At 70.4% G+C, this 57,671-nt stretch carries 50 protein-coding genes and 1 pseudogene (1 of these 51 running past the window's edge); 19 read left to right on the forward strand and 32 right to left on the reverse strand.

Annotated features, from left to right (window positions below; all coding sequences use genetic code 11):
- Positions 1-77: 77 nt before the first annotated feature.
- The 17 genes and pseudogenes from ACYVDG_RS00005 to ACYVDG_RS00085 all read right to left on the reverse strand — a co-directional run.
- Positions 78-308: pseudogene (locus ACYVDG_RS00005) on the reverse strand (endonuclease V); the annotation flags it as partial.
- 1 nt (position 309) lies between these two features.
- The gene (gene dprA, locus ACYVDG_RS00010; protein WP_460745394.1) at positions 310-1,476 is read right to left on the reverse strand and encodes a DNA-processing protein DprA; all 1,167 of its coding nucleotides are present in this window, start codon (positions 1,474-1,476) and stop codon (positions 310-312) included.
- Between the two features lie 63 nt (positions 1,477-1,539).
- Complete coding sequence (locus tag ACYVDG_RS00015; RefSeq protein WP_460745399.1) at positions 1,540-3,060, reverse strand: YifB family Mg chelatase-like AAA ATPase; 1,521 nt, start codon at positions 3,058-3,060, stop codon at positions 1,540-1,542.
- A complete protein-coding gene (locus tag ACYVDG_RS00020; RefSeq protein ID WP_460745830.1) occupies positions 3,060-3,431 on the reverse strand; it encodes a YraN family protein in 372 nt (123 codons plus the stop codon). Before ACYVDG_RS00020 ends, ACYVDG_RS00015 begins: the two co-directional genes overlap by 1 nt.
- 117 nt (positions 3,432-3,548) lie before the next feature.
- Entirely contained in the window at positions 3,549-3,881 is a 333-nt protein-coding gene (locus ACYVDG_RS00025; protein ID WP_460745402.1) for a DUF2469 domain-containing protein, read from the reverse strand.
- A gap of 238 nt (positions 3,882-4,119) precedes the next feature.
- Positions 4,120-4,998, reverse strand: coding sequence for a signal peptidase I (gene lepB / locus ACYVDG_RS00030; RefSeq protein WP_460745407.1), 879 nt, complete (start codon positions 4,996-4,998; stop codon positions 4,120-4,122).
- Between the two features lie 62 nt (positions 4,999-5,060).
- Positions 5,061-5,420: a 50S ribosomal protein L19 gene (rplS, locus tag ACYVDG_RS00035; protein WP_460745410.1), complete on the reverse strand. Its 360-nt coding sequence runs from the start codon at positions 5,418-5,420 to the stop codon at positions 5,061-5,063.
- 175 nt (positions 5,421-5,595) lie between these two features.
- Complete coding sequence (trmD, locus tag ACYVDG_RS00040) at positions 5,596-6,399, reverse strand: tRNA (guanosine(37)-N1)-methyltransferase TrmD (protein ID WP_460745413.1); 804 nt, start codon at positions 6,397-6,399, stop codon at positions 5,596-5,598.
- 11 nt (positions 6,400-6,410) lie between these two features.
- Entirely contained in the window at positions 6,411-6,929 is a 519-nt protein-coding gene (rimM, locus tag ACYVDG_RS00045; RefSeq protein ID WP_460745416.1) for a ribosome maturation factor RimM, read from the reverse strand.
- Between the two features lie 257 nt (positions 6,930-7,186).
- Positions 7,187-7,429: an RNA-binding protein gene (locus tag ACYVDG_RS00050; protein WP_460745418.1), complete on the reverse strand. Its 243-nt coding sequence runs from the start codon at positions 7,427-7,429 to the stop codon at positions 7,187-7,189.
- A gap of 2 nt (positions 7,430-7,431) precedes the next feature.
- Positions 7,432-7,902 (reverse strand): 30S ribosomal protein S16, encoded by a 471-nt coding sequence (gene rpsP, locus ACYVDG_RS00055; RefSeq protein ID WP_460745420.1) that lies wholly within the window; start codon positions 7,900-7,902, stop codon positions 7,432-7,434.
- Positions 7,903-8,149: 247 nt separating this feature from the next.
- Positions 8,150-9,754, reverse strand: a complete 1,605-nt coding sequence (gene ffh / locus ACYVDG_RS00060; RefSeq protein WP_460745831.1) for a signal recognition particle protein — start codon at positions 9,752-9,754, stop codon at positions 8,150-8,152.
- A gap of 287 nt (positions 9,755-10,041) precedes the next feature.
- Positions 10,042-11,310 carry a PepSY domain-containing protein gene (locus ACYVDG_RS00065; RefSeq protein WP_460745421.1) on the reverse strand — a complete coding sequence of 423 codons (1,269 nt, stop codon included), beginning with the start codon at positions 11,308-11,310 and terminating at the stop codon, positions 10,042-10,044.
- Positions 11,311-11,730: 420 nt separating this feature from the next.
- The gene (locus ACYVDG_RS00070) at positions 11,731-13,068 is read right to left on the reverse strand and encodes an ammonium transporter (protein ID WP_460745423.1); all 1,338 of its coding nucleotides are present in this window, start codon (positions 13,066-13,068) and stop codon (positions 11,731-11,733) included.
- A 302-nt stretch (positions 13,069-13,370) separates the two neighbouring features.
- Entirely contained in the window at positions 13,371-14,558 is a 1,188-nt protein-coding gene (gene ftsY / locus ACYVDG_RS00075; RefSeq protein WP_460745426.1) for a signal recognition particle-docking protein FtsY, read from the reverse strand.
- Positions 14,559-14,597: 39 nt separating this feature from the next.
- Entirely contained in the window at positions 14,598-15,629 is a 1,032-nt protein-coding gene (locus ACYVDG_RS00080; protein ID WP_460745428.1) for a FecCD family ABC transporter permease, read from the reverse strand.
- A gap of 30 nt (positions 15,630-15,659) precedes the next feature.
- Complete coding sequence (locus tag ACYVDG_RS00085; protein WP_460745429.1) at positions 15,660-16,664, reverse strand: ABC transporter substrate-binding protein; 1,005 nt, start codon at positions 16,662-16,664, stop codon at positions 15,660-15,662.
- A gap of 634 nt (positions 16,665-17,298) precedes the next feature.
- Here ACYVDG_RS00085 and ACYVDG_RS00090 point away from each other — a divergent pair.
- From ACYVDG_RS00090 to ACYVDG_RS00135, 10 genes are all read left to right on the forward strand, one after another.
- A complete protein-coding gene (locus tag ACYVDG_RS00090; RefSeq protein WP_460745433.1) occupies positions 17,299-19,968 on the forward strand; it encodes a S8 family serine peptidase in 2,670 nt (889 codons plus the stop codon).
- A gap of 196 nt (positions 19,969-20,164) precedes the next feature.
- A complete protein-coding gene (locus ACYVDG_RS00095; protein WP_460745434.1) occupies positions 20,165-20,986 on the forward strand; it encodes a nitrilase-related carbon-nitrogen hydrolase in 822 nt (273 codons plus the stop codon).
- A 65-nt stretch (positions 20,987-21,051) separates the two neighbouring features.
- Positions 21,052-21,888: a DUF6282 family protein gene (locus ACYVDG_RS00100; RefSeq protein WP_460745436.1), complete on the forward strand. Its 837-nt coding sequence runs from the start codon at positions 21,052-21,054 to the stop codon at positions 21,886-21,888.
- An 84-nt stretch (positions 21,889-21,972) separates the two neighbouring features.
- The gene (locus tag ACYVDG_RS00105) at positions 21,973-22,767 is read left to right on the forward strand and encodes an IclR family transcriptional regulator (RefSeq protein WP_460745438.1); all 795 of its coding nucleotides are present in this window, start codon (positions 21,973-21,975) and stop codon (positions 22,765-22,767) included.
- A 94-nt stretch (positions 22,768-22,861) separates the two neighbouring features.
- Positions 22,862-23,794 (forward strand): alpha/beta hydrolase, encoded by a 933-nt coding sequence (locus ACYVDG_RS00110; protein WP_460745440.1) that lies wholly within the window; start codon positions 22,862-22,864, stop codon positions 23,792-23,794.
- Between the two features lie 4 nt (positions 23,795-23,798).
- Positions 23,799-24,443: an ABC transporter permease gene (locus ACYVDG_RS00115; RefSeq protein WP_460745442.1), complete on the forward strand. Its 645-nt coding sequence runs from the start codon at positions 23,799-23,801 to the stop codon at positions 24,441-24,443.
- Positions 24,436-25,605 carry an ABC transporter ATP-binding protein gene (locus tag ACYVDG_RS00120; protein ID WP_460745443.1) on the forward strand — a complete coding sequence of 390 codons (1,170 nt, stop codon included), beginning with the start codon at positions 24,436-24,438 and terminating at the stop codon, positions 25,603-25,605. The genes ACYVDG_RS00115 and ACYVDG_RS00120 overlap by 8 nt, the downstream gene beginning before the upstream one ends.
- Positions 25,605-26,393, forward strand: a complete 789-nt coding sequence (locus tag ACYVDG_RS00125) for an ABC transporter permease (RefSeq protein ID WP_460745445.1) — start codon at positions 25,605-25,607, stop codon at positions 26,391-26,393. The genes ACYVDG_RS00120 and ACYVDG_RS00125 overlap by 1 nt, the downstream gene beginning before the upstream one ends.
- A 25-nt stretch (positions 26,394-26,418) precedes the next feature.
- Positions 26,419-27,450 carry a glycine betaine ABC transporter substrate-binding protein gene (locus ACYVDG_RS00130; RefSeq protein ID WP_460745447.1) on the forward strand — a complete coding sequence of 344 codons (1,032 nt, stop codon included), beginning with the start codon at positions 26,419-26,421 and terminating at the stop codon, positions 27,448-27,450.
- A gap of 55 nt (positions 27,451-27,505) precedes the next feature.
- Positions 27,506-30,391 (forward strand): FAD-binding and (Fe-S)-binding domain-containing protein, encoded by a 2,886-nt coding sequence (locus ACYVDG_RS00135; RefSeq protein WP_460745448.1) that lies wholly within the window; start codon positions 27,506-27,508, stop codon positions 30,389-30,391.
- A gap of 45 nt (positions 30,392-30,436) precedes the next feature.
- On the opposite strand, the gene ACYVDG_RS00140 is transcribed toward ACYVDG_RS00135, so the two are convergent.
- From ACYVDG_RS00140 to recG, 12 genes are all read right to left on the reverse strand, one after another.
- Positions 30,437-30,823 carry a hypothetical protein gene (locus ACYVDG_RS00140; RefSeq protein WP_460745449.1) on the reverse strand — a complete coding sequence of 129 codons (387 nt, stop codon included), beginning with the start codon at positions 30,821-30,823 and terminating at the stop codon, positions 30,437-30,439.
- A 593-nt stretch (positions 30,824-31,416) separates the two neighbouring features.
- Positions 31,417-32,748: an HNH endonuclease signature motif containing protein gene (locus ACYVDG_RS00145; protein ID WP_460745450.1), complete on the reverse strand. Its 1,332-nt coding sequence runs from the start codon at positions 32,746-32,748 to the stop codon at positions 31,417-31,419.
- 596 nt (positions 32,749-33,344) lie between these two features.
- Positions 33,345-36,890 carry a chromosome segregation protein SMC gene (gene smc, locus ACYVDG_RS00150; protein ID WP_460745452.1) on the reverse strand — a complete coding sequence of 1,182 codons (3,546 nt, stop codon included), beginning with the start codon at positions 36,888-36,890 and terminating at the stop codon, positions 33,345-33,347.
- A gap of 415 nt (positions 36,891-37,305) precedes the next feature.
- On the reverse strand, positions 37,306-37,497 hold the full coding sequence (locus ACYVDG_RS00155; RefSeq protein ID WP_014910437.1) for a hypothetical protein: 192 nt from the start codon (positions 37,495-37,497) through the stop codon (positions 37,306-37,308).
- 390 nt (positions 37,498-37,887) lie between these two features.
- The gene (locus ACYVDG_RS00160) at positions 37,888-38,175 is read right to left on the reverse strand and encodes an acylphosphatase (protein WP_460745454.1); all 288 of its coding nucleotides are present in this window, start codon (positions 38,173-38,175) and stop codon (positions 37,888-37,890) included.
- Between the two features lie 149 nt (positions 38,176-38,324).
- A complete protein-coding gene (gene mutM / locus ACYVDG_RS00165) occupies positions 38,325-39,179 on the reverse strand; it encodes a bifunctional DNA-formamidopyrimidine glycosylase/DNA-(apurinic or apyrimidinic site) lyase (RefSeq protein ID WP_460745456.1) in 855 nt (284 codons plus the stop codon).
- 3 nt (positions 39,180-39,182) lie between these two features.
- A complete protein-coding gene (gene rnc / locus ACYVDG_RS00170) occupies positions 39,183-39,923 on the reverse strand; it encodes a ribonuclease III (RefSeq protein WP_460745458.1) in 741 nt (246 codons plus the stop codon).
- Positions 39,924-40,317: 394 nt separating this feature from the next.
- Positions 40,318-40,494, reverse strand: coding sequence for a 50S ribosomal protein L32 (gene rpmF, locus ACYVDG_RS00175; protein ID WP_067601846.1), 177 nt, complete (start codon positions 40,492-40,494; stop codon positions 40,318-40,320).
- Positions 40,495-40,628: 134 nt separating this feature from the next.
- Positions 40,629-41,174: a YceD family protein gene (locus ACYVDG_RS00180; RefSeq protein ID WP_460745460.1), complete on the reverse strand. Its 546-nt coding sequence runs from the start codon at positions 41,172-41,174 to the stop codon at positions 40,629-40,631.
- A 257-nt stretch (positions 41,175-41,431) separates the two neighbouring features.
- Positions 41,432-41,914 carry a pantetheine-phosphate adenylyltransferase gene (coaD, locus tag ACYVDG_RS00185; protein WP_460745833.1) on the reverse strand — a complete coding sequence of 161 codons (483 nt, stop codon included), beginning with the start codon at positions 41,912-41,914 and terminating at the stop codon, positions 41,432-41,434.
- Positions 41,915-42,144: 230 nt separating this feature from the next.
- Positions 42,145-42,711, reverse strand: a complete 567-nt coding sequence (gene rsmD, locus ACYVDG_RS00190; protein ID WP_460745462.1) for a 16S rRNA (guanine(966)-N(2))-methyltransferase RsmD — start codon at positions 42,709-42,711, stop codon at positions 42,145-42,147.
- Between the two features lie 37 nt (positions 42,712-42,748).
- Positions 42,749-44,956, reverse strand: coding sequence for an ATP-dependent DNA helicase RecG (recG, locus tag ACYVDG_RS00195; protein WP_460745464.1), 2,208 nt, complete (start codon positions 44,954-44,956; stop codon positions 42,749-42,751).
- A 412-nt stretch (positions 44,957-45,368) separates the two neighbouring features.
- Here recG and rpmB point away from each other — a divergent pair, with 412 nt between their 5' ends.
- The gene (gene rpmB, locus ACYVDG_RS00200; RefSeq protein WP_013151263.1) at positions 45,369-45,554 is read left to right on the forward strand and encodes a 50S ribosomal protein L28; all 186 of its coding nucleotides are present in this window, start codon (positions 45,369-45,371) and stop codon (positions 45,552-45,554) included.
- A 137-nt stretch (positions 45,555-45,691) separates the two neighbouring features.
- Here the strand turns inward: rpmB and ACYVDG_RS00205 are convergent, their stop codons facing one another.
- Both ACYVDG_RS00205 and ACYVDG_RS00210 read right to left on the reverse strand, forming a co-directional pair.
- Complete coding sequence (locus ACYVDG_RS00205; RefSeq protein WP_460745466.1) at positions 45,692-46,345, reverse strand: cellulose binding domain-containing protein; 654 nt, start codon at positions 46,343-46,345, stop codon at positions 45,692-45,694.
- A 196-nt stretch (positions 46,346-46,541) separates the two neighbouring features.
- Complete coding sequence (locus ACYVDG_RS00210; protein WP_460745468.1) at positions 46,542-47,537, reverse strand: thiamine-phosphate kinase; 996 nt, start codon at positions 47,535-47,537, stop codon at positions 46,542-46,544.
- Between the two features lie 187 nt (positions 47,538-47,724).
- Here ACYVDG_RS00210 and ACYVDG_RS00215 point away from each other — a divergent pair, with 187 nt between their 5' ends.
- Together ACYVDG_RS00215 and ACYVDG_RS00220 are read left to right on the forward strand one after the other, a co-directional pair.
- Positions 47,725-47,958 (forward strand): Lrp/AsnC family transcriptional regulator, encoded by a 234-nt coding sequence (locus ACYVDG_RS00215; RefSeq protein ID WP_460745470.1) that lies wholly within the window; start codon positions 47,725-47,727, stop codon positions 47,956-47,958.
- 31 nt (positions 47,959-47,989) lie between these two features.
- On the forward strand, positions 47,990-48,451 hold the full coding sequence (locus ACYVDG_RS00220; RefSeq protein ID WP_460745834.1) for a DUF3515 domain-containing protein: 462 nt from the start codon (positions 47,990-47,992) through the stop codon (positions 48,449-48,451).
- Positions 48,452-48,676: 225 nt separating this feature from the next.
- On the opposite strand, the gene ACYVDG_RS00225 is transcribed toward ACYVDG_RS00220, so the two are convergent.
- Positions 48,677-49,447, reverse strand: a complete 771-nt coding sequence (locus ACYVDG_RS00225) for a DUF3105 domain-containing protein (RefSeq protein ID WP_460745472.1) — start codon at positions 49,445-49,447, stop codon at positions 48,677-48,679.
- Positions 49,448-49,536: 89 nt separating this feature from the next.
- On the opposite strand from ACYVDG_RS00225, the gene ACYVDG_RS00230 reads away from it, so the two are divergent.
- The 6 genes from ACYVDG_RS00230 to ACYVDG_RS00255 all read left to right on the forward strand — a co-directional run.
- The gene (locus ACYVDG_RS00230; RefSeq protein ID WP_460745474.1) at positions 49,537-50,268 is read left to right on the forward strand and encodes a DUF305 domain-containing protein; all 732 of its coding nucleotides are present in this window, start codon (positions 49,537-49,539) and stop codon (positions 50,266-50,268) included.
- 252 nt (positions 50,269-50,520) lie between these two features.
- Positions 50,521-51,966 (forward strand): cytochrome ubiquinol oxidase subunit I, encoded by a 1,446-nt coding sequence (locus ACYVDG_RS00235; protein ID WP_460745476.1) that lies wholly within the window; start codon positions 50,521-50,523, stop codon positions 51,964-51,966.
- 7 nt (positions 51,967-51,973) lie between these two features.
- Entirely contained in the window at positions 51,974-53,014 is a 1,041-nt protein-coding gene (gene cydB, locus ACYVDG_RS00240; protein WP_460745478.1) for a cytochrome d ubiquinol oxidase subunit II, read from the forward strand.
- A gap of 232 nt (positions 53,015-53,246) precedes the next feature.
- On the forward strand, positions 53,247-55,022 hold the full coding sequence (gene cydD, locus ACYVDG_RS00245) for a thiol reductant ABC exporter subunit CydD (protein WP_460745480.1): 1,776 nt from the start codon (positions 53,247-53,249) through the stop codon (positions 55,020-55,022).
- On the forward strand, positions 55,019-56,815 hold the full coding sequence (cydC, locus tag ACYVDG_RS00250) for a thiol reductant ABC exporter subunit CydC (RefSeq protein ID WP_460745482.1): 1,797 nt from the start codon (positions 55,019-55,021) through the stop codon (positions 56,813-56,815). Before cydD ends, cydC begins: the two co-directional genes overlap by 4 nt.
- A gap of 9 nt (positions 56,816-56,824) precedes the next feature.
- A protein-coding gene (locus tag ACYVDG_RS00255; protein WP_460745484.1) for an EI24 domain-containing protein crosses the window boundary here: on the forward strand, positions 56,825-57,671 show its 5' portion. The gene runs 8 nt beyond the window's last position; the window shows 847 of its 855 coding nt (coding positions 1-847); the start codon lies at positions 56,825-56,827; the stop codon falls past the right edge of the window.

Raw genomic sequence — 57,671 nt, forward strand, 5'->3', positions numbered from 1 at the left:
CGATCACCAAGCGTACCGCTTCCTCGCGGAACTCCGGTGAGTACTTGCTTGTCCTGCCCACGTTTCCCCTCGTTTCCTTACGAGACCATTGTATTGGGTCCCTGTCCGGAAACCTCGGGGCACCTCATGGGCTCGGGGATCCGGTACTTGGGCGACATCCGCAGGATGAGGTCAGCGTCGCCCTCCAGGTCCACGCGGTGGCCCACGGGCACGTAGACGGGTTTGGTCCGGGCACGGGTGCGCAGCGTGCGGCCGATGACCTCGGCCCCTTCGGCGACGCGGGTTTCGCTGTCCCCGACCAGCAAGGACTCAGCCGGGCCTGCGCCGGGTCCTCCGGTCGGGCAGGCGCCAACCCGCGGGGCAGCGTTCCACCAACCCCGCGGCGGCCAGCATACCCAGGGCGCGGATCGTGCCCTCCATGTCACCGCCGCTGTAAAGGGCCGCGGTGGCGGTCCCCACCCCTTGGCGGTTGACGGCCCCGAGCACCCGCGCGGTCTCCGGGTCCAGGTCGGCCGGGACCGGAAGCGGACCCGACTCCTCGGGCTCGGCCTCACCCAGCGGGACGATCTGCTCCACCACGTCGTCCGCCCGGGTGACGCAGCTGGCCCGCCCCTCCATGAGCAGGCGGTGACAGCCGACGGACAGCGCCGAGGTCACCGGGCCGGGCACGGCCATCAGCACCCGGTTCAGGTCGTTGGCGTGCGTGGCGGTGTTCAGTGCCCCGCTTCGCCGGGCGGCCTCCACCACGACGGTTCCCGGGGTGAGGGCGGCGATCAGCCGGTTGCGCACCAGGAAGTCGTGGGCCTGCGGGGTGCGTCCCAACGGCCGTTCACTGACCAGGGCACCGGTCATCGCCACGTCCGCGAACAGTCCGGCGTGCCCCCGCGGGTAGTCCACGTCCAGGCCGCAGGCGAGCACCGCGACGGTGTGCCCCGCCGTGTGGGCCGCCCGGTGCGCCGCGCCGTCGATCCCGTAGGCACCACCGGAGACCACCGTGAAGGACCGCTCGGCCAAGTCGTAGGAGAGCTCCGACGCCACGTGGTTCCCGTAGGAGCTGGGTGACCGCGAGCCCACCACCGCGACCGAGCGCAGGCACAGGTTGCGCAGGTCGCCCCAGCCCTTGACCCAGAGCCCGTAACAGAGCCGTCCGCCCGGCAGTTCGTCGAGCCGTCCCGGCCACTCCGGATCGCCGGGGGCGACGAACCGCACACCGGCCTCCGCTGACGCCGACAGCAGCCCGTCCGCGTCCACCTCCCGGGCCTGGCCCGACCAGCTCCGCCACCTTCGAAGGACGCGCCGGTCCGCTTGCCCGGCTGGTCCGTCCCCGGTCTCCGGTGGCGGCTCCCCGGCCCGCAGCCCCGCCCACACCCGGGCCGCGCCGTGTTCGGCCAGCACCGACCCCAGCCAAGGGTCGCTCGGCGGGGCCACCGCCGTCAGACAGGCCCGCGCCCGGACCTCCGCCTCGTCCCCGGTCACACCGTCCCCTTCCCACATCCGATCCCGCTTTCCAAAAGCCGGTGTTCACGCGCCGTCCGGCGCTCACCACGCCCTGCCCGACCACAGGGCGTAGGCATAGGCGGTGTCCTCCTCACCCGGACGGTCCCGGTCGGCCAGGTCGGCGAGGGTCCAGGCCACCCGGAGCGCCCGGTCGACGCCCCGTGCGCTGATCTCGCCGCAGTCCATCGCCCTGCCGAGCACCCGCAGGGCGGCTGGCTCCACCGGAAAGTCCCGGCGCAGGCGCGCACCGGGGATGGCCGCGTTGGTGCTCCACGGGGTGTCGGCCAAGCGTTTCCGCGAACGGTCCCGCGCCCGGGACACGCGGGCCGCCACGGTCTCGGAGGACTCGGCGAAGGCGCGGTCGGCGAGCAGTTCGGCCCGGGCCACCGGTTGCAGTTCGACTTTGAGGTCGATCCGGTCCAGGAGCGGCCCGGACAGCCGGGAGAAGTAGCGGCGCCGCTCACCCGATGGGCAAGTGCAGAGGTTGCCCGGTTTGGCGCAGGGGCAGGGGTTGGCGGCCAGCACCAGTTGGAAACGGGCTGGGAAGGCCACCGTGGAGGAGGCGCGGGCGATCACCACCTCCCCGCGCTCCAGTGGTTCGCGGAGCGCGTCCAGCACCCCGCGGCCGAACTGCGGGGCCTCGTCCACGAACAGGATGCCGTGGTGGGCCTTGGAGACCCAGCCCGGTTGCGGGTTGCCGTGTCCGCCGCCGATGATCGAGGCCCGGCTGGCGGTGTGGTGCGGTGCGGCGAAGGGCGGCACGGTGACCAGCGGGGATCCCGCTGGGAGCAGCCCCGCCACGGAGTGGATCGCGGTGGCCTCCAGTGCCGCGGACGGGTGCAGCCTCGGCAGGACCGTGGGCAGGCGCTCGGCCAGGAGGCTCTTGCCGGTACCGGGCGGGCCCAGCATCAGCAGGTTGTGGCCGCCGGCCGCCGCGATCTCCACGGCCCGCCGGGCCACCGGCTGCCCCAGCACATCGGCCAGATCGGGACCCTGATGGACGGGTTCGGCCGCCGGGACCCCGTCGTCCGGCGGCTGCTCGGGCTCACTGTCCCCGCGCAGCCAGCCGCACAGCTCGGCGAGGTCGGCCACGGCCGTCACCTCGATGTCTGGGACCAGGCGTGCCTCGGCCGCGTTGCCGGTGGCCACCACGAACCGTTTGAACCCCTGCTCCGCGGCGGAGACCACCGCGGGCAGCAGCCCGCGCACCGGACGGGTCCGGCCGTCCAGGCCGAGTTCGGCGATGAGTACGGTGTCGGCCAGGCGGTCGGCCGGCACCTCGCCGGCGGCGGCCAGGATCGCTCCGGCGATGGCCAGGTCGAAGAGGCTTCCGGACTTGGGCAGGCTGGCCGGGGACAGGCTCACGGTGATCTGTCCGCTGGGCCAGCTCTCCGAGCTGTTGGCCACGGCCGCGCGGATCCGGTCCCGGGCCTCGCGCAGGGCGGTGTCGGGCAGTCCCACAACAGTGGTGCCGGGGTCACCGCCGCCGAGGTGCACCTCCACCTCGACGATGTGCCCCTGCACACCCAGCAGGGTGACGCAGTGGGTTCGGGAGAGCGACATCAGGCCATCCCCCGTTCGTGGGAGACGAACACCCGGCCGCCCGTGATCAGCACACAGACCCCGTCGACCCGCAGGGGGCGCGGTGGGTGGCGGTGCAGCACGGCCCAGCTCCGGGCCAGCACGCGCAGCCGGTACCGCTTGCGCGCGGTGATGGCCTCCACCGGGTGGCCGTGCCGCAGAGTACTGCGGGTCTTGACCTCGGCGACGACCAGGACCGGCCCGTCCCTGGCCACGATGTCGATCTCCCCGGAACCGCCCGGGGCCCGCCAGTTGCGGGCCACCACCCGCATTCCGGCGCGTTCGAGGTAGACCACGGCGAGCTCCTCGCCGCGGCGTCCCAGTTTCCTTCGGTATTCGGCCCACCGCTCCACCGGCGACCACCTCCCGTAACCACGGTCGGTGATCAGTGCCCGGCGCACCAGGGGTCAGTTTTTCCTGTGGATAACCCGGCCCGCAGGAAGGGTCTCAGCGCGGGCCGTGCCAGCTCACTACTCGGGGGCGGCTCCACCGTCGGTCGGGGGCAGCTCGAGGTCGGACTTGGTGATCTCCTCGACGTTCACGTCCTTGAACGTCACCACGCGCACGTTGCGCACGAACCGGGCGGGACGGTACATGTCCCAGACCCACGCGTCCTCCATCACGACCTCGAAGTACATCTCCCCGTTCTCCGTCGAGCGGGGCTGCAGGTCCACGTGGTTGGTGAGGTAGAAACGGCGCTCGGTCTCCACCACGTAGCCGAACAGGCCGACCACGTCGCGGTACTCGCGATAGAGCTGGAGCTCCATCTCGGCCTCGTACTTCTCCAGGTCCTCAGAACTCATGTGCGCGCTCGCTTTCGTCAGCACTCTCCGGTCGTGGTGTGCCGGTTCTCCTCCACGTGGACACCGCGGCCAACCGGGTTGTTCCCGTCCGGGACGCGTGCCACGCGTTCGGAGAACGCCGATACGATCCGAGATCCATCATGCGTCACGGAACGGACTTTTGTGCCCCCTCGAGCAGAATTCCTTTGCCGAATCCGCTGCCAGCCTCAGGGGAACCGCTCTCACCTGCGAAGATTCGTCACTCCAAGGCGTCGTTCAATTCCTCGTACGCGGGGGGAACGCTCAGGGATCCGGCCTGGCTGAACGGCCAGATGATCACGAAGGCCCGGCCCACGACGTGGTCGACGGGCACCGCCCCGCCCCCCGGGTTGTTCTGGTTCATCCGGGAGTCGTAGGAGATGGCCCGGTGGTCGCCCATGAGCCACAGCTCGTCGTCGGCCAGTTCGATCGGCCCGAACTCGGTGTGGCTCTCCGTGCTGCCCGGGTAGAGGTAGGCGTCCTCGTCGAGCGGGACCCCGTTGACCAGGACGCGGTTCTGCTCGTCACAGCACTCCACGGTGTCACCCGGCAGGCCGACGACCCGCTTGATGTACTCCTTGCCCGTGGGTGCAGCACCCAGCTGCTGCTGCACCCAGGTGAAACCGCGGCTGATGGGGTTGGTGGGCTCGGGGATGTCCACGGTGTTCGGGTCGTCCCACGACCCGTCGCCGTTGAAGACGATGACCTCACCGCGCTCGATGTCGCGGACCTGGTAGACCACCTTGTTCACCAGGACGCGGTCGCCGACGAGCAGCGTGTTCTCCATCGACGTCGAAGGGATGAAGAACGCCTGCATCACCCAGGTTCTGATGACGAACGCCAGGACCAGGGCGATCGCGATCAGAATGGGCAGCTCTTTCCAGAACGACCCCTTCTTCTTGGCACTGCTCTGGGACTTGCCCATGTCCTCGTCCGCCCTCTCCTCCGACTCCTGGCCCCCGGCATCGGATACGCCACTGGCTCCCAGGCGCTCATGCGTCTGGGAGCCAGTGGCGGAGCTCTGCTCCTCCGGGCCGGGCCGGGCGGAATCCTCGTCCTGGGACCCGTCCGCGCCGGGGTCCCTCTCGTCTTTGCTCATCGGCCGAAAGCCTATCCTGCCGCCCTACCAGGGGACACGGTTCCGGCCGGATCAGGCAAGACCTACTTCTTGGTGGGCTCGCGGCGCTCGCGGATACGGGCGGCCTTGCCGCGCAGCTCGCGCAGGTAGTACAGCTTGGCGCGACGCACGCGACCGCGGGCAGCGACCTCGTACTTCTCGATGGCCGGGGTGTGGATGGGGAACGTGCGCTCCACGCCCACGCCGTAGCTCACCTTGCGGACGGTGAAGGTCTCGCGGTTGCCCGAACCCTGGCGGCGGATGACAACACCCTTGAAGACCTGGGTACGGGTGCGGGTGCCCTCCGTCACGATGACGTGAACGTTGAGCGTGTCACCCGGACGGAACTCCGGAACGTCGGTACGAAGCTGAGCCTTTTCCAGCTCTTGAATGGCGGTGTGCATCTCGCGAATCCTCATCAATAGCGCGCCGCGTCCTGCCCCCGGGCTGTTCCCGGGAGGGGGTGCGCGGGCGAGGCCCTGTTGGGTCTGATTGGTCGAACCACCCGGTGACCGACACAGAGGCCGACATCGTGCTGCCGGCATGCGGATGCCTTGGGATCACCAGGGGGGAACTCACCTAGTTTGCCACATGATCGCCGCCGCCCCGAACCGCCTGGTCAAGAGCGCTGGTGGCCGGCTCTTCGGCGAGGACCTCGCGGTCGCGCCGGTCCAGACTCTCCTCCGGAGTTGCCGCCACCAGGTCGGGGCGGTTGCGGGCGGTCTTGCGCAGCGCGTGGTCCCGGCGCCAGCGGTCGACGGCGCCGTGGTTGCCGGACAGCAGTACCGGTGGGACCTCCTGGCCCCGCCAGGTGCCGGGCTTGGTGTACACCGGCCCCTCGACCAGGTGTTCCATACCACCCGAGGCGAAGGAGTCCTGGAGGTGCGACTCCCGGTTGCCGAGCACGCCCGGCAGCAGGCGGGTGATCGCCTCCACCATCACCAGCGTCGCGGACTCGCCCCCGTTGAGGACGTAGTCACCGATGCTGACTTCCTCGACCGACATGCGCTGGGCGGCGTCCACCGCCACCCGTGAGTCGATGCCCTCGTAGCGGCCGCAGCCGAACACCAGGTGCTCCTCGCCCGCCAGCCGCTCGGCGTCGGCCTGGGTGAAGGGGCGTCCGCTCGGGGTCGGCAGGATCAGCCGCGCGGGCCGCTCCGCCACGACCTCGTCGAGGGCCTCGCCCCACGGCTCGGGCTTCATCACCATGCCGGGGCCGCCGCCGTACGGGGTGTCGTCGACGGTGTTGTGCCGGTCGTGCGTCCAGTCCCGGAGGTCGTGCACGGACACGTCCAAGAGCCCCGCCTCGCGCGCCTTACCGATCAGCGAGAGCTCGAGCGGGGCGAAGTAGTCGGGGAAGATGCTGATGATGTCGATGCGCACTGCGTACTCGCTCAGTCGGTGTTCTGGAGGTCGAGCAGGCCGGGGGGCGGGTCGATCACGATCCGCCCGGCGGCCACGTCCACCTCGGGGACCAGGGGTCCGACGAACGGCACCAGGATCTCCTCCCCCTCCTGGGAGGTGATGACGAGGACGTCCTGTGCGTGGTGGAGGACGTCCTCGACGGTGCCCACCGTCTCGCCCTCGGTGGTGGCGACGGTCAGGCCGATGAGTTCGTGGTCGTGGAACTCGTCCGGGTCGTCCAAGGGCACGATGTCCTCGGAGTCCACCATCAGGGCGGTACCGCGCAACGCCTCGGCGGCGTCGCGGTCGGTCAGCCCCTTGAAGCGGACGAGCAGCTTGCCGCTGTGCCGCCGGGTCGAGCGAATAGTCAGCGGTCCGGCGGACGCGGGGTCCGTGTGGAATACGGCGCCGTCGGTGAACCGGGCCCCGGGGTCGTCTGTGCGCACGTCGACTGCGACGTCGCCGCGGATACCGTGCGCGCGGCCGATCCGGCCCACCACGAGTCGCATGAGTGCTTCCTATCGGTGTCAGTGGCCCCGAGGCCCGCAGCCCTCAGGGGGTCCGCGAGTGGTCGTCCCCGGGTTCCCCCGTGGTGCCCCTCGGGTTTCCTGCGGGGCTCCCCGGGTTTCCCCCTGGTGCCCCGCCCTCCGGCGGTGCGTTCCACCCCAGGGGCCTCCCCCTGAGGAACGTCGTGCCCGGGAACCGCAGGGTCCCCGGGCACGACTGCGGGGCGCCGACCGTCAAGATCGGCGCCCCGAGAGGCGCGTCAGCGCACTTCGTGCAGGTCCAACAGGTCAACACGGACATAGCGGCCACCGGCGAGTGAGCCGACGACGGTCCGCAGTGCCTTGGCGGTCCGGCCGTTGCGGCCGATGACCTTGCCAAGGTCGTCGGGGTGGACGCGGACCTCCAGAACCTTGCCCTTGCGGAGCCGCTTGGCTCTCACCTGGACGTCGTCGGAGTTCGCAACGATCCCCTTCACGAGGTGCTCAAGCGCCTCTTCCAGCACGATTAGGCCTCGCCCTCGGACTTCTTCTCAGCCTCGGCGTTCTCGGCGGGCTTGTCGGCCGCCTTCTCCGCCTTGTCCTTGTCCGTCTTCTTCTCGGACTTCTTGGCCTTCTTCTCCTGACCGGGGAGCACGAGCTCCTTCAGAGCGGCCTGGAAAGCGGCCTCCTGGGCCTCGGGGTCCTTCGCCTCGGCAACCTGCAGCGGAGCCGGGGCGGCAAGGCCCTTGAACTTCTGCCAGTCACCCGTCTTGCGCAGGAGGACCTTCACCGCGTCGGACGGCTGGGCGCCCACGGAGAGCCAGTACTGGACCCGCTCGGAGTTGACCTCGATGAAGCTCGGGTGCTCCTTGGGGTGGTACTTGCCGATCTCCTCGATCGCCTTGCCGTCACGCTTGTTGCGGGCGTCGGCGACGATGACACGGTACTGGGGCGTACGGATCTTACCCATACGCTTGAGCTTCAGTTTGACAGCCACTGGAGTGGTCTTCTCCCGAATAACGGTGTTAGGCGCCTGACAGGCGGCCCACGTGGGGTTGTGGAACCCGTCGAGGCATGACGTGGGTGGCGGGCAAGTTAGAGGGCCGGCCCGGCCACCGTTAGTCGACTCCTCATTGTGCCAGACGCGGACGTGTTCCTTGGACAGGACACAGGCGCGCGGCCGGACACATCCTTAACACACACGGCCCGCCCCGGGATCCCGGGGCGGGCCGTGGCAGGTCTCACTACTTCTTCGGCAGCTTGAAGTTGGACAGGTCCGGCATGTTCGGACCACCGAGACCGGGCGGAAGGTTGGGCTGGCCACCGCCGCCACCGCCGAGGCCCGGGGGCAGCTGCGGCATCTCCTGGCCGCCCTCCTCCTTGCGCTTCTTGCGCTCGGCCTCGCGCTCGGCCTCCTGCTGGCGGGCCTTCAGGGGGTTGCCGCTGCGCTGCTTGCCCTTCTTGGCCTTCTTCGCCTGGGCCTTGGCCTTCTTCTTGTTGCCGCCGCCACCCATGCCGGGCATACCGGGCATCCCCGGCATACCGCCGCCGCTCTTCATCTTGCGCATCATCTTCTGCGCCTCGAAGAAGCGGGTGACCAGGCCGTTGACATCGCTGACCTGGGTACCGGAACCGTTGGCGATGCGCAGGCGGCGGGAGCCGTTGATCACCTTGGGGTTGCCGCGCTCCCCCGGGGTCATCGACTGGATGATCGCCTGGATGCGGTCCAGGTCCTTGTCGTCGATGCCGTCGATCTGCTCGCGCATCTGCCCCATGCCGGGCATCATGCCGAGCAGGTTGCCGATCGGGCCGAGCTTGCGGACCATCGACATCTGCTCGAGGAAGTCGTCGAGCGTGAAGTCGTCGTCCGAGGCCATCGTCGAGGCCATCTTCTCGACTTCGCCCTCGTCGAACGTGCGCTGGGCCTGTTCGATGAGCGTGAGGACGTCACCCATGTCCAGGATGCGCGAAGCCATCCGGTCCGGGTGGAAGAGGTCGAAGTCCTCGAGCTTCTCGCCGGTGGAGGCGAACATGATCGGGCGACCGGTGATGTGCCGGATGGACAGGGCCGCACCACCGCGGGCGTCACCGTCGAGCTTGGTGAGCGCGACCGCGTCGTAGCCGACGCCGTCCAGGAAGGCCTGGGCGGTGTTGACCGCGTCCTGACCGATCATGGCGTCGACGACGAAGAGGATCTCGTCGGGGCTGACCGCGTCGCGGATGTCCGCGGCCTGCTGCATCATCTCTTCATCAACACCGAGGCGGCCCGCGGTGTCGATGATGACGACGTTGTGGTTGTTGCGCCGCGCGTGCTCGATGGATTCGCGGGCCACGTCGACCGGGTCGCCCACGCCGTTGCCGGGTTGGGGGGCGAACACGGGTGTCGACGCCCGCTCCCCGACCACCTGGAGCTGCGTGACGGCGTTGGGGCGCTGGAGGTCGGCGGCGACCAGCAGCGGGGTGTTGCGGTCGTCGGCGAGCCACTTGGCGAGCTTGCCCGCCAGGGTCGTCTTACCCGCACCCTGCAGGCCCGCGAGCATGATCACGGTGGGCGGGGTCTTGCCGAAGCGGACCTGCCGGGTCTCGCCACCGAGGATCTCGACCAGTTCCTCGTTGACGATCTTGATGACCTGTTGGGCGGGGTTGAGGGCCTTGGAGACCTCTTCGCCGCGGGCGCGCTCCTTGATCCGCGAGATGAACTCGCGGACCACCGGCAGCGCCACGTCCGCCTCGAGCAGCGCGAGACGGATCTCCCGCGCGGTCGCGTTGATGTCCTCCTCGGACAGCCGCCCCTTGCCGCGCAGCGAGGAGAAGACCGATGTCAGCCGGTCGGAAAGCGTCTCGAACACGAGTTTGGCCAGTCCTTCGTCGTCGGAATTGACTCCCCAGCCTACCTGCCCGCCCGTCACCCGCCACCACCCTCAACGGACGCCTCCGGCGCACACCCCCATCCGATTCACCCGCCACCACCCTCAACGGACGCCTCCGGCGCACACCCCCATCCGATTCACCCGCCACCACCCTCAGGCGGCAGGCGAAAGGGGTGGAGCGGCGGCAAGGGGAAGGGGCGGGGCATCGAACCCCGCCCCGGTCAGGGGTCGGTCACCGCTACGCCGGTCACCGCTAGGACCTAGGGCTACCCGTCCTCGCCCTCGGCACCGTCTTCAGCGTCCTCTTCGGCGCCTTCGCCCTCCGCGGGCTCTTCGTCGCCCTCACCCTCGGCGGGCTCCTCTTCGCCGCCCGCGAGGGTGGCCTCCTGCTGCTCGGCGAGGGCCGCCAGCATCTCCTCCTGCTGGTTGGCGCTCAGACCCCGGGTGGACAGGCGCGCCTCGCCCTCGACCTCGTAAGTCTGCTGGTCGTCGCTGACGATGTTGTAGTTGGAGTCACACGACAGGTTGAGTGTCCCGCCGGCCTCGAGGGCGCCGCTGTCGGAGCACTCCTCGTCACCGATCTCCTCGTTGGTGAAGGTGACGTCCATGCGGACGAGCACGGACCCGCCGCCGTCGGCACCCGCGTCGCGCACCGTGCCGGACCAGGTGCATAGCGGGCCGTCGTCACACTCCATCTCGGGCTGGCCGTCCCAACTGACCTCGATGCGCGCGTCACGGGAGCCGTCGAGCTCCTCCTCGGCGGTGTTGGTCAGGCTGGTGTAGAGCGCTTCGGCCTCGTCCATGCCGGCCTCGGCGAGGTCCAGGCGGACCTGCGGGCCGCTCTCGCCCTCCTCGGGCACCAGCTCCTCGATCTCGATGCGCAGGATCTGGTTGGTCTCGGCGTCGATCCAGAGCTGGTTTCGCTCGCCGTTGAGGTCGACCTTGTAGGCGAGGGTGTCGTCGAGGTTCTCCTCGACAGCCTCCTCGTCGGCCACCCCGATCTCCTCGATGATCGCCGCGAGCGCGGGCGGGGCGAGCGTGCTCGACGGGTTGATCCCCGCCTGGCCGACGGAAGCGCGCACCCAGGAGTCGTCGAACTGGTCGCTGTCGGGGCCGAAGACGCCCTTGTCGAGCCAGAACTCCTCGGCTGCGCGCAGGAAGAGCTTGTCGTCCGCCGCGACCAGGTCGGCCTCGACGTCGTTGGCGGTGACCGTTCCGTTGGCCGCGCCGCCGTCCGCGACGGTCAGGGTGGTCTCCTGGACCTCTCCACCGACGCTCTCGGCGATCTGTCCGTCCGCGGTGAGTGCCGGGTAGGCGGCCAGATCAGCCACTGCCTCCTCGAGCAGGGGTGCAGCGTCCACCGGCTCCGCGGTCTCCTCGGCGGGCTCCTCTTCGGGACCGTCTTCGCCGAGAGTGCAGCCGGCCAGTCCCAGCGCGGCGACCATGCCCACCGCTGCGAGCGACAACCGTCTGCCCCCAGAACGTGTGTCCGCCGAGTACGTCCTAAGACCCCTGTTGCGAGTAACCGGCGCCATCTTGCCTCCTGACCCCGACCTGTGGGGTGCTGATACGAATCGGCGTGAAGTAAGTGATCGGGGAGGGCCTTGGGGCTATGAACCGCCACCCGGCCGCTCCCTGGCGTGAGGTGCGGGTGCTCAGCTTCCGGCCGTGGCCGGCGGGCTGTGCCTTCGGCACTGGGAGGGTCGTGTTTCGGGCCGCCCCCGACAGCCCTTCGCCCCGTGCTTTCAGCCTCCGCTATCGCACCGCCCCGAAAGGGTACCTAACACCGGCACAGGTCACGGCCAACTGCGTTCCACGCACGTGTACACATGTGCGGCTGGCACCCGGTGCCAGCTGGCAACACGCAAACGGGGCCGACGGGGATTTCTCCCCGTCGGCCCCTGGGCCACCTCACCGCGTCAGCGGCGCAAGACCCGCGGCCTCGACGTTGAGGGCTAGGACCTGGCCCGCGGTGAGGCCGTCTCCCCGCCCGGAGGCGTCGGCGAGGAGACCGCTTCCTCCTCCAGTTCCTCGAGCTCGTCGAAGGCGTAGGCCGACTCCGCGTGCAGCTCGTGGTCGAGGCCGTTCGTCTCGACCTCCTCGGCGATGCGGAAGCCGATGAGGAGGTCGATGACCTTGGCGATGACCCAGGTGACGATGAAGGTGTAGATCATGACGCCGATCACCGAGATCGCCTGCGCGGCCAGGAGGCCGATTCCGCCGCCGTAGAAGATCCCGGGGTCGCTGCCCACCGCGCCGGAGGCGAGGAAGCCGAGCGCGAGGCAGCCGACGATGCCGCCGACCATGTGGAGACCGACGACGTCGAGCGCGTCGTCGTACTTGAACTTGAACTTCCAGCTGATGGCGTAGGCACAGATCGCGCCGGACAGGGCGCCGACGATGATCGCCCCGACCGGGGTGACGTTCGCGGCGGCCGGGGTGATGGCGACCAGGCCCGCGATAGCACCCGAGGCGAAGCCCAGGGCGCTGACCTTGCCGTAGCGGAAGCGCTCGACGAGCATCCACGCGCCGGTCGCGGCGGCGGTCGCGGCCTGGGTGTTGACCAGGGCCAGGGCGGCTTCCCCGTTGGCCGCGTAGGCGGAGCCGCCGTTGAAACCGAACCAGCCGAACCACAGGAGCGCGGCGCCCAGCAGGACGAACGGCAGGTTGTGCGGGCGCATCGACTCGGTGCCGAAGCCCTTGCGGCGGCCGAGGACGAGGACCAGGGCCAGGGCCGCGGCACCGGCATTGATGTGGACCGCGGTGCCGCCGGCGAAGTCGATGACCTCGGGAAGGCCGGTGAACTCGTGCATGCTGGCGACCCAGCCGCCGCCCCAGACCCAGTGGGCGACGGGGAAGTAGACCAGCAGCGCCCACACCGGGGCGAAGAGCAACCAGGCGCCGAACTTCGCGCGGTCGGCGATGGCACCGCTGATCAGGGCCGTGGTGATGACGGCGAACATCAGCTGGAACCCGGCGTCGACGAGCAGCGGGTAGCCGCCGTCGGTGCCGTCCATCGGCTCGACCTCACCGATGAGGTTGGTCAACCCGACGTAGTCGAAGCCGCCGATGAACATCTCGAAGGCGCCGTATCCCGGCGCGTAGGTGAGCGAGTGGCCGACGGCCACCCAGAGCACGCTGATGATCGCGATGCTCCCGAAGCTCATGAGCATCATGTTGAGGACGCTCTTGGCCCGCGACATGCCTCCGTAGAAGAAAGCCAGGCCCGGGGTCATGAGCATCACCAGCGCGGCGCTCATGAGCAGCCACGCAGTGTTGCCAGAGTCAATCATTTCGTCGCCTCCATGGGACGGACGGGGGATTGTCTTGAGGGGCGGCAGTCAGCGAGCGCATCATCGGGCCCGATGCAGATCACCACGGCGACAACTCTCCGACCAGGGTGTTTCCCCATAGGGCCAGACACGTTTCGCGGACGTAAAAGGCCAGCCAGGACTGTTAAGGGGCCATGACACGGGGTGAGAAATGGGGCGGTGAACTGGAAAAGCAGAACGAAAAGCAGCGCGGCCGGACACCCGTTTCGGGTGTCCGGCCGCGCTGTCGTGTGCGGTGCCCCGGGCTCAGCCGGGCAGCGGGCTCAGCCGAGAATGGCGTCCACGAAGACCTCTGGGTCGAAGGGCGCGAGGTCGTCGGGCCCCTCGCCCAGGCCGACGAGCTTGACGGGAACGCCCAGCTCGCGCTGTACCTGGACGATGATGCCGCCCTTGGCGGTGCCGTCGAGCTTGGTCAGGGCGATACCGGTGACGTTGACGACCTCGGCGAACACCCGGGCCTGACGCAGGCCGTTCTGGCCGGTGGTGGCGTCCAGGACGAGGAGGACCTCGTCGACCTGGGACTTCTTCTCCACCACGCGCTTGACCTTGCCGAGCTCGTCCATGAGGCCGGTCTTGGTGTGCAGGCGCCCGGCGGTGTCGATGATGACGGTGTCCGCGCCGTCGTCCACACCGCGCGCCACGGCGTCGAAGGCCACACTGGCCGGGTCGGCGCCCTCGTCCTTGCAGACGACCGGGGCGCCCACGCGACCGCCCCAGGTCTGGAGCTGCTCGGTGGCGGCCGCGCGGAAAGTGTCCGCGGCGCCCAGGACCACGCTGCGGCCGTCGCCGACCAGTACTCGGGCGAGCTTGCCCGTGGTGGTGGTCTTGCCGGTGCCGTTGACGCCGACGACCATGATCACGGCCGGTCGGTCGCCGTGCGGTTCCGTGCGCACGGTGCGGTCGGTGTCGGCGCCGAGCTGGTTGAGGAGCTCCTCGCGCAGGAGGCCGCGGACCTCTTCGGTGTCACGGGTGCCGAGCACCTTGACGCGGGTGCGGAGGTTCTCGACGATCTGGGTGGCCGAGGTGACACCGATGTCGGCGGTGATGAGCGTGTCCTCGATCTCCTCCCAGGTGTCCTCGTCGAGGGTCTTGGCGGAGAGCAGGGTGAGCAGGCCCTGGCCGAAGGTGCTCTGGGAGCGGGCCAGGCGGGCCCGCAGGCGCACCATGCGGCCCGCGGACGGGGGCGGGGTGTCGAGTTCGGGTGCGGCGGGTTCGGCGGGGGCCTCGGGGGCGGCTTCCTCAACGGGAGGGGCGTGGGCGGGGGGTGTGCTGACCGTCCCCTCGTCCCGTTCACGGTCCTCTTCCGGTGCGGCCTTGGCCTCCTCCGTGACCTCGGGCTTGGCCTCCTCCTTGCTCGGCGTGACCGAGCGTCGAGTCCTGACCAGGAAGAACCCGCCAACCGCCAGGAGGGCGACGACGACGATGAGGCTTACGAGCAAGGTGATTTCCATAGCGTGGAACAGTCTCCCAGAGTGTTCGACGCCTTCGCATCACGTACCGCGGTGGCGTGTGGTGCGCAGGATGAGAACGAAGAAGGGGGCGCCGAGGAAGGCGGTGACCACGCCGATGGGGAGTTCGGCGGGGGCGACGATGGTCCGCGCGACGATGTCCACCGCCACGAGGAAGGCGCCGCCCGCCAGCACGGTGACGGGCAGGATCGCCCGGTAGTTGGACCCTACGAGGCGGCGCACTATGTGCGGGACGACGATGCCGACGAAGCCGATCAGTCCGCTCACGGAGACGGCCGCCGCGGTGGCCAGGGAGGCGGCGGCGATGACGATCATCCGCACCACGGCCGGGTTCAGTCCGAGACTGACGGCTTTGTCGTCGCCGAGGGCGAGCATGTCCAGCAGGTAGCCGCTGAGCAGCAGGACGACCAGCCCCACGATCGCGTACGGGGCGATGAGCTGGACGTCGTCCCAGCCTCCCCGGCCGAGGCCGCCCAGGAGCCACGCGTAGATGCGCTGGAGCTGGTCCACACCCATCTGCTGCACGAGGGTCTGCGCGGCGGAGAGGAACGACGAGACGGCCACTCCGGCCAGGACCAGGGCCGCGGTTCCCCCTCCCCCTGCGGTGGAGCCGAGCGCGTAGGCGGTGGCCACCCCCAGGAGGGCCCCGAAGAAGGCGGCAACCGGCACCAGGGCACGGGGGTCGGCGGTCAGGTCCTGGCCGAAGACCATGACCATGGTGGCCCCCAGCCCGGCGCCGGAAGCCGCGCCGAGCAGGAACGGGTCGGCCAGAGGGTTGCGGAAGACACCTTGGTAGGCGCCGCCCGCGGTGGCCAGGAGGGCGCCGACGACGGCGCCCATCACCACGCGGGGCAGCCGCAGCTCCATGAGCAGTGCTTCCTGCCGTTCGGTGAGCGGTGACTCCGTCCCGAACGGCAGGAGGCTGACCAGGTGGCGGAGGATGTCCGCCGCGGAGAGCGATGCGGCGCCAGCGGAGATGCCGAAGATCCCGGCCACGAACAGCACGGCCGCGCTGCCCGCCAGCCAGCCTGCCGGCACCCCGAAGCCCTTCACCTGCTGATCCCCCTCGTTGCCCCGCGGGCCCTACTGGTCTGCGGTCTCGCTGACGGCATCGCCGACGGACTGCGCGAAGTCGACCACGCGCGGTCCCCACCGGGAAGCGATGTCGCTGTCGAGTACGTACACCGCGTCGTTCTCCACAGCGGTGACGGAGTCGAAGGCGGGGCGCTCCTCGACGGCGGCGACCGACTCGTCGGGGGACTCGTCACCGTAGGAGAGGAAGACCATGTCGGGGTTCTCCTCGACCACGAACTCGGCGGACAGCTGCGGATAGCCGCCGCTCTCGTCGTCGTCGGCCTGGTCGGCGATGTTCACGAGACCGAAGGCGTCGTAGATCTGGCCGGCGAAGGTCTCCGAGGTCACGGAGAAGAGCGTGTCGTCGAGCTCCTGGTAGAAGGTGAGCTCGGTCTCGCCAAGTTCGGCGCAGGTGGCGTCGACGACCTCGTTGAACTCGGTCTCGACGCGGTCGGCCTCCGTGTCGGCCTCTTCCGTGTTCCCGGTGACCTCGCCGAGGAGGCGGATCTGGGCGTAGACGTCCTCCAGGTCGAGGGCGTCGCCCAGCACGAGGGTGGGGATGTCGACGTCGACGAGCTGGTCGGCGCTGTCGACGGCGCTGCCGGAGAGGATCACGAGGTCGGGGTCGTACTCGCTGATCGCCTCCACGCTGGGGGTGAAGCCGCTGAGGTCGGTCGTGGGCGCCTCTTCGGGGTAGTACGAGTACTCGTCCGTGGCCTCGACCTGGTCGCCCGCGCCGATGGCGAAGAGGGACTCGGTGCTGCTCGGGGAGAGCGAGACGATGCGCTCGGGCTCCTCTTCCACGGTGACCTCGCCGACCATGTCTGCCACGGTGACGGGGAACGTGCCGTCGCCGACGGGCTCGCGGTCGTCGGCGGGCTCGGGCGCCCCGCAGTCGACGGCCGCGGCGTCGGTCTCCTCCGCTGGCTCGGAGTCGGACTCTGTGGTGCCGCAGGCGGTCAGGGCCAGGGTCACACCCAAGAGGGCGGCGGGGAATTGGCGGGCGATCCGCACGGTGCTCCTTCGGTGGGCCGGGGGAGGAGCACGGCCCAGGGCGGGGACGGCCGGTCCTTCCCACGAGGACGGGTTCGTCGGCGGCGAGGAGGCGGCCTGGCTCGTCCCCGCGCGGGCGGGGCTTCACAGTTGCGGGACAGCACCGGGTTGCGCGGCCGGATGTGGCCGCGGTACCGGACTTCGCTCATTCGACACCGGTCGTACCGCCGACGGGCGGGACAACTCCTCCACCCTACTGGGCGCTCCCGTTCGGCCCGATCGCCAGGGGGACACGCTGTCACCTGCGCTTTTCCGAGAATCTGTGCGACGGGTCCGCAGAATGGCAGACCCGGAACCGCATTTCCGCCCGGGACATTTTGTGGAACTCACGAACCGAAAGCGCTTTATGTCCGCTTTAAGGGCTTTGTGACCCATGAGGAAACATCGGGAACATTCGTCCGTCACGTAGCCATATTGAGTCTCCATGCACATTGACACCGTAATCGCACACGGCAATGATCTCGTTGCCATGCGCGCCGATCATCCGAATACGGACATCAAGCGGCGTATCCCCCGTGTGCGTACACCCGTACCCGGTGGACCGCCCGTTCCCCCGGTGTCCTGAGGCGCGCACGAGAAGGGATGTGTTGAAAAGGTGGCACCCCACCGATCACGCTTGGCGCAGCTCGCCGGGCTGACACTGATCGCGGGCCTGGTCTCGGCCACTCCGGCAAGTGCTGAGGAGGGGTCGGAGATCGCTCCGCTCCACCCGGCGCCCAGCGCGGAGAACGGCGAACTGACACACCAGGCCCAAGACCTGTGGTTCATCGAACTGGACGGCCCGCCCACCTCCGAAGGGGCGGCCTCCGCACGCGTCGACGACGAACACGCCGCGTTCCGCGCCGAAGCGGAGGACTTCGGGCTCTCCTATACCGAACGCCTGTCCTTCAGCGACTTGTGGAACGGCATCTCCGTGGAGATGGACGATACCCAGGTGAGCACGGCCCGGGAGATCCCCGGAGTCGCCGGGATCCACCCGGTCGTCCGCCACGAAATCCCCGAACTCGACGACAGCGAGCCGGAAATGGACACGGCGCTGGGCATGACCGGCGCCGACATCGTCCAGAGCGAACTCGGCCTGTCCGGTGAGGGCCTGCGTGTGGCCATCATGGACACCGGGGTCGACTACACCCACCCGGATCTCGGCGGCCCCGGCGAGTTCCCCAACGACCGGGTGGTGGCCGGCCACGACTTCGTCGGGGACGACTTCGACGCCAGCGACCCGGAGAGCGACACCCCGGTTCCCGACGAGGATCCCCAGGACTGCAACGGCCACGGCACCCACGTCGCCGGAATCGTCGGCGCCGAGGGCGAGGTCACCGGTGTCGCGCCCGACGTCGAGTTCGGCGCCTACAAGGTGTTCGGCTGCACCGGGTCCACCACCGCGGACGTCATGATCGCGGCGATGGAGCAGTCGCTCGCCGACGACATGGACGTGCTCAACATGAGCATCGGTTCCTCGCACTCCTGGCCCCAGTACCCCACTGCGATCGCCTCGGACAACCTGGTCGACGAGGGCATGGTCGTCGTCGCCTCCATCGGCAACGAGGGCGCCAGCGGCGTCTACTCCGCCGGCGCACCGGGCCTGGGCGCGGACGTCATCGGCGTCGCGTCCTACGACAACACCCACATCCAGGCCGCCGAGGCCGAGGCCACCCAGACCGGCGAATCCATTCCCTACATGGAGATGGACAGCGCGGTCCTACCGCCCACCTCGGGCGAGTCCGACGAACTCGAGTACATCGGCCGGGGCTGCCTGTCCGAAGGTGACGAACTCGAGGGCGACCCCGAGGGCAAGACCGCGCTCATGATCCGCGGCGAGTGCACCTTCACCGAGAAGTACGACGTCGCGCTCGACGCCGGCGCCACCGGTGTCGTGGTCTACAACGACCTGCCCGGTATGTTCGCCGGCGGCGGCATCGTCGACCAGGACGCCTTCGCCATCGGGGTCTCCGACGAGGCCGGCGCCCACCTCTTGGAGCTCATGGAGGGCGAGGATCCGGTCACTCTGACCTGGACCGACGAGGAGGTCACCGTTCCCAATCCGACCGGGGGCATGATCAGCAGCTTCAGCTCGTACGGCATGTCACCCGACCTGGACCTCAAGCCCGACCTGGGCGCGCCGGGCGGTCTGATCAACTCCACCTACCCGATGGACCTGGGCGAATACGCCACCGTCAGCGGTACGTCGATGTCCTCCCCGCACGTCGCGGGCGGCGTCGCCCTGCTGCTGGAGGCCCAGCCCGACATCGAGGCGCACGACGTGCGCGACGTCCTCCAGAACACCGCGGACCCGACGCTGTGGTGGGGCAACCCGGACGAAGGCGAGCTGGACAACGTCCACCGCCAGGGCGCGGGCATGCTCGACGTCCCGGGCGCGGTCCAGGCCACCACGGGCCTGTCCCCCGCCAAGCTGCCCCTGGGCGCGACCGAGGGGCCGGTGACCGAGACCGTCACCGTCTCCAACGACGGCGACGAGACGACCACCTACGAGATCTCGCACGAGCCCGCGATGGGCACGCACGGCGACACGTTCGTGCCGGACTTCAACACCGCCTTCGCCGAAGCCTCCTTCAGCAAGGACGAGGTGACCGTCGAGCCCGGCGGTTCCGTGGACGTCGACGTGACCGTCACCCCGCCCGCCCGGGACCTCGAGCAGATGCTCTACGGCGGCTACGTCACGGTCACCGAAGTCGAGGGCAAGGGGGACCTGGAGTCCTTCCGCGTCCCCTACGCCGCCTACAACGGTGACTACCAGGAGATCGAGGCCATGACCCCGATCACCGACGAGGACGGCACCGTGCACGACCTGCCGTGGCTGACCCGCATCACCGAATGCGAGGTGTTCTCCGGTCTGGAGTGCGCCGACTCCAGCGGCGGCACCTTCGAGAACCAGCCCGACGGTGCCTCCTACACGCTGGAATGGGTGGACGGCCTGCCGGACATCCCGTACGTGATCGCGCACTTCGACCACCACGTGACCAAGCTCGAGATGATCGTCATCGACGAGCGCACCGGCCGCCCGGTCCACCCGGACCGCAACGTGGCGGTCGACGTCGACTACGTCAACCGCAGCGAGACCAGCACGGCCTTCTTCAGCTACGCCTGGGACGGTTCCGTGGTGGATTCGCTCGACCGGGTCACCAAGGTGGACGACGGTGACTACCGTCTGGAGGCCCGGGCCCTGAAGGCGCTCGGCGACCCGGACAACCCGGACCACTGGGAGACCTGGACCTCGCCGGTCATCACGATCGACCGGGGCTGATCCACAGCCTCAGCCGGCAGCACAGGGCCGCCCTTCCGGTGTTCACCCGCACACCGGAGGGCGGCCCTTCGACGTGCTTGGCACACATTCCCCGCATCGCGGGCCGACGGTTGTCGTGTGCGCACCGCCGCTTGACCGCCTCCCCAGGTGAGCGGCAAGAATTCGGGCGAAGCGACACCGAGGACGGGAGACGACCATGCGCGTGGCGATGGCACAGGTGGACTGCGTGCTGGCCGATCCGGAGGCCAACCTCGCCGAGGCGCGGCGCCGGATCGCCGAGGCGGCCGGGCTCGGCGCCGACCTCGTAGTCTTCCCGGAACTGAGCCTGCACGGCTACGCCCAAGGCGCCGCCGCGGCGGACACCTCCCTGCGCGCGGACGACCCCCGCGTGCTGGAGCTCGGCACCCACGGACCCGACGTCCTGGTCGGCCTGTACGAGCGCGAGGGCGGGGCCCGGCACAACGCCGCGGCCTACCTCTCCGGCGGGCGCCTCCACCACGTGCACCGCAAACTGTTCCTCCCCCACTACCGGGCCTGGACCGAGCGCGACCACTTCGCCCCCGGCACGGACCTGCTGTCCTTCGACACCGGCCGCATCCGGGCCGCCACGCTCGTCTGCAACGACGCCTGGCAGCCCGCGCTGCCGTGGCTGGCGGCACAGGACGGCGCGGAACTCCTCCTCGTACCGGCCAACAGCGCCGCCGTCGACGACGGCACCCTCGACAACACGACGTACTGGTACGACCTCGTCCGGCAGATCGCCCGGATGCAGCAGTGCTGGGTGGTCTTCGTCAACCGGGTCGGCACCGAGAACGGCGTCGGCTTCTGGGGCGGGTCGCAGGTGCTCGACCCCGCGGGCGAGGTGGTGGCGCGGGCACCGTTCGGAGCCGCCGGCGTCTACCTCGCCGAAGTGGATCCGGGGTACGCGCGGCGGCGCCGGGACGCGCTCCCGCTGCTGGGGGACGCCCGGTTCGACCTGCTGCGGAGGCAGCTCACCCGGTTGGAGAGCGTCGACTGAGACGTCCGGTTGCCCGCACGGCAACCGTTGTTGCTGCCGGCGGTCGGCTCGCGGAGGCTGTGAGCATGCACACGATGTTCGACCTCCACGTCCACGCGGCACCCGACGTCGTCGACCGCCGCTTCGACGACACCGACACCGTGCGCGCCTACGAGCGCGCCGGATTCTCGGGCTGCGTCCTCAAGGCCCACTACGAGTCCACCGTGGGGCGCGCGGCCGCGGCGGGCAAGGGCTCGCCGCTCGACGTCTTCGGCGGTGTCGCGCTGAACCAGCACGTCGGCGGGGTGAACCCGGCCGCGGTCTCCGCTGCCCTCGCCGCCGGGGCCCGGGTCGTGTGGTTCCCGACCGCCGACGCGCACACACAGCGCTCAGCGCACCTGCCGAGCCTGTGCGACGCGGCCCCGGGCGGCTTCGACCGCTCCTACGCCATCCCTCCGGTGGACGGAGGCACCGCCGAGGCAGTGGAGCAGGTGTGCGCACTCGTCGGCGAGTACGACGCGGTGCTCGCCACGGGCCACCTCAGCGGGGCCGAGGTGCACCACCTGGTCCCCGCGGCGCGTCGGCACGGCGTTCGGCGGATCCTCCTGACCCACCCCTCGTACACGGTCCCCGGCCTGAGCGCCGCGCAGACCGCCGAGCTGACCCGGTTGGGCGCTCTCGCCGAGGTCACCACCTTCCAGCTCCTCCACCAGCCCGGGTGGGACGCGGCGCGGCTGGCCCGGTTCGTCGAGGAGGTCGGGACGGAGCACGTGGTGCTGTCCTCGGACGCGGGCCAGCCGGACTCCCCTCCCGCACCGGAGGCGCTGTCACTGCTCGTGCGGTCCCTTGCCGCCGAGGGCCTGGACGAGGCGGAGCTCCTCAGGTCCGCGTCCTCCCGGCCCCGCGATCTCGTCGTCCCCTAGGAAGGGTGCGCGCCTGGGATTCCGTGTTGCCCAGAGGGCAACCCTCCATTGCCCTCACTCTATGACCGGGGTCACAATCAGGGCATGGTCTCGGAAAGTTCCTCCAGCATCCACCGGACCGTCGACATCCTGCAGGTCCTCGGATCGGGCTCAGCCGGTCAGGGCTCCGCGCTCGGGGTGCTCGACATCGCCCGGCGGGTGGGGCGCGAGAAGACCCAGGTCTCCCGCGCCCTCAAGGCCCTGGCCGAAACAGGGCTCGTGGAACGCGACGAAGAGACCATGGCCTACCGCCTGGGCTGGCAGTTCTACGCCCTGGCGGTGAACGCCGGCGACCGCAGGCTGCGGGACGCCGCCCTGCCGATACTGCGACGGCTCGTCGCGGCGGTGAAGGAGCGCGCGCACCTGAGCATCCTGCGCGACGGTGCGGTCCTGACCGTCCTCTCCGAAGGGCCGCTGCGCGCCGTCCAGGTCGCGGACTGGGTGGGGCGCACCAGCCCCGTCCACACCACGTCGTCCGGCAGAGCCCTACTCATGGACTGGAACGACGAACAGGTCCTCGAGCTGCTCTCGGAGACCGAGTTCACCGCCACCGGCCCGAACTCGCCGCCGGACGCGGGCACCTTCCTCGCCCGGCTCCGGCAGGGCCGCGAACGCGGCTACGCCAAGGCCGACGAGGAGTTCGAGGACGGCCTGGTCGCGGTGGCCGCGCCCGTCCGCGACTTCCAGGGCCTCGTCGTCGCCTCGCTGAACGTGTCCGCACCCAAGTTCCGCATCGGCGGAGAGCTCGACCAGATCGGGCGCGCGGTCCAGACCGCCGCCGCACAGCTGTCATCGGAGATGCGCCAACGGTCCGCCACCGGCAACGGCCAGCTCCGTTGAATCGCCGTCCCCACCATCCTCTACCACCGGCTCAGGCCGCCAACTAAGGCCGTCGACTAAGGCCACCAGCCACACAGAACACCAGGAGTCCGCCGTGAGCGTCGTTCCCATGCCCTTTTTCAGCCAAGGCCTGCGCCTGGACGCCGACCTGCACCTGCCCGACGACGGCGGGGCGGGCGCGCCCTACCCCGTGGTCATCCCGGCGTCGGGCTACCAGGGGCTGAAGATCATCCACCCCGAGCGGTTCGCCCGTGCCCTCACGAAGCTGGGGTATGCCGTGCTGGCCTTCGACTACCGCGGCTTCGGCCTCAGCGAGGGTGAACGCGGCCGCCTGGTCCCCCAGGAGTGGGCCGAGGACGTCCGCGCCGCGGTCGACCGGGTCGAGGGCAGCGGGCTCCTCGACAGCGACCGGATCGGGCTGCTCGGCTGGGGCCTGGGCGGCGGCGTGGTCGTCGCCGAGGCCGCGGAGGACCCCCGGGTTCGCGCCGTGGCGGCCTGCAACGGCATCGCGGACGGCCTGCGCTCCACCCGGCGCATGCACGACGACGCCACTTGGAACAGCCTGCTGGAGCGGATCGAGTCGGACCGCCCGCGCCGTGCTGAGAGCGGCCGTTCGGAGATCACCGTGCCCTGGGACATCGTCCGCCTGGACCGGGACACCCGCACCGACGGGTACGTGGGCGACGAGCTGTACCGGGCGCACGGATTCGGTACCGGGGTGACGCTGGAGTCCGCCGACCAGCTGCTGCGCTTCTCGCCGGAGGCCGTGGTGGACCGCCTCGCGCCGCGCCCCCTCCTGGTGGTGCACGGCGCGGAGAACGGCCTGCACCGGCCCGAGGAGGCGCACGCCCTGTACGAGCGCGCCGGGGAGCCCAAGCAGCTCGTGCTGTTGGAGGGCAAGGGCCACACGGAGTGGATGTTCGACGAGGACCCCACGTTCAAGGAGGTCGTCGGCCACCTCGACACGTTCTTCACCGAAGCGTTCCGGAGCGCCTCCGCCGCCCCGGCCGCGTCAACCCCCCGGTAGAGCGATGGGCTTCGTCGAGTTCACCTCTGACACCTATCCGGCGGTCCTCAGCGCCACCCTGGAACACGTCGTGCTCGTGCTCCAGGGCCTGGGGCTGGCCGCGCTCATCGGCCTGCCGCTGGCCGCCCTGACCTACCGGACCCGGTCGCGGGCGGTGGTCCTGGCCACCGCCGGGGTCTTCCTGACCATCCCCTCCTACGCCCTCTTCGGCCTGCTCATCACGCCGCTGGGGCTCGGGACCGCGCCGTCGGTGGCGGCCCTGACCATGTACGCACTGCTTCCGGTGCTGCGCAACGCCGTCGTCGGGCTGCGGGAGGTCGACCCCGCGGTGGTCGAGTCCGCCCGCGGCATGGGCATGGGGCGCGGCCAGATCCTCACCCGGGTCGAGCTGCCCCTGGCCCTGCCGGTGATCATCACCGGTCTGCGCGTGGCCGCCCAGCTGCTGCTCGGTATCGCCGCGATCGCCGCGGCGGTCAACGGCCCCGGACTCGGAAACCTCATCCTCCAAGGGCTGTCCAGCGCCGGAACACCGTTCGCCATCTACCTGACACTGCAGGGGATCCTCGGCATCGTCGTCCTCGCGATCCTCTTCGACCTCTGTTTCGCGGTCATCGGCCGCCTGACGACCTCACGGGGGATCCATGTCTGACCCAACGACCGCCCTTCGCCCCATGATCCAGCTCGTCGACCTCAGCAAGACCTACCCGGGCCAGCGGGGAACCGCGGTCGACCGGCTGTCCCTCGACATCCCCGAGGGGGAGATCGTGGTCTTCCTCGGCCCGTCCGGCTGCGGCAAGACCACCACGATGAAGCTGGTCAACCGGCTCATCGAGCCCACGTCCGGCCGCATCCTGATCGACGGCGAGGACGTGACCGACACCGACCCCGACCGGCTGCGCCGCGGCATCGGTTACGCCATCCAGCAGACCGGCCTGTTCCCGCACCGCACCGTCGGCGAGAACATCGGTACGGTCCCGCGACTCCTCGGCTGGGACAAGCAGCGGATCGCGGACCGCGTCGAAGCCCTGCTCACCATGGTCGGCCTGGACCCGGACACCTACCGGGACCGCTACCCCAAGCAGCTCTCCGGCGGCCAGCAGCAGCGGGTGGGCGTGGCCCGCGCCCTGGCGGCGGACCCGCCCGTCCTGCTCATGGACGAGCCGTTCGGCGCGATCGACCCGCTCACGCGGGAGACTCTCCAGAACGAGCTCCTCCGGATCCAGGGCGAGCTCCGCAAGACCATCGTGTTCGTCACCCACGACATCGACGAGGCCGTGCGCCTGGGCGACCGCATCGCGGTGTTCGGCGAGGGCGGCAGGGTGGTCCAGTACGACACCCCGGAGCGGATCCTCAGCGAGCCCGCGGACGGGTTCGTCAGCGAGTTCATCGGTGCGGGGGCCTCCGTCCGGAGTCTGACGCTGACCCGGATCGCCGACGCCCGCGTGGAGACGGACGCCTGGCCGACCGCCGAACTGTCCTCCACCTCGGCCGAGCGTGCTTCGGCGATGGCCGCGAGCCGCAGCGACTTCCTGCTCCTGCTGGACGGCGGGCGCCCCGTCGAGTGGCTGCCCCGCTCCGGCGAGGGCGACTACTCCGAGTCCGGGTTCCCCGTGCTGAACCCGATGGGTCCGGAGCACTCCCTCTACGACGCCCTCGACGCGATGCTGTCCAGCAACACCGGCATGGTGGTCGTGACCGGCGCCGACGGCGGTTTCCGGGGCACGCTGAGCCTGGAGTCCGTCCACAGCGGTTCGGCCGGTCCGGGCCGGGGCAGCGCAGCATCGGTGGCCGACCGCACCGGGGAGCGGTGATGGCCACCCTCGCCCCGCAGCGGACCACACCGCCCCCGAACGCGCCCGTGAGCCGGCCCCGCGGCGGGCTCGTCCGGCTGGTCGGCATGCCCGCCGCCCTCCTGGCCGTGCTGGCCGCCCTGTACATGTACATCGGCGCACAGGACCTGGACCGGATCGAGAGCCGCAGCCTCAACGCCGAGTACCTGCTCAGCCGGACCGTCCAGCACCTGACCCTGAGCGCCGTGGTGGTGGTCCTCATCCTCGCAGTGGCGATACCGCTGGGGATCCTGCTCACCCGGCCCGCGGCCCGCCGGTTCTCCGGGCCCCTCCTGGCCCTCGCCAACATCGGCCAGGCCACCCCGACCATCGGTCTCATCGTGCTCTTCGCCGTGGTCTTCGTGGACTGGGACGTGCAGACCATCGTGGTCGTGGCGGTGTGGCTCTACGGAATCCTCCCGGTCCTGCGCAACACGATGGTGGGCCTGGACCAGGTGGACCGGTCCGTCATCGAGTCGGCCCGCGGCATGGGCATGACACGCGCGCGGGCCCTGATGTCCGTCGAACTCCCCCTCGCGATCCCGGTCATGCTCTCCGGCATCCGGACCGCCCTGGTGATCACGGTCGGCACGGTCGCCCTCGCCACCTTCATCGGCGCGGGCGGGCTCGGCGACGTGATCTCGAACGGCATCGCCTCCAGCCGCGACACGGTCCTGCTGACCGGGAGCGTCCTGGTGGCCGTCCTGGCCCTGTTCATCGACTGGCTCGCCGGGCTGGTCGAGGACACCCTGCGCCCGCGCGGCGTGTGAGACCCACCTGGAAGGGAGCACCACCGTGAGAACACACGAACCGCGCCGGGCACACCGCGCACGCCGCGCGTCCGGGTCCGCCGGTCCGCTCGCCGCAGTCGTCGCCGTCGTCCTGGCCGCGGGCGCCTGCGGCGCCCCGAGCGGAGCGGACACCGCCTCCGGCCCCGGTCCCGAAGACGTGGACCTGGACGGCGGCAGCATCGCCCAGGACATCGACCTCGAGGGGGCCAGCCTGTCGGTCTCCTCCAAGGAGTTCACCGAAAGCGTCATCCTCGGCAAGATCACCTACTACGCCCTGCAGGCCGCGGGGGCCGAGGCGGACGACCAGACGGGCCTCATGGGGTCCAACATCCTGCGGACCGCCTTGGAGAACGGGGACGTGGACCTCTACTGGGAGTACGCCGGGACCGGGTGGACCCAGTTCCTCCAAGAGGAGGAGGTCATCCACGACGGTATGGAGCAGTTCGACCGCACCGCGGAGGAGGACCTCGACCGGAACGGGATCGCCTGGCTCGGACCGGCCCAGTTCGGCAACCAGTACGCCGTCGCGCGGGCGGCCGACGCACCCGAGCCGGTGGGCTCGGTCGACTCCCTCGACCAGCTGTCCGAGTTCGTGCACGAGCACCCGGAGGAGGCCACGTTCTGCGGCGCCGCCGAGTTCATGGACCGCGAGTGGGAGAGGTTCCAGGACTTCTACGATGCCCCGTTCAGGGCCGCCGACGCCTATCAGATGGACCTGGCGCTGAACTACGTCAACGTCGCCAGGGGCAGCCCCTGCAACTTCGCGGAGATCTTCACGACGGACGCGCGGATCGACTCCCTGGACCTGGAAGTGGTCGAGGACTCCGACACGTTCTTCACCACCCAGCTGGCCGCCCTCACCGCACGCCAGGAGAGCGTCGACCAGCACCCCGGGCTCGACGAACTGGGCACGGAGCTGGGCGAGGCGCTCACCGAGGAGACCATCATCGAGCTCAACGGCATGGTCGACCTGGACGGGGCCAGCCCGGACGAGGCAGCCCTGTACTTCCTCAGCGAGCACGGTTTCATCGGCTGACCGGGCCCCTCCACCGAACCGGCCGACAGCCCCGTCACCGACAGGAGAACGCCCCATGGGCAACCCCCGTGACGTCGCGCGCGCGATGCGCGACGCACTCGGCCGCGGCGGTGCGGACGTCGTCCGCGACGACCTCACCGCGCGTGCCGCCTACACCTCGGACGCGTCCGTCTACCGTGCCGTCCCCGCGCTGGTCGTCGAACCGCGCGACGCCGACGACGCGGCGCGGGCGGTGGAGGTGGCACGCGGTCGCGGGCTGCCCGTAACCGCCAGGGGCGGCGGCACGTCGGTGGCGGGCAACGCCCTGGGTGAGGGTGTGGTGCTCGACTTCTCCCGGCACATGAACCGGGTCGTGTCGGTCGACCCGGACGCGGCGGAGGCCGTCGTGCAGCCGGGCGCGGTCCTGGACGACCTGCGCCGTTCGGCCCGGGTGCACGGCCTGACCTTCGGCCCCGACCCCTCCACGCACTCGCGGTGCACGCTCGGCGGGATGATCGGCAACAACGCGTGCGGCTCGCACTCGGTGGCTTGGGGGTCCACCGCCGACAACGTCGTCGCACTCACCCACCTGCTCGCCGACGGCCGCTCGCTGACCGCCACCCGCGGCAGCAGCGGCGACCCGGGGCTCGACCGGCGGCTGAAGGAGTGGCGGTCCGGGCTCCTGGCGCCGTTGCGCACCGAGCTCGGAACGTTCTCCCGCAAGCTCTCCGGTTACGGCCTGCACCACCTGCTGCCGGAGAACGGGTTCGACGTCGCCAAGGCGCTGGTGGGAAGCGAGGCCACGTGCGGTCTGGTCACCGAGGCCCGGGTCCGGCTGGTGGAGGCGCCCAAGTCCACCGTCCTCCTGGTCCTGGGATTCCCCGACGTGTACGCCGCGGCGGAAGCCGCACCGCGCCTGGCCGCGAGCGGTGCCCTCACCGTGGAGGGGATGGCTTCGGACCTGCTGTCCATCCTGCGGTCCCGGCCGGGCCGGGCCTCGGCCGGGGACGAGCTGCCGTCCGGCGGCGGTTGGCTGTACTGCGAGTACGGCGACGAGAACACGGCCGCGGCCCGGGAACGGGCCGCGCACGGCGCCGAGGTAGCCCGCGGTTGCTCCGGCGGGGTCACCTCGCTGGTCGTGACCGACCCCGAGCGGATGCGGGCGCTGTGGCACATCCGGGAGTCCGCGGCCGGGATCGTCACCCGCACGGCCGACGGCGGTGAGGCGTGGCCCGGCTGGGAGGACTCGGCGGTGCCGCCCGAGCGTTTGGGATCCTACCTCAAGGAGCTGTACGCGCTGCTGGACCGGCACGGGCTGCGCGGGGTGCCGTTCGGGCACTTCGGCGAAGGCTGCCTGCATATGCGGGCGGACTTCACCTTGGGCAGCGAGGACGGGCTGGCCGCCTACCGCTCCTTCGTCGGCGAGGCGGCCGACCTGGTGGCGCGGCACGGCGGTTCGGTCTCCGGCGAGCACGGGGACGGCCGGGCCCGCTCCGAGCTGCTCCCGCGCGTGTTCTCCTCCGAAGTAGTGCGGGCGTTCGGCGAGTTCAAGGCCTTCTTCGACCCGGACGGCGTGCTCAACCCGGGGGTGATCACCGATCCCCTCTCCTTGGACGCCTCCGTGCGCCCCGGCCCGGGCCACGACGCCCTGTCCCTCACCCCCGTGCACGCCTTCCACGACGACGGCGGCTCCTTTGCCAGCGCGGTCAACCGCTGCGTGGGGGTGGGGGCCTGCCGGGACGTCGACAACGGCGCCATGTGCCCGTCCTACCGGGCCACCCGCGACGAAGTGCACTCCACCCGCGGCCGCTCCCGGCTGCTGGCCGAGATGCTCCGCGGCGACGCGCTGGCCGACGGCTACCGCTCCAAGGAAGTCCACGACGCCCTGGACCTGTGCCTGTCCTGCAAGGCGTGTGCCAGCGAGTGCCCGGTCAACGTGGACATGGCCACCTACAAGGCGGAGTTCCTGCACCACCACTACCGGCGGCGGGTCCGCCCGGCCGCGCACTACTCCATGGGGTGGCTGCCCCTGTGGTCGCGCCTGGTCACCCTCGCCCGTCCGCTCTCAGGGGGCGTGAACGCGCTGCTGTCGGTACGGCCGCTGGCGGCCGTGGTCAAGCGCCTCGGCGGGATCGAACCGAAGCGCGGGATGATCAGGTTCGCCCCGCGGCCGCTGACCCGCTGGTTCCGATCCCGGCGGCGCGTGCCGTCGGGAGGGCCCTCGGAGGAGCGCCCCACGGTGGTGCTGTGGCCGGACACGTTCACCAACTTCCACCAGCCCGAGGTGGGCCGGGCCGCCGTCGAGGTGCTGGAGGCGCTGGGCTACCGCGTGGAGATGCCGGCCGGCGGTGTGTGCTGCGGCCTGACCTGGCACTCCACCGGGCAGCTCGCCCTCGCGAAGAGGGCGCTGTCCCGCACCCTGGACGCGCTCGGGGAGCAGTTGGCGGCCGGGTACCCGGTGGTCGGCCTGGAGCCGTCGTGCACCGTGATGCTGCGCGACGAGACCGTGGAACTGCTGCCCGACGACCCGCGTGCCCGGCTGTTGTCCGAGCGGACCCGGACCCTGGCCGAGATCGTCGCCGAGCACCGGGGGCCGTGGCCGTTCGGCCGGGTGGCGGCCGCCGCCGTCTCCCAGGTGCACTGCCACCAGGAGGCCAAGGGCTCGTACTCGGCGGACCGGACGGTACTGGCCCGGCTGGGGGTGGACGCCGACGAGATCGGTTCCGGCTGCTGCGGCCTGGCCGGGAACTTCGGATTCGAGCGCGGGCACTGGGAGGTATCCCAGTCCTGCGCCGAACGCGAGCTGTACCCCAAGGTCCGCGAGGCCTGCGCCGACACCCTGATCCTGGCGGACGGCTTCTCCTGCCGTACCCAGATCGCCCAGGGAACCGAGCGCTCCGGCACCCACCTGGCCCAGGTCCTGCGCTCGGCCCTGCCCGACGGGGCCAGACCACCGGAATAGCCGCTCGGGCGAGCCCCCTACCGTTCGGCTCGGGCTCGACGTGTCCTACTTGTCCTCGGTGCCGTCCGTGCGGAGCCGGGCCACCGCGTAGCCGAGCAGGACCATCGAGGGCAGGGCCACGGCCAGGGACATCGCGGACCGGCGCACCTTGCGCTCGGCGCAGGAGGTGTCCACCCACTCCTGGCGGAGCACCTGTTCGACGTCCTCGCCCCAGTCGCGGCGGTCGTCCCACAGGGACGGGCCCACCCACACGATCGGGGAGCAGCGCACCCGGTCCTCCTCCCCCGGCGGCGGCTGGACACCGTAGGAGGTGCCGAGCAGCAGGAGCACCGTGAACACGCCGGTTCCACCGGTGGCCAGGCAGGCGCGGACGGCGCCCGGGTAGTGGCGCATCCGCTGCCGGGCCCACAGCACGAGCGGGATGAAGAACACGGCGGCCGTTCTAAGAGGAGATTCGGGGCAACCAACGCAAGATTAGGGCATACCGGGCGCGGTTCCTTGCGCTCCCTCCCCGTTCGGGGAAGGAGTGCGGGAGTGCGGGAGTGCGGGAGTGTGCAGGGGTTGCCCCGTTTCCTGCCGCCCGATGGTGGCCGTCTCCGCTGCGCGCCTCAAGGTCGTCGCCATCGAGCGCTTCGCGCGTCAAAGGCGCTCCACCTTGACCCGCTCCGCTACGACGGCGGGTTGGCGGCTATCAGGAAACGGGGGACGTGTGGTCGGGGTAGCAATGGTCCGGCCTTCGGCCGGGCCTCAACTGCACGGCCTGGCGGCCGTCAATGGCCACTCCGCCGGAGCGTTGACGCCTGGGGGTGTCGCGGCCGGTCAATCTCTGCTGCGAACCACTGCGGCCTTCGGCCGGGTGCGCCACTGCGCCGGCGCTTTGACGATTGGCGGTGTCGCGGCTGGTCATGGTGTGCGGCGAACCCCGGATGAGGTCGAGGGCCGGGGTGAGCCCGGGTTCCTGGGCATGGGCGTGTTCGGGTAGGGGCCCGGCGGTGACAGGGGTGATTGGGGTTGGGGGTGGTCGGTTACGGGTTCGGGTGTGGGGCTGGGTCCCCGTCCCCATCCGGGTCCCCGCCCCGGCCCTGCCCTCGGTTTCGGGTGCGACCGGCCCACATGCGGCGGTCCTTGCGTACCGACCACCGGTGCTTGATCTGGTTGTGGGTCGCGCAGAGCGGCTGGATGTTGGCGGCGCTGGTGGTGCCGCCCTGCCAGAACTCCACGATGTGATCGGCCTGAGTCCAGGGCAGCGGCACATCGCACCCGTACTGCCAGGCGCAGCTGGTGTGGCCGTGGAAGGCGGCCGCCCGGATGCGGGGCGGGGCCAGTCGGCAGGAGCGGCCCACGTCCAGGACCTGGCCGTTCTTCTGCTCGATGACCAGGCGGCGGATCCAGCTCTCACCGAGGAGTTCGCGCACCACGGAGATGGGGACGACCTGCCCGGTGTCGGTGGTGGCCGGTGCGGCGTCTTCGGCTTCCTCGTTGCCGGCCAGGCTGGTGGCGGGCACGGTGATGTTGATCAACGCCGTGGCCGTGGTGGGGGTCTGGCACCCCTGGTGGGACTGGGCGAACCCCAGGGCGGCCATGAGGGCGTCGTAGGTGCGCTCGTACTTGGACAGCCCATCCTCGGGGTGGAAAGGCACCTGGTAGTTGTCCAACGCCACCTGCAGGCGCAGGGCGTCGGCGGGCGAGCCCCAGACCTGGAAGAGGAAAGTTTTGTCGAAGGTGGTGACCAGCTGGGCGCCCCGGGCGGCGTGGGCGGCCGCGTGGTCTTTTTCCACCTTGTTGGGGTTGAGTCGCATGCACAGCTGGTGGGCGAAGTGGGCGATCTGGCCCACCGACATGTTCGGTCGGCTCTCTTTGAAGCCCAGGATCCCGAACTCCATTTTCGCCCGGAACAGCTCCGGGTCAGGGTGGTCGCTCTTCTGCCTTTTCTCCACACCCGCATCGGCGCCCTTGATGACGGCGGCGGCTTCACCCACCGACAGGACCCCGGAGTGCAACGCCTGGATGGTGGGGACCATTTCCTGGCGGAATTCGGCGCGCCCGATCAGGGCCAGGTCGTTGGCCTGCCCAGTGGGAATACCGAAGGCGTGGCGTATCCACGCTTCCAGGCTCTTCTGCCCGCCCTGCTCCAGCAGCTGGCCGGTGGCCTCGAGCTGGGCCAGTCGGGCGGCCATACTGACTTTGATCTGGTCGAGCTGTTCCCACACCCGGGTGGCCTGGTCCAACACCTCACCCGCCGCCCCCAGGGGCACGTCGCGGCCGAAGAAGCCGGCGCTCTCTTCCCGGGCAGCGTCCACCGCGACATCCACCGGGGTGTGCCCGGTGGGGGTGGGTGCTTCAGGAGAGATCGTCATGATTCCATTATAAAAGAAAAGGCGTGAGAAAGGGAGTGTTACCTGCGGTAACTTCTGATCTCTTTTCCCCGGGGGTGCGCCCCGGAGGCCTTTCCGGTCGCCCTTTTTCCGCCGCCCGGTCGTGCCTTTATATCCCCACTCGCCTTGGTGTTTGTCCGAACCTGGAATTCCAGGTCGCTGATAGGGGATGATCTTGCCCCTGTCTCCACCCTCGGCCGTCGAGAATGGCGACAGGGGCAAGATCATCGGGAAAAAGGGCCGCTCGCATGGGGTTCGCAGCAGAGATTGACCGGCCGCGACACCGCCAGGCGTCAACGCTCCGGCGCAGGGGCAGGTATCGGCCGCCAGGCCGACGGGGTTCGGCTGTTCGGGCGAAGCCCGAACCGACGCAGACCTCGACCACCCGTCCCGCTTTCCCGATAGCCGCCAACCTGCCGTCGTAGCGGAGCGGGTCAAGGTGGAGCGCCAATGACGCGCGAAGCGCTCGATGGCGACGACCTTGAGGCGCGTAGCGGAGACGGCCACAATCGAGCGGCGGGAAAGGAGGACACCCCGGCCCAAAGAGGACACCACAGCTCCACTCCCTGCCAACAAGCTCAGGCCGGGCGGTCGAGCTTCTGGCTGATGACCTGGGAGATACCGTCGCCCTGCATGGTGACGCCGTACAGCGCGTCCGCTGCCTCCATGGTGCGCTTCTGGTGGGTGATCACGATGAGCTGCGAGGCCTCGCGCAGCTCCTCGAAGATCACCAGGAGGCGCTGCAGGTTGGTGTCGTCCAGAGCCGCCTCGACCTCGTCCATCACGTAGAAGGGCGACGGCCGGGCCTTGAAGATCGCCGCGAGGAAGGCCACCGCCGTCAGCGAGCGCTCGCCGCCGGACAGCAGCGACAGCCGCTTGACCTTTTTGCCGGGCGGTCGGGCCTCCACCTCGATGCCGGTGGTGAGCATGTCCTCCGGGGTGGTCAGCACCAGCTTGCCCTCGCCGCCGGGGAAGAGCCGGCCGAAGATCGCCGCGAACTCGCGCTCCACGTCCAGGAAGGCCGCCGAGAACACCTCCTGCACCCGGGCGTCCACCTCGGCGACGATGTCCATCAGGTCCCGGCGGGTCTTCTTGAGGTCCTCCAGCTGGGCGTTGAGGAAGGCGTGGCGCTCCTCCAACGCCGCGAACTCCTCCAAGGCCAGCGGGTTGATCTTGCCGAGCTGGTTGAGCTGGCGCTCGGCGGTCTTGAGCCGCTTGGCCTGGACCTCGCGGACGTAGGGCAGCGGCACCGCGTCCTCGCCCGCGTCCGCGGCCGGCGGCACGGGAACGCGGGGACCGTACTCGGCGATGAGAGTGGGCACGTCCACGCCCAGCTCCTCCATCGCCTTGGTCTCCAACTGCTCCAGCCGCATCCGGCGCTCGGCCCGGGCGACCTCGCCGCTGTGCGCGGAGCTGGTGAGCTTCTCCAGTTCCACGGACAGCTCCCGAACCCGGGCGCGCACGGTCTTGAGCTCGCCGTCGCGGGCTTCGCGCTCGGCCTCGGCGGCGACCCGCTCGGTCTCGGCGGCGGCGAGGGACACGGCGATCCGTTCCAGGGCCAGCCGGGCGCTCTCGACCACGGCCTGCGCGACGGTGGCCTGGGCGGCGCGGTCGCGGCGCCGCTGGGCCTCGCGCTCCACGGCCCGGCGCTCCTCGCGGGCCTGGGCGAGCAGCGCGTCGGCCCGGCCCTCGATCGACCGGGCGCGCTCCTCGGCGGTGCGCACCGCCAGCCGCCGCTCCATCTCGGTGGCGCGGGCACGGGAGGCCAGGGCGGCGAGCTCGTCGCGGTGGTCGGCGTCGGGCGCCTCCTCCTCGACGGCGGTGGCCATCTCCTCGGCCTCGGCCAGCTCCTCCTCGAGGCGCTCCAGCTTCTGGGCGTCCTCCCCGCGCGAGGCGGCGGCCTTGGTTGCGGCCGCCGCGTAGCGCTCGGACTCGGCCTCGGCGGAGCGGGCCTGACCGCCCAGCTTGCCCAGGCGCTGGGCGGACTCGTTGCGCTTGCGGTCGCCCTGGCGCCGCCGCGCGCCGACCTCGTCGGCCGCTTCGGCGAGCTCGGCGCGCTCGTACTTCTTGGCCTCCAGCTCCACGGCGGCGCGCTTGGCCGTCTCCGTGGCGGCCTCCAGCCGCTCGGCGGCCTCGTCGACCGCCGCCTGCACCTCCAGGAGGCTGGGCGCGGCCGCGGTGCCGCCGTGGACCATCTCGGCGGCGAACACGTCGCCCTCAGGCGTGACGGCGCGGACCCCGGGCAGGGCGGAGACCAGTTCGCGGGCGCCCCGGTCGTCCGAGGCCAGGACCACCCGGTCGAGCAGGGCGTTGACCGCGTCGCCCAGGTCACCGGGGGCGGAGACGGCGTCGGCGGCGTAACGCATACCGCCGGGCAGGGACGGCCAGGTGGCACGGTCGGCGGCGGGCACGGCTCGGGCCACGACGATCCCGGCGCGCCCGGCGTCCTCGGACTTGAGCAGTTCCAGGGCGGCCATGGCGCTGGCCTCGTCGCGGACCGCGACCGCGCCGGCGGCCACACCGAAGGCGGCGGCGACGGCGGTCTCGTGGCCGGGGTCGACCTGCACGAGGGTGGCGAGACTGCCGAGCATGCCCGGGAGCCCGGCGTCCAGGAGGGTTCCGGCACCGTCCTTGTGGGCCAGCCCGAGCTCGAGGGCCTCCTTGCGGGCGGACAAAGCGGCCCGCTCACCTTCGGCGGCGCGCTCGGCGTCGCGGAGCTGGTTGAGTTCGGCTTCGACGGCGGACAGCTGGCGGGCGAAGCGCTCCTGGGCCTCGTCGAGTTCGGCGTCGCCCTCGTCGAGCCCCGCTGACTCCTCAGCGGCCATCTCGTAGTCGGACTGGGCCGCGGCGGCGCGCTCGGCGGCCTGCTGCGCGGACTCCTCCAGCCGGGTGATCTCGCTCTCTTGGGAGGTCAGCCGCCCCCGGAGGCTCTCCACCCGGGCGGCGAGCCGGACGATGCCCTCGCGGCGCTCCGCGGCGGCGCGGGAGGCGGACTCGAGGCGGCGCTCCTCCCGGTGCAGGGCGTCCTCGGCGGCCGTGCGCTCGGTGACGCTGCCCTCCAGGACCTCGCGGGCCTCCTCCAGCCGGGCCTCGAGCTCCTCTTCCTGGGCGGCGGCCTCCTCGGCCTCCACCTCGAGCTCCTCGGGGTCGCGGCGCGGGACGGCCTCCTCTTGGACGGCGACCAGGTTCTGGTGGCGTTCGGTGGCCAGCCCGCGCACGGCGTCGAGGCGCTCGGTGAGGCGGGACAGTGCGTGGTAGGTCTCCGAGGCCCTGGCCAAAGCGGGCGCGGCGGCCGTGGCCTGGGACTCGAGTTCGGCCTCGCGTTCCTGGGCCTGCTTGAGGGAGGCCTCTGCCGCCCCGCGGTGCGCCAGGACCTCCTTCTCGTCCGCCTCTTCCTTGGCGAGCTGCTCCGTGAGTGTGACGATGTCGTCGGCGAGCAGGCGCAGGCGGGCGTCCCGCAGGTCGGCCTGGATGACCGCGGCCTTGCGGGCGAGTTCGGCTTGGCGGCCCAAGGGCTTGAGCTGGCGGCGCAGCTCGGCGGTGAGGTCGGTGACGCGGTCCAGGTTGCCCTGCATCGCGTTGAGCTTGCGGATCGCCTTCTCTTTGCGCTTGCGGTGCTTGAGGATGCCCGCGGCTTCCTCGATGAGGGAGCGGCGCTCCTCGGGGCCGGCGTGCAGGACGGTGTCCAGCTGTCCCTGGCCGACGATGACGTGCATCTCACGGCCGATGCCGGAGTCGCTGAGCAGGTCCTGGATGTCGAGGAGGCGGCAGGTGTCCCCGTTGATCGCGTACTCGGAGCCGCCGTTGCGGAACATCGTCCGCCTGATGGTGACCTCGGTGTAGTCGATCGGCAGCGCGCCGTCGGTGTTGTCGATGGTGAGGCTGACCTCGGCGCGTCCGAGCGCCTGGCGGGTGGAGGTACCCGCGAAGATCACGTCCTCCATCTTGCCGCCGCGCAGGGACTTGGCCCCCTGTTCGCCCATCACCCAGGACAGGGCGTCGACGACGTTGGACTTGCCCGACCCGTTGGGACCCACCACACAGGTGATCCCCGGTTCGAAACGCAGGGTGGTGGCCGACGCGAACGACTTGAAGCCGCGCAGCGTCAGATTCTTGAGATACACCCACACCTCCCACGACGGTCACCGTTCTGTCGCCACGGGCGGTCGCCACGAGGCCGACAACAAGGGTGCCATGAAGCGGTGACCGAAGGGGGGTGTTGGAGACACACAGGGCCGATGAGCTGCACCACCGTGGGTGCGCGACACGGGACAAGGCGGGGGATGTCAGGAAAGGGGGATGTCCGGCGGACACTGAGGGTTGCGTAAAAGCCCGCCGGGTACAACGGTAAAGGAAGCCGCAAGAGAAGGGAAAAGAGCGGCTGGCAACGGATGGGTAACGCAAGTTACGAGCCGACCGAGGCCCATCGGATGATCCGGCCAGGGACGCCAAGTCCTGCGTTCGGCGCCCCCGTCAGTGGATCAACGTGCCGTCCGTCGGGCCGTTCTCTCCACGGCCCGAATGACGGGTGACGCGGTGTCAGGCGAGCGCGGGCTCGCGGTCGGTCGCGCTGGTGGCGACGTCGGTGACGGCCATGCTGAGCTGGTCGTTCTGAGCCTGAAGACGGCTGATCTCGTCTTCGAGGTCGCGTACCCGCTTCTGAAGCCGTCGCATCTCCGAAACCATTCGAGGATCGGAGCCGCCGACGTGGCCAAACAGAGCCTTCGCCATGATGTGGGTCCTCCACACTGAGTGACCAGATTGTCATGCGCGCATACGTGTCCCCGTGCTGAAATCGGTCCGAGTGCCGTGTCTCTGCCGAGCACTGGCACTGGCATCCGATGTCACGGGCGGAAGATGCGCGGTGTGCATCCCAGAGTCTCACTCTGCGCGCCGCTGGTCAAGATTGGATTACAACAGTCCGTAACGACCACAAGCCAGAAAAGCACAACCTGGGCAGGTGGTACCGCACGACCCGAACAAGATCCACCCCGGCGGTACCGCCGGTACGCGCGACCAGGCATGGGTCGCGCTGATGGTGCCGTGTCCGCGACGGCCGTCGGCTACCCGTTCCGCCGCTCCACGGCCGAGTGATCGAGCCGCGTTACTCTTACAGCATACTCACCGTTCGATGAATCCGTCGAAGGAACCCCCCGGCTGAGCCCAGCGTTCCACCACGGAATCCACACGACCGGGTGTTTTTCCACCCCTCAGGTGCCCCAACAGGCGCTCGCAGTCCGGACGCGGACCCTCCGCGACCACCTCGACGCGGCCGTCGTCCAGGTTCGTGGCCGCGCCCGTCAGGCCCAGCTCCAGCCCGCGGGCCCGCGTCCACCAGCGGAAACCCACACCCTGGACCCTTCCGCGCACCCACGCGGTCAGTCGGACCGCCTCGTTCTCTGGCCCCACGGCCCAGCACACTCCCTTACCTCACGGCGACACTTTCCTCACCAGCGGACACTTCGCTGCTCCCGGTCACGGGACCGCCCCGCGCAGAACCCGCTCAGCCCCGCGTCCCGCCCGGCCCAGAGAAGCTCGACCCCAGGGCCCCGCCCAGCTCAGGAGCGTGTGCGAGGAGCCCGCTGGCAGCCCGGGCAACTGAACGAGGAACGGTTCATGAACGCTTCGCGCACGATCGCCGCGCCGCAGCGGCCGCACGGCAGGTCCCGCCGCCCGTAGGCGTTGAGCCCGCGCTCGAAGTAGCCGCTCTCCCCGTTGACGTTGACGTACAGCCCGTCGAAGGTCGTCCCGCCCACGTCCAAGGCCTCGGTCATCACGTCGCGCACGTGCCCGAGCAGTTCCATGCCCTGGGCGTTGGACAGCCCCCGGGTGGAGCGGGCCCAGTGCAGCCGGGACCGCCACAGCGCTTCGTCGGCGTAGATGTTGCCCACGCCACTGATCAGCGACTGGTCCAGCAGGGCCCGCTTGACCTCGGTCCGCTTGGCCCGCAGCGCCCGGACGAACCCTTCCGGGGTGAACTCGCCGTCCAGCGGGTCCAGGGCGATGTGGTCCACCGACGACGGCACCTCGGCGCGCTCGCCCTGCTGGTCCAGCAGCAGGTGTCCGAAGGTGCGCTGGTCGACGAAGCGCAGCTCGTTGCCGTCCGACAGCGGCAGCCGCACCCGCAGGTGCTTCTCGTCCGGCTTGCCCTGTGGCTGCACCAGCATCTGACCGCTCATGCCCAGGTGGGCCAGGAGCATGTCCCCGCTGTCCAGGACCAGCCACATGTACTTGCCCCGGCGGCGGACCGCCGTGGGGGTCTGGCCCGCCAGACGGCCGGCGAAGTCGGCGGGGCCGGGCACGTATCTGCGGACCGAACGCGTGTGCAGCACCTCGACGGCACCGATCTCCCGCCCCACCGCGTGTTCGGTGAGGCCGCGCCGGACGACCTCGACCTCGGGGAGTTCGGGCATCCCTCAGCCCTGCCCGTTGCCGTGGGTCTTGCCCTTGGCCTTGTCGGCGCGGGCGCGGATCGCCTTCCACGCGGACTCCGCGGCCTGCTGCTCGGCCTCCTTCTTGCTGCGGCCCTCACCCAGGCCGTAGCTCTCCCCCGCCACGCGCACGGTGGCGCGGAAGGTCTTCTGGTGGTCGGGGCCGCTCTCGTCGACGTGGTATTCGGGCACCCCGAGCATCTCGGAAGCGGTCAGCTCCTGGAGCGAGGTCTTCCAGTCCAGCCCCGCGCCCAGCCCGGAGGCTGTGGCGATGAGCGGGTCGAAGAGGCGGTGCACGAAGTCGGAGGCCACGTCCAGGCCGCGGTCGAGGTAGACGGCGCCGATAATGGCCTCGAGGGTGTCCGCGAGGATCGAGGACTTGTCGCGGCCCCCGGTCCCCTCCTCGCCCCGGCCGAGCCGGATGTACTCCCCGATACCCAGCCCGCGGGCGACGTCGGCCAGGGCCCGCATGTTGACCACGGCGGCGCGCAGCTTGGCGAGCTGCCCCTCGGGCAGGTCCGGGTGCTTGCGGAAGAGCGTGTCGGTGACCACCAGGCCGAGCACGGAGTCCCCGAGGAACTCGAGGCGCTCGTTGGTGGGCAGGCCGCCCTTCTCGTAGGCGTAGGAGCGGTGGGTGAGGGCGCGGAGGAGGATCTTGGCGTCGACCTCGACACCGATCGCCCCGTGGAACGACTTGGCTTCGGAGGCGGAGAGTTGACTAGCCACGCGAGTTCGCTTCCTGTCGGGCGCGCCGCTGTCGGCGCGCGGTGCTGGAAGGTTCCCCGGACCGGCCAGGACGCTCGAAAACGAGGTGATCGTCGCGGGAGCGTCGGCTCCCCCGGCGGCCACCACGAACTCGGGAGCCCGTACGGGACCCGGATCACCGGTGTCGGGGTACCGAGAAAGGTTTTCCCCGGATTCCCGGGTTCACTCTACAAAGCTCCGGGGCGGCGGGTCCCAACGGAGGCCCGGGACAGGCCGGGGTCAGGCCCGGAACCGGGCACGAACGGACCGTGGACAGCAGTTCGGGGCGGAGCCCTCAATGGGTTCCGCCCCGATATGCCTCGGGAGTGCTGGACCGGATGCTGAATCCGAAGCCCGCCATACCTGAGTAACGCCTTTAGGCCGGGTTGGTGACCTGGCGGTTGTTGTAGGTGCCGCAGCTCGGGCACGCGATGTGGGGCTGCTTCGGGTCACGGCAGCGCGGGCAGTTGACCAGCACCGGGCGCGAAGCCTTCCACTGGGAACGGCGGGTCCGGGTGTTGCTCCGCGACATCTTCCGCTTCGGGACGGCCACTTCAATCCTCCTGGGTCACCCCCGCGCGGTCGCGGGAGGTCGCTTATCTGGTCACCCCGCGCGCTGTGGCGGGGAGGGTGTGCTCCGGTCGGTGGCGGTGCCCTTCGGGCACCGCGCGCGATCGGCTCACGGGCTCACTGCTGGTCCGGGTCCTCCGCGATCCCGCGGAGCGCTTCCCAGCGCGGGTCGATGCGTTCGCCGTGACCGTGGTCGGGTCCGGCCTCGGCGAGTTTGACCCCGCACTCGGTGCACAGGCCGGGGCAGTCCGGTCCGCACAGCGGTGTGAGTGGGAGCGCGAGCACGACGGCGTCTCGGACCACTGGTTCGAGGTCGAGCAATTCGCCCTCTAGATAGTAGTCCTCATCTTCGTCTTCCGCGTCCTCGTCGCTTTCGGAAGCGTTGTCCTCGTCCGCGGCGTAGCGGTACATCTCCTGGAAACCGGCATCCAACCCCTCCGACACGGGGTCGAGGCAGCGGGAGCACTCCGCCGCGAAACTCCCTTGAACGGTTCCGGTGACGAGCACCCCCTCCATCACCGCTTCGAGGCGCAGGTCCACCTCGATTTCCTGGCCCTTGGGCACACTCGCCATCGCCGTCTCGAGCGCCTCGGGGACGGTCACGATTCGGTTGACGGTACGCATCGACCCCGGCTGGCGGCCCAGCTGGCGGGTGTCGACCACGTACGGGTCACGGGCATCTAGACGAGACAGGGTGATCGCGCTTTCAGAAGAGGTTCCGGGTGCCGGGCACGCGGCCGCCGAGGTGGTTCACTTCGGACTGTCGCGGTGGTGCTGACCGGCCAGAGCGCACGCCGAAGACCGGCGACGCCCATGGTCAAAGCCAGATTCTACCTACCATGCACCCGACCACCCAAATCAGCCACCGATCGGCCCCGGTACAAGGGGCGCAATGCGAGCGCAGCGGGCGGTGACTAGCTCTACTCGCGCTCCGCGTACTTCTCCTTGAGACGGCCCTGGACGTAGGGCGTGACCAGGCTGGAGACGTCCCCGCGGTGCTGGGCAAGCTCCCGGACCAGGCTGGACGACAGGAAGGAGTACTGCGGATTGGCCGTCATGAACACGGTCTCCACGCCGGAGAGCCGGTAGTTCATCTGCGCGATCTGGAGTTCGTAGTCGAAATCACTGACCGAGCGCAGGCTGCGCACGATGGTCTCGATGCCGTTCTCACGACAGAAGTCGACGAGGAGCCCGTCGAACTCGCTGACACGGACGTTGCCGAACCCGGAGGTGCCCTCGGTGAGCATGTCGAGCTTCTCGGGGACGGTGAAGAGCCCCCGTTTGTTGACGTTGTTGAGTACGGCGGTGATGACCTCGTCGTACTGTTTGGCGGCTCGCCCGATGATGTCGATGTGACCGTAGGTCACCGGGTCGAAGGAACCCGGACAGACGGCTCGGCGCACGGTGGATCGCCCCTCTCCAGAACTACTCACGAGTACCGCGATCGTAGGGGCTCGCCCTCGCAGCGATTCGGGCACCACCCACTTAGAACCCGCATTCCCCACACGGCGGGTCTGAGGACCGCAGCCACACCGGCCCACGCGGGTCGTCTCCACCTTCCCGACCGGTACGTCGCGAAACGTCACGCATGGTCGGTTCCGACCCGGCGCGCTGCCGGCCCCGACCCGGCGTTCTAGGCGACCGGGCTGGCGTACCAGAGCATCGCCTCGCCGTACTTGCGGCTGCGGTCCCGCTCGATCCCCTTGGGCCAGGCCGGTTCGGCCCCGCGCTTGGACCGCTCCACCACGAGCACCGCGCCCTCGGCCAACCACCCGTGCTCGACCAAGGCGGACAGCACCGCTGCGAGATCTCCGTCGGTGAGCGCGTAGGGCGGGTCGGCCACCACCAGGTCGTAGGGCGCGCCCGGGTTCCCGCGGGTCAGAACCCGCTCCACCCGGTCGGCGGAGAGTTCGGCCCCCGGGAGCCGTAGAGCGCCGATGTTCTCCTTCACCACCTGGGCGGCCCTGCGGTCGGCCTCCACCATCAGCGCGTGCGCTGCCCCGCGGGACAGGGCTTCCAGTCCGATCGCCCCGGACCCCGCGTACAGGTCCATGACCCGGATCCCGCTGAGGGAGCCGAGGTCGGACTGGACGGAGGCGAACAGGGCCTCGCGGGCCCGGTCTCCGGTGGGTCGAGTGGTGCGGCCGTCGGGGGCGGAGATGCGCCGTCCGCCCGCCGCCCCGGCGATGATGCGGGTCATGCGCACCACGGTAGTGCGGATGCGGGGGTTGTGCGGATCAGGTCTTGTCGAGGTATTCGGCCCGGTCCTCGGGCAGCAGCGCGGCCAGGGCGTCGGCGAGGGGCCGGTGACCGGTCAGTCCCGGGTCCTCGGCCACGTACCGGGTGGCCTCCTCCCTGGCCTCGCCGATGAGCTCCTCGTCCTTGACCAGGGTGAGCATCCGCAGACTCGACCGGGCCCCGGACTGCGCGTCGCCGAGTACGTCGCCCTCGCGGCGCATCTCCAGGTCGGCGCGGGACAGCTCGAAGCCGTCCGTGGTCGAAGCCACCGCGGCCAGGCGCTCGCGTGCCGGGGTCCCCTCCTCGGAGTCGGTGACCAGCAGGCACAGGCCGGGCAGCTGCCCCCGGCCGACCCGGCCGCGCAGCTGGTGCAGCTGGGAGATCCCGAAGCGGTCAGCGTCCATGATCACCATGGCTGTGGCGTTGGGCACGTCCACGCCGACCTCGATCACCGTGGTGGAGACGACCACGCCGGTCTCCCCGGAGGAGAAGCGGCGCATCACCGCTTCCTTGTCGTCCGGGGCCATCCGGCCGTGCAGGGCCTCCACCGGCACGCCGGCCAGCGGCCCCTCCTGGAGCTGGGAGAGGACGTCCAGCACCGCGAGGGGCGGGCGGGCGCCCGGGGGCGCGTCCTCGGGCGGGGCGTCGACCTCGTCCCCGGCCTCTCCCCCGGCGCCGTCGCCGATGCGGGGGCAGACGACGAAGGCCTGGCGCCCCTGGGCGGCCTCCTCCCGGACCCGCTCCCAGGCACGGGTGAGGTAGTGCGGCTTCTCGCTGGCCGGGACGGTGTGGGTGGAGATGGGGGCGCGCCCCTTGGGCAGCTGTGTGAGAGCCACCACGTCCAGGTCGCCGTAGACGGTCATCGCGACCGTCCTCGGGATGGGTGTGGCGGTCATCACCAGGACGTGGGGGCGTCCGTCGGTGGCCTTCTCCCGCAGGGCGTCGCGCTGTTCCACACCGAAGCGGTGCTGCTCGTCCACCACCACCAGGCCGAGGTCGGCGAAGGACACGTGCTCTTGGAGGAGCGCGTGGGTGCCAACAACGATCCCCGCCTGGCCGGAAGCAGCTTCCAGCAGGGCCTCGCGGCGGGCGGCGGCGTTCATGGAACCGGTCAGCAGGGCGACGCGGGTGGCGTTCTCGGCACCGTCGATCTGCCCGGCCCGGCCGAGTGCGCCGAGCATCTCGCTGATGGAGCGGTGGTGCTGCTGGGCGAGGACCTCGGTGGGGGCGAGCATGACGGCCTGGCCGCCGGAGTCGACCACCCGCAGCATCGCGCGCAGGGCCACCAGGGTCTTGCCCGCGCCCACATCACCCTGGAGCAGGCAGTGCATGGGGTGGGTGGCGTCGAGCCGCGCGGCCAGCCCGTCACCGACCTCGCGCTGCCCCTCGGTGAGGGTGAAGGGCAGCTGGTCGTCGAAGGCGTCCAGGACACCGCCGTCGGCTCCGGGTCGGGGCTTGGCGGGCAGTTCCTCGGCCTGCTGGCGGCGCTGGGCGAGGGCGAGCTGGAGGACGTAGGCCTCGTCCCACTTCAGACGGCGTTTGGCGCTGCCCAGTTCGGGCCAGTCCGCGGGCCGGTGGATGCGCCGAAGCGCCTCGTAGACGCCGAGGAGGCCCTTCCTGCGGAGCAGCTCCGGCGGGAGGGGGTCGGGGATGTCCGCGGCAGAGTCGAGCACGGTCCCGACGGACCGGGCGATGGTCGCGGAGTCCAGCCCCTTCACCGCCGGGTAGACGGGGATGATCTCGTTCGCGTAGGCGCGGGCCGCCTCGCCTTCGAGCCCGTCCTCGTCCAGGAGCACGTACTCGGGGTGGTCGAGTTGGCGGCGGCCCTTGAAGGTGGAGACGCGGCCGGAGAACATGGCCAGCCGCCCTGGCACAAGGGCGTTCTGGTGGTAGGAACCGCGGTTGAAGAAGGTCAGGTGCAGGCGGCCGGTGCCGTCGGTGACGGTGGCCTCCATCATGTCCATGCGGCGGCGCCCCTGCCGGGCGGGGATCGTGCGCCGCTTGGCGTCCTGGACCCTGGCCTGCACGGTGACGTCCTCGCCCTCCCGCAGCAGCGCGAGGTCGGTGAGATCGCCGCGGCGGTCGTAGCGGCGCGGATAGTAGCGCAGCAGGTCGCCGAGGGTGTGCAGGTCGAGTTTGTCGGCGAGTGCCTTCGCCGTCCTGCCGCCGAGCGGTCCTTTGCGCAGCGGCTCGTCCCAGGTGCTCACTGTGGTTCCCGTCTTGGCCTCGTGGGGTCGCCGTTCACCGCAACGGTAATCCTCCGGTGCGACGAGCGGGGGCATACGGCGGGTACGGTCTCGGGGACGGGTACGGCCGCCGATCACCGCGTATGGGCCCGGCCCTCTCCAACAGGGGTATACTCGTCAGAGTTCATCGCGTTTTCGCCATGCCTGCGTGGCAGATTGCGATGCTCCGGTGGGGGTTCACCAGGCTTCGGCCGCACCGTGTTCCACCGTTGCACGAACGGGCGCCCTCCAGTGGGCTGATTCCACTTTCGGGCTTGTCCGTCGTGTACTCTTCCAAGGTTGGCTTTCTCGCCGACCTGTCCACCCGATCTCGGTCGGACGACCTTTCGCGTGCGGCGACGTGCGCGATCCCGAGCGCTTGAATGGAGTTACCGTGGCTTCCGTCTGCGACGTCTGCGGCAAGGGACCAGGGTTCGGTAACAGTGTTTCCCACTCGCACCGTCGCACCCGCCGCCGCTGGAACCCCAACATCCAGACCGTTCGCACCCGCGTGGGCGGCACGCCCAAGCGTGTGAACGCGTGCACCTCGTGCATCAAGGCCGGCAAGGTGACCCGCTAGGGCCCCTTCCGTCCGCAGTTTCGAAGAGCCCCCCGACTCCGGTCGGGGGGCCTTCTGCGTTTCCGGGTACCTCGGTGGTCAGGGGAAACCGAGATGGCCCCGTGACAGCGCGGAGGCAATCTGTGTGACAGCGGAGGCTAGAGGTCGCAGACGTGGCCGTTGAGCGAGCACCGGGTCGGGCTCTGGGCGACCCCGACGGCTTCGAAGGTGAGGGAGACCGAATCTCCCGGCTCCAGCTCGCTGTCGGTCCCGGACTGGCGGGCGAGGATCCCGTCGTCCAAGGCCTCCCAGTCGGCGTCGGGGACGTCGGTGACCTCCGCGGTCTCGAACGCCAGTGCCAGTTCCCACGCGTCGAGCGGGGTCGACGACGTGTTGGTGACGGTGACCTGGCCGGTGAAGCCCGTGGTCGTGGATTCCAGCACCTGGTAGCCGACGGTGGTGGGTTCGGCCCCCGCCTGGGTCTGCGGACCGTCGTCGCCGTCCTCGGCGTCGCCAGCGTCGGGCTCGCCACTCGGCGAGGCGTCGTGGCTGGGCTCGGCCCCATCCTGGGGACCGGGCACCTCCGAGGCGCCGGGGGTGCCGCCGAACTGGAGGTAGATCTGGGTGGTGCTGTAGCCGAACAGGAGGAGGCCGAGGAGCACTCCGGAGATCACGAGTACGTTGAGCAGCCTCGGAGGTTCGACCCGCTTGGGGACCGTACTCCCGAGGAGACCGCCGAACCGCCGCAGGGCGCCGGCGTCCTCCGGCTCGCTGCGGTGGGCTCCACGACGAGGGCCGTGCCGCCTAGCCATGCCGCCCCATATACCGCCTCTCGACGCTGCTCCGCTGGCCTTCCTCGGCTCCGGCCGGTGTTACCCGGTCAGAGGGTTCCTCGTGTGGATCGCCGCGGGTTCGCTCTCCACGAGGTCGGACGGCCGCCGAGAAGGCAGCGCTGGCCGCGTTGGCAAAGCCTAGCGCGATCACCAAACAGGACAAATCCAATCCGGCCTATTCACGCCGAAAATGATCCCATCCGCCGCCCTCGACTATGTTTCCGTCGACGGTGACCGGGTTCTCGGTGCTTTCCACCGAAGCCTCCGGTGATTCACGCACTGTTCCCATCCGATGCCAGTGCTCCGGGAGCTCGATCTCCTGCGGGAAGACCGCCGCCAACGCGTGGTCCTCACCGCCCGTGAGCATCAGCCCGCGGGCGGCGTCCACAGCGTTCCCCTCCAAGGCCCCGAGTACACGAACGGCTTCGAGGAGCGCGGCTTCGGGGCGGAGCGAGTTCGATTCCAGATCGATATACACCCCGCTCGCCCGGCACACGTGCCCCAGGTCCTGGACCAGTCCGTCACTGATGTCGAGCATGGCGTTCGCGCCCAGTCGGGCCGCTTCGGGGCCCGCCCCGTAGGGCGGGCTGGGCCTGCGGTGCTCGGTGAGGCAGTCCTCGGGGCCGTCGATCCCCCGGTCCAGCAGTGCCAGCCCGGCGGCCGAGAGGCCGAGGTGGCCGGTGTAGGCGACCACGTCACCCGGCCGGGCCCCGTCCCGGCGCACGGGCGCGCGCCCCTCCAGGTCACCGAGGGCCGTGACGGCGATGGTCAGTGTGTCCGAACCCACCATGTCGCCGCCGACCACGGCTCCCCCGGCCAGCGCGCACTCGTCACGCACCCCCGCGGTGAACTCCTCCGCCCAGGCCACGGGGAGGTCGGCGGGCGCGGCGAAACCGATGAGCAGCCCCGTGGGACGGGCACCCATCGCCACGACGTCGGCGTAGTTCTGCGCCACCGCCCGGTGCCCGACGTCCCGGGCGCTGGACCATTCCCGTTTGAAGTGGCGGCCCTCAACGAGGACGTCCGTCGTCGCGACCGTGCGCCCGTCGGGCGCGGCCACGACCGCGGCATCGTCGCCGGGGCCGAGGATTACATCGTCCGTCTTGGGGAATTGGCTCGTCACGCGTGTGATCAGAGTGAATTCGCCAAGCCCCCCAATGGTGCTCAACACAGAGATCAGGGTACGGTGACGCTCCGGCTCAGGTGGTCTAGACCCGGTGGTGGGACCGGGTAGTGGGCCCGGGAGCGGGACCCCCATCGAGCCCCACGTTCGGATTCCGTTCCTCATCAGCTGTGCCCGCGGCCGGGGAGGCGTCCACTCGACCGCACACCCGGCACAGCACGAAGGAGAAGTCATCATGGTGCAGGCATACATCCTGATCCAGACCGAGGTCGGCCAGTCCGCGGAGGTCGCGGGTCGGATCCGCGGGATCGAAGGGGTCGAGCAGGCTAGCGACGTCACCGGTCCATACGATGTGATTGTTCAGGCGAAGGCTGACGACATCGATGCTCTGGGCGCCTTGGTGGTGGCTCGGATCCAGCGGTTGGACGGCATCGCCCGTACCCTTACCTGTCCCATCGTCAATATCTGAGGTCGACCGAGTCGACGGAGCGAGGTTGCCTGTGCTCAAGCGCTACTTCGGGGCGGCTGTCGCCGTCGCCCTAGTATCTACTGGTTGCGGAAACCAGACCGTGCAGATGCAGCCCCCCGAAACCGACGGGCAGACCGCCGAGGTCTGCGCCGACCTGGTGGCCGATCTCCCGGACACCCTCATGGACCAGGAACGCGCCGCCCTCCAGCCGGAATCGGAGATCATGGCGGCCTGGGGTGACCCGCCCATCGGTCTCCGTTGCGGCGTCCCGCGCCCCTCCGCCCTGGAGTTGGACTCGACGCTGGAGGAGATCAACGGGGTGGCGTGGCTGCCGCAGCCCGAGGACGATCCCACCCTGTACACGGCGGTGGAACGCGAGGCCTTTGTCGAGCTGACCGTGCCGCCCGCCCACGGTGCCCCCGCCCCCGCGCTGACCGAGGTCAGCGACCTGATCAACGAGCACTTGGACGAGCGCGCCGACACCGGCGAGTGACCGCGTTCGCCTGCCCCCTGTCATACCGCGATCGGCCTCCCGGCCGCGGACGCACCCAGACACGACGGTGGGGCCGGAGGCGTGTGATCGTCTCCGGCCCCACGGGTCTTCCCGTGCCGGGGTGCGCCGGACTCCTGTGGGGGGCCATCCGGTTCCCGTGCCAGGGGTGGGAGTTGCGGAGTACCGGGATGCGGCGGGTCAGCCGGTCGCTTCCCTGCTCCTCCCTTACTCCTCTTCCTCCTCGGTGTCCCCGTCGTCAGCGGCCTCATCCGCGTCTTCGTCGGTGTCGGCCTCCTCGTCGGCACCCTCGTCGGCGCCCTCGTCCTCAGCACCCTCCTCGGGCTGGCCCTGGGCCTCGAACTGGTCGATGACCTCCGCCTCGGTCTCCTGGACCTGGCCCGAGCAGGAGGCGCCCGGCTCCGGGACGTCGTTGCCGCGCTCGTAGAGCTGGACGAAGCGGCCGAGGTCCTCGTCGTCCGCGGTCTCCGCGGTGATCTGCCGACCCCAGCTGGAGGCCACGATCGGTGCCGGCATCTCGTCCTCGTAGGGGCTGATCACCAGGTAGTCGCCGGGGTTGTAGAAGTCCTCGAGCGCCTGGACCTCCTCCGCGGGGAGTTCGGGGTCATAGGTGATCCAGACGGCGCCGTGCTCCAAGGAGTGGACCGCGAGCTCCGGGGTGACCGGCTCCGAGTACACGTCGCAGTTCTGCCACATGGGCCAGTGCTGTCCGCCCACCGGCGGGGACTGATCGTAGTCAACGCTCTGCGGGGGGTCGACGTGGGTGTAGTCACCGACCTCGTACTCCTCAACGCCCGCGATGTTGCGATCGCGAAACTCCATGAAGATCGCCGTTGCCAAGATCCCCAGGACCGCAGCAGCCGCTACGCTGATCCCGGTGATCTTGAGGGCTTTGGCGCGGCGTTCCTTTTTCCGCTGCTCTTCCCGCAGCGCGGCCGCGCGGGCGCGGCGCTCCTCCGCCGTCTTCTTCTTGGCCACTGGGTCTCCTGGGGTGGATGTGGTCGAATAGGACTTTCCTATCCTCTACTTTGGCACCAGAGTTGCGCGATTGAACCAGGGTGGTTCCGATGGGGAATGCGACCGACCCGGCGTCCCAAGACGCCGACGGCGCCGACGGCGCCGACGAAACGTCGTACGAGGACGAGGGCACGGAGCCCGATGAGGCCTCGGAAAGCGGTACCGGAACCACCGCGCCTCCCCTGTCACAGCGCACCGTCCCGCTCTGGATGGCCGTGATCCTGGTCGCGTTGGCGCTGCTCGGGGGCTTCCTCCTGGGCCGTCCGTCCTACCCCCTGGACACCAGTGCCGACGCCGGGTTCCTCCGCGACATGAGCGCGCACCACGCCCAGGCCGTGGACATGTCGATGATCATCCTCGAAGAGACCGAGGACGTCGAACTGCACACGGTGGCCACGGACATGGCCCGGACCCAGCAGGCTCAGATCGGCATGATGCAGGGGTGGCTGGCCGCCTGGGACCTGAACTCGCGCTCTCCCGAGCCCCCGATGACCTGGATGGAGGGCCACGACCACGGCGGCGGCGAGGAAGAAGTCCCCGAAGCTATGCCGGGCCTGGCCACCAGCGAGGAAATGGTGGAACTGGGTGAGGCCGAGGGCGTCGAGGCCGAGATCATGTTCCTGGAGCTGATGATCGACCACCACCTCGGCGGGATCGAGATGGCCGAGGCCGAGGTGGATCTGGGCAACGAGGCACTCGTCACCAACTTCGCCCAGGGCATGGTCGACGCCCAGCTCTCCGAGGTGGAGAACATGGAGCGCATGCTCGAGTCCCGCGTGTAGGGCATGTTCGGCGGTCCCGCTACGCCCGGACAGGGCGCCTGACCTGCCCCATAGACGACACAGCGCCGCGGCGCGCTCCCGGTCCGGGGACGCGCCGCGGCGCTGTTCGCGGTTCCGGTCGGCGGTGCGCGCACCCCGCGACGCGCACAGAGGCCCGCGCGATCCGTCTCACAGGGGGGGCACCCTCTACTACGACAAGCTGTAGTACTACGCTGTGGAGTACTACCGACAGTCGGTTCCAGAGAGGCGGGCATGGAAGCTCTAGACCTGGCGAGGTGGCAGTTCGGGATCACCACGATCTACCACTTCCTCTTCGTCCCCCTGACGATCGGGCTGTCGTTCATCGTGGCCGTGCTCCAGACCTTCTGGTACCGGACCGGAAGGCACGAGTACCTCCAGGCCACCCAGTTCTTCGGCAAGCTGTTCCTCATCAACTTCGCCATGGGCGTGGTCACCGGGATCGTGCAGGAGTTCCAGTTCGGCATGAACTGGAGCGAGTACTCGCGCTTCGTCGGCGACGTCTTCGGCGCCCCGCTGGCGATGGAGGCCCTCCTCGCCTTCTTCCTGGAGTCGACCTTCATCGGGCTGTGGATCTTCGGCTGGCACCGGCTCCCGCGCGGTATCCACCTGGCCTGCATCTGGGTGGTGGCCATCGCGACCAACCTGTCGGCCTACTTCATCCTGGCCGCCAACGCCTGGATGCGCCGACCGGTCGGCTACGAGATCAACCCCGAGACCGGCCGGGCCGAACTCAACGACATCTGGGCCGTGCTCAGCAACGACCAGGCGTGGTCCACGTACCTGCACACCGTCTCCGCGGCCTTCGTCACCGCCGGACTGTTCGTGGTGGCGGTCAGCGCCTACAAGCTGTGGCGCAACACCAAGCACAAGGACACCGGCGAGGCCGGCGTCGCCCCGCCCAAGGGGGACTTCGCGCTCTTCCGCGGCACCCTCAAGGTCGGCCTGGTCGTCACCCTGGTGGCCGGTGCCCTCGCCGTCTTCTCCGGCGACCACCAGGCCAAGCTCGCCGCCGAGTACGAACCCATGAAGCTCGCCGCGGCCGAGGCCCTGTGGGAGACGGAGGAGGGCGCCGCCTTCTCCGCCTTCGCGGTCGGCGACACCGAGGCGCACTACAACCCCATCGACGTCACCGTCCCGAACGTCCTCAGCTTCCTGGCCACCGGCACCTTCGACGGGGAGGTGCACGGCATGAACAACCTCCAGGAGGCCTACGAGGAGTACTACGGACCCGGCGACTACATGCCCAACGTCTTCGTCGTGTACTGGTCCTTCCGCATGATGATGGGCCTGGGGATGTTCGGCATCGCCGTCGCGGCCGTGGGCCTGTGGTGCACCAGGGGCCGCGAACGGATGCCCAAGGGCCGTTGGTTCTACTACGCGGCCGTCGCCGCCCTGCCCGCCGCCCTGATGGCCAACATCTTCGGGTGGGTCCTCACCGAGATGGGACGCCAGCCCTGGACCGTCCACGGCGAACTGCTCACCGCCGCCAGCGTCTCCCCCGGCGTCAGCCTCGGGACGGTCGCGATGAGCCTGGGCCTCTTCACCGCCATCTACGGCGTGCTGTTCGTCGTCGAGGTCGGCCTGCTCTGGAAGTACATCAAGAAGGGCCCGTCACACGTCGTTCCCGACCTGGAGGACGACGAGGACGAGTCCAAGATCCCGCACTTCAGCTACTAGGAGCACCATGGAACTGGCTGTCATCTGGTTCATCGCCATCGCCGTCCTGTGGATCGGCTTCTTCCTGCTGGAGGGGTTCGACTTCGGGGTGGGCACCCTCCTGCCGTTCATGGGCAAGCGCCACTCCGTCGACCGCAGGGTGGCCATCAACGCGATCGGCCCCGTCTGGGACGCCAACGAGGTGTGGATGATCACCGCCGTGGGCGCCATGTTCGCCGCCTTCCCCGCCTGGTACGCGTCCATGTTCAGCGGCTTCTACGTGCCGGTGCTCCTCATCCTGCTTGCCCTCATCGTGCGCGGCGTGGCCTTCGAGTACCGCCACAAGCGCGACAGCGACAGGTGGCGGAACTGGTGGGACCGGGCGATCTTCTTCGGTAGCACCGTGCCCTCCTTCCTGTGGGGGCTGATCTTCGCCAACCTCGTCCAGGGCGTGGCCATGGACGCCGACCACATCGTCACCGCGTCCCTGCTCGACCTGTTCAACCCCTACGCCCTGCTCGGCGGACTGACGACGCTGTCGCTGTTCACCCTGCACGGCGCCGTCTTCCTGACACTCAAGACCGACGGGCCGGTCCGGGCCCGCGCGCGCAAGGCAGCCATGTGGTCCGCCGGCGTCGCGGTCCCCGCCCTGGCCGGGTTCCTGCTGTGGACCCAGGCCGCACACGGTGCGCCGTGGACCCAGCCGCTCGTCCTGAGCGCCGCCGCGGCCCTGGTGGGTGGGGTCGCGGCGGCCCGGTTCCGCCGCGAGGGGTGGTCCTTCCTCGCCACTGCGGTCACCGTCGTGCTCACCTTCACCGTGCTGCTCGGTTCGCTGTTCCCGAACGTGCTCCCGTCCACCACGGACCCGGCGTTCAGCCTGACCGTCGCCAACGCCTCCTCGGCCGACTACACGCTCACCGTGATGACCTGGGTGGCGGTGGTGTTCCTGCCGCTGGTGCTGGGTTACCAAGGCTGGAGCTACTGGGTCTTCCGCCAGCGGGTCACCGGCGCGCAGATCACCGGGGAGAGCGCGGCCACCGACGACCAAGGACCGAAACAGCCCGCCTAAGCAGCCGTGATCTTGCTACGAGAGGCGAAATCGGCGCCGAAACAGCCTCTGGTAGCAAGATCGCCCGGAAAATCCGACTCCGTACCCCCGCCCCCCGCATCGCCCCGGGAGGCGGGGGTACGGCATGCGCCGGTCCCGTGCCGGGATACTGGGTCCGGTCCGCACCGTGACCCGTGCCCCTTCCCGAACCGGCAGATACTCCGACCCCACCGACGTCACGAGGTCCCCGCGCATGAAACCGCTCGATCCGCGCCTGGTGCGCACCGCAGGCGCGGTCCGGACGCACCTGGCCGTCACTGTCGTCAGCGGCGTGCTGATCACCGGCCTGATCCTCGTCCAGGCCTGGCTCCTCGCCAGCGTCATCACCGGGGCGTGGGCCGGGGACGGCATGGACGCCCTCGGCTGGATGATCGCCTCGGTGGCGGCCGTCGCGGTCGCCCGGGCCCTGCTCTCCTACCTCGCCGAGACCTCCGCGCTGCACAGCGCCGCCCGCACCAAGTCGCAGCTGCGCCGCAAGCTGGTGGCGCACGTGACCGGGTCGGGCAAGGTGTGGCTGGCCGAGGGCGGCGACCGTGAGGACGGCTCCCCGAGGGCCGGTGAACTGGTCACCCTGGCCACCCGCGGCCTGGACGCCCTCGACGAGTACTTCTCCCGCTACCTGCCCCAACTCGTCCTGTCCGCGATCGTGCCGCTGGCCGTACTGGCGGTGGTGTTCTGGGCGGACTGGATCTCCGGCATCGTCATCATGGTGACCCTGCCGCTCATCCCGATCTTCATGGCGCTGATCGGGATGCACACGCAGCAGCGGGTCAACCGGCAGTGGAAGCTGCTGAGCCGCTTGGGCGGCCACTTCCTGGACGTCGTGGAAGGGCTGCCGACCCTGGCGGTGTTCCGCCGGGCCAAGGCCCAGGCCGCCATCATCCGGAAGGTCGGCGACGACCACCGGACCGCGACCATGGGCACGCTGCGGGTCGCCTTCCTGTCGGCCTTCGCCCTGGAACTGCTCGCGACCCTGGCGGTGGCGCTGGTGGCGGTGGAGGTGGGTCTGCGCCTGCTCGGCGGCCATATGGACTACCACACCGCCCTGCTTGTCCTCATCCTCGCGCCCGAGGCCTACCTCCCGCTGCGCGAGGTGGGCGCGCGCTTCCACGCGAGCATGGAGGGCGTGGCCGCCGCCGACCAGGTCTTCACCGAGCTGGAGCGCAAGCGGGAGACCCGCCGCAACGGTGGCGGGGACCATGGCGCTGGCCGGGGAGAGGACCGCGCTGAGGAAGAAGGACCTCCGGCCCCGACCGGCGCCCCCTCCCCCGCCGCCTCGGGTGACCTCCGCTTCGAAGGGGTCGGGCTGCTCTACCCGGGCCGGGACGTCCCGGCGCTTTCCGGGCTGGACCTGACCGTCAACGCGGGGGAACACCTGCTGCTCACCGGGCCCAGCGGCTGTGGCAAGACCACGCTGCTGTCCCTGCTGCTGCGGCTCGGCGAACCCACCGAGGGGCGGATCAGTGTGCGGGCACCCGGCGGTGCGTGGGCCCCCTTGGAGGACGTCCCCGCCGACGACTGGCGGCTCGGGATCGCCTGGGTACCGCAGCACCCCTACCTGTTCGACGTGTCCGTCGCGGACAACATCCGGCTGGGGGCGCCCGACGCCGGTATGGAGCGGGTCCGGGAGGCGGCGCGCCTCGCCGAGGCGGACGCCTTCGTCTCCGCGCTCCCCGACGGCTACGGGACGCGCCTGGGTGAGCGGGGCGCCCGGCTGTCCGCCGGGCAGCGCCAGCGGATCGCGCTGGCCCGGGCCATGTGCCGGGACGCGCCGCTCGTGCTGCTGGACGAACCCACCGCCCACCTGGACCCGGAGAACGCGAAGGCGGTGCGCACCGCCGTGACCCGCCTGCTCGAGGGGCGCACCGCGGTGATCGTCACCCACGACACCGGCTGGGCCGAGTCCGCCCTCGGCGGGAACCTGCGGACAGCCGCACTGCCGCTACCGACCCAGGAGGCGATCCGATGAGCCCGGACACGGCCGCGCGTACGGCCGAGGACCCTGAGGGCGCGCACACCGTCGCCACCGGTGAGCGCGAGCGGCGCAGGGACCCGCTGCGCAGGATGATCGCGCTGGCCTGGCCCCGCGGCGGGCGGTTCGCGCTGGGCGTGCTGCTCGGTGCCGCCGCCACCGGCTCGGGCGTGGCCCTGCTCGGTGTGGCGGCGTGGATGCTGGCCACCGCTGCCGACCACCCTTCCATCACCGCCCTGAGCGCGGCCGTGGTCGCCACCCGCGCCCTAGGTGTGAGCAAGGGGGTGGCCCGCTACCTGGAGCGGCTGGTCACCCACGACGCCGCCTTCCGGACCCTCGCCGACGTGCGGGTGCGCGTGTACGAACGGCTCGCCAGAACGGAGCCGTTCGGCCGATTCCGCTCCGGTGATCTGGTGTCCCGGCTGGTCAACGACACCGAGGCCACCCTGGACCTGTTGGTCCGCGGCCTCACGCCGCCGCTGGTGTCGGTGGTGACCGGCGGCGCGACCGTCCTCTTCCTGACCGTGGTGTACGTGCCGGGCGGCCTGTTGCTGGCGTCGGGGCTGCTGCTCGCCGGGTTCGCGGTCCCGCTGGCCGCGGCCGCCCTGGGCAAGGGCCCCGGCCGGCGCGAAGCACAGGCGCGTGGAAAGCTCTCCACCACCCTGGTCGACACCCTCCAGGGAGCTCCGGACCTGGTCGCCTACGGTGCCATGGACCGCCAGGTGGCGCGGGTCTACGAGGCCGACGCCGAACTCACCCGGGTGGCCCGGCGCGATGCCGCGACCCTCGGGTTGAGCGCCGGGGCGAACGCGCTCATCACCGGCCTGACCGTGTGGGGCGCGCTCTTCCTGGGGGTGCTCGCCGTGGAGGACGGTTCGATCGGCCCCACCGCCCTCGCGGTGCTGGTGCTGACCACGCTCGCCGCCTTCGAGATCGTCGCCCCGCTGCCCGCCGTCGCGGCCAAGCTGGGATCGATCCGGGCCAGCGGCGAGCGGCTGTTCGGCGTCCTGGACACACCGCCCGGGGTGTCACCTCCGGCAAGAGAAGGGCTGGAGATCGACCCGGAGGCCGACGCCACGGTGCGGGTCCGCGACCTGCGGGTGCGGTACGGCCCCGAGGAGCCGTGGGCGCTGGACGGCGTGGAACTGAACATCCCCGCCGGGGCGACCGTCGCGGTGGTCGGGCCGAGCGGCGCGGGCAAGAGCACCCTCGCTTCGGTGCTGCTGCGCTTCCTCGACCCCGACGGCGGGCGGGTGGAGATCGGCGGCACCGACATCACCGACTACCCCGCGGACGAGGTGCGCCGGGTGGTGTCCGGTGTCCCGCAGGACCCGCACGTGTTCGCTTCCACGCTCCGCGAGAACCTCCGGCTGGCCCGGCCGGGCGCGGAGGACGGGGACCTCTGGGCCGCGCTGCGGCGGGCACGGTTGGCCGGCGAGGTCGAAGCCATGCCCAAGGGCCTGGACACACAGGTGGGTTCGCACGGCATGGGGCTGAGCGGCGGTATGCGGCAGCGGCTGGCCCTGACCCGCGCGGTGCTGGCGGCCCCCAAGGTGCTGGTCCTGGACGAGCCGACCGCTCACCTGGACCCGGACACCCGCGACGCGGTGGTGGCCGACCTCCTGGCCGCCGCCCAGGGGTTCTCGACCCTGCTCATCACACACGACCTCACCGGCCTCGACCGGGTCGACCGGATCTACGTGGTCCGCGACGGGACGGTGCTGCAGTCCGGGACCCACGAGGAGCTGTTGGCCCAGGAAGGGTGGTACCGGCAGGTCTCCGACCGTTAGGGTTCCGACGTGAATCCTGTACGTGAGGTCTTCGGCGGTTTCGGTGTCCTGCTGCGCGGTCTCGGCATCGTGCTGCGCCGGCCGCGTCTGTTCTTCCTGGGCGCGCTGCCCGCGCTGATCACGTCGCTGCTGTTCCTGGCGGCGTTCGTGGTGCTGGTCATGAACGTCACGGACCTGGTCGCGTGGGCGACGCCGTTCGCCGATGGCTGGGACGAGATCTGGCTGGGCCTGTTCCGGGGTGCCCTGGCGGTGGTGGCCGCGGCCGCCGCGGTCCTGGTCATGGTGGTGGCGTTCACGACGGTGACGCTGGCCCTGGGGTCGCCGATCTACGACAAGATCGCCGAGCGGGTCGAGGAGGAGCTGGGCGACGCACCGGAAGAGGCGGACGAGGCCCTGCTGTCGTCGGTCACCCGCTCGGTGCGGCAGTCGTCGGGCATCGTGCTGGTGTCCCTGACGGTGACCGTCGGTGCGTTCCTGTTCGGGTTCGTCCCGTTCGTCGGCTGGCTGGTGGCCCCCGTGCTGACCGCCGTGGCGGGCGGTTGGCTGGTGGGGATCGAGCTGACGTCGAGCGCCTTCGAGAGGCGTGGACTGGTGCGCATCCGCGACCGCCGCCACTACATGCGCAAGCGCCGCCTGCGGGTACTGGGCTTTGCGATCCCGACCTACTTCCTGCTGGCGATCCCGTTCGTGGCGGTGGCCGTGTTCCCCGCCGCGGCCGCGGGCGGCACCGTCCTCGCCCGGGAGCTCCTACCCGCCGCACCCCAGGCACCTCAGAACCCTCAGGGGCCCCAAGCTCCCCCGAACCCGCACCAGACCCCGCCTGCGGGCCCGAACCGCCCGCAGGGCCCGCCTCAGG

The sequence above is a fragment of the Nocardiopsis oceani genome (genome assembly GCF_054777395.1).

Coding starts and splice junctions, on each gene's coding strand:
- ACYVDG_RS00135 (WP_460745448.1), top strand. CDS start 27,506: ATGGGCAACCCCCGTGACGTCGCGCGCGCGATGCGCGACGCACTCGGC.
- ACYVDG_RS00145 (WP_460745450.1), bottom strand. CDS start 32,748: ATGACGATCTCTCCTGAAGCACCCACCCCCACCGGGCACACCCCGGTG.
- ACYVDG_RS00120 (WP_460745443.1), top strand. CDS start 24,436: ATGTCTGACCCAACGACCGCCCTTCGCCCCATGATCCAGCTCGTCGAC.
- ACYVDG_RS00155 (WP_014910437.1), bottom strand. CDS start 37,497: ATGGCGAAGGCTCTGTTTGGCCACGTCGGCGGCTCCGATCCTCGAATG.
- ACYVDG_RS00205 (WP_460745466.1), bottom strand. CDS start 46,345: ATGGCTAGGCGGCACGGCCCTCGTCGTGGAGCCCACCGCAGCGAGCCG.
- ftsY (WP_460745426.1), bottom strand. CDS start 14,558: ATGGAAATCACCTTGCTCGTAAGCCTCATCGTCGTCGTCGCCCTCCTG.
- rimM (WP_460745416.1), bottom strand. CDS start 6,929: ATGCGACTCGTGGTGGGCCGGATCGGCCGCGCGCACGGTATCCGCGGC.
- ACYVDG_RS00095 (WP_460745434.1), top strand. CDS start 20,165: ATGCGCGTGGCGATGGCACAGGTGGACTGCGTGCTGGCCGATCCGGAG.
- rplS (WP_460745410.1), bottom strand. CDS start 5,420: ATGCACACCGCCATTCAAGAGCTGGAAAAGGCTCAGCTTCGTACCGAC.
- ACYVDG_RS00235 (WP_460745476.1), top strand. CDS start 50,521: ATGGAAGCTCTAGACCTGGCGAGGTGGCAGTTCGGGATCACCACGATC.
- ACYVDG_RS00125 (WP_460745445.1), top strand. CDS start 25,605: ATGGCCACCCTCGCCCCGCAGCGGACCACACCGCCCCCGAACGCGCCC.
- cydC (WP_460745482.1), top strand. CDS start 55,019: ATGAGCCCGGACACGGCCGCGCGTACGGCCGAGGACCCTGAGGGCGCG.
- ACYVDG_RS00230 (WP_460745474.1), top strand. CDS start 49,537: ATGGGGAATGCGACCGACCCGGCGTCCCAAGACGCCGACGGCGCCGAC.
- cydB (WP_460745478.1), top strand. CDS start 51,974: ATGGAACTGGCTGTCATCTGGTTCATCGCCATCGCCGTCCTGTGGATC.
- ACYVDG_RS00025 (WP_460745402.1), bottom strand. CDS start 3,881: ATGAGTTCTGAGGACCTGGAGAAGTACGAGGCCGAGATGGAGCTCCAG.
- lepB (WP_460745407.1), bottom strand. CDS start 4,998: ATGAGCAAAGACGAGAGGGACCCCGGCGCGGACGGGTCCCAGGACGAG.
- ACYVDG_RS00065 (WP_460745421.1), bottom strand. CDS start 11,310: ATGGCGCCGGTTACTCGCAACAGGGGTCTTAGGACGTACTCGGCGGAC.
- mutM (WP_460745456.1), bottom strand. CDS start 39,179: ATGCCCGAACTCCCCGAGGTCGAGGTCGTCCGGCGCGGCCTCACCGAA.
- ACYVDG_RS00105 (WP_460745438.1), top strand. CDS start 21,973: ATGGTCTCGGAAAGTTCCTCCAGCATCCACCGGACCGTCGACATCCTG.
- ACYVDG_RS00115 (WP_460745442.1), top strand. CDS start 23,799: ATGGGCTTCGTCGAGTTCACCTCTGACACCTATCCGGCGGTCCTCAGC.
- ACYVDG_RS00100 (WP_460745436.1), top strand. CDS start 21,052: ATGCACACGATGTTCGACCTCCACGTCCACGCGGCACCCGACGTCGTC.
- ACYVDG_RS00015 (WP_460745399.1), bottom strand. CDS start 3,060: ATGTCGCTCTCCCGAACCCACTGCGTCACCCTGCTGGGTGTGCAGGGG.
- ACYVDG_RS00215 (WP_460745470.1), top strand. CDS start 47,725: ATGGTGCAGGCATACATCCTGATCCAGACCGAGGTCGGCCAGTCCGCG.
- ACYVDG_RS00070 (WP_460745423.1), bottom strand. CDS start 13,068: ATGATTGACTCTGGCAACACTGCGTGGCTGCTCATGAGCGCCGCGCTG.
- cydD (WP_460745480.1), top strand. CDS start 53,247: ATGAAACCGCTCGATCCGCGCCTGGTGCGCACCGCAGGCGCGGTCCGG.
- rsmD (WP_460745462.1), bottom strand. CDS start 42,711: ATGACCCGCATCATCGCCGGGGCGGCGGGCGGACGGCGCATCTCCGCC.